The sequence below is a fragment of the Pseudomonas sp. PARCl1 genome, from assembly GCF_947311875.1.
Taxonomy (GTDB): Bacteria; Pseudomonadota; Gammaproteobacteria; order Pseudomonadales; family Pseudomonadaceae; genus Aquipseudomonas; species Aquipseudomonas juntendi.
In genome coordinates this window covers 113,708-171,378 of the sequence record NZ_CAMZMX010000006.1, presented here as the reverse complement: position 1 = coordinate 171,378, position 57,671 = coordinate 113,708, and the positions used below count along the sequence as shown (strand labels likewise).

Annotated in this window: 47 protein-coding genes and 8 pseudogenes (2 of these 55 running past the window's edge); 38 read left to right on the top strand and 17 right to left on the bottom strand. The window is 60.5% G+C overall.

Annotated elements, in window-relative coordinates:
* Both QME24_RS05855 and QME24_RS05850 read right to left on the bottom strand, forming a co-directional pair.
* Window positions 1-860 carry the 5' portion of a TonB-dependent receptor gene (locus QME24_RS05855; protein WP_054906188.1) on the bottom strand. It extends 1,192 nt beyond the left edge of the window, so the window shows 860 of its 2,052 coding nt (coding positions 1-860); its start codon is at window positions 858-860; its stop codon lies off the left edge, out of view.
* Window positions 861-938: 78 nt separating this feature from the next.
* Window positions 939-1,346, bottom strand: coding sequence for a DUF2946 family protein (locus tag QME24_RS05850; protein WP_009684831.1), 408 nt, complete (start codon window positions 1,344-1,346; stop codon window positions 939-941).
* Between the two features lie 216 nt (window positions 1,347-1,562).
* Between QME24_RS05850 and QME24_RS05845 the strand changes: the two genes are divergently transcribed.
* From QME24_RS05845 to QME24_RS05805, 9 genes and pseudogenes are all read left to right on the top strand, one after another.
* Complete coding sequence (locus QME24_RS05845) at window positions 1,563-1,928, top strand: histone-like nucleoid-structuring protein, MvaT/MvaU family (RefSeq protein ID WP_009684832.1); 366 nt, start codon at window positions 1,563-1,565, stop codon at window positions 1,926-1,928.
* Between the two features lie 441 nt (window positions 1,929-2,369).
* Window positions 2,370-2,885, top strand: a complete 516-nt coding sequence (locus QME24_RS05840; protein ID WP_054906103.1) for a sigma-70 family RNA polymerase sigma factor — start codon at window positions 2,370-2,372, stop codon at window positions 2,883-2,885.
* The gene (locus tag QME24_RS05835; protein ID WP_054906102.1) at window positions 2,882-3,805 is read left to right on the top strand and encodes a FecR domain-containing protein; all 924 of its coding nucleotides are present in this window, start codon (window positions 2,882-2,884) and stop codon (window positions 3,803-3,805) included. The genes QME24_RS05840 and QME24_RS05835 overlap by 4 nt, the downstream gene beginning before the upstream one ends.
* Before the next feature lie 108 nt (window positions 3,806-3,913).
* Window positions 3,914-6,337, top strand: a complete 2,424-nt coding sequence (locus QME24_RS05830; RefSeq protein WP_054906101.1) for a TonB-dependent receptor — start codon at window positions 3,914-3,916, stop codon at window positions 6,335-6,337.
* Between the two features lie 77 nt (window positions 6,338-6,414).
* Window positions 6,415-6,769, top strand: a pseudogene (locus QME24_RS05825) (MFS transporter); the annotation flags it as partial.
* 21 nt (window positions 6,770-6,790) lie between these two features.
* Window positions 6,791-7,117, top strand: a pseudogene (locus QME24_RS05820) (SDR family oxidoreductase); the annotation flags it as partial.
* A gap of 26 nt (window positions 7,118-7,143) precedes the next feature.
* Window positions 7,144-7,842: pseudogene (locus tag QME24_RS05815) on the top strand (GTP-binding protein); the annotation flags it as partial.
* Window positions 7,839-8,183 carry a hypothetical protein gene (locus QME24_RS05810; protein WP_054906098.1) on the top strand — a complete coding sequence of 115 codons (345 nt, stop codon included), beginning with the start codon at window positions 7,839-7,841 and terminating at the stop codon, window positions 8,181-8,183. The pseudogene QME24_RS05815 and the gene QME24_RS05810, both read left to right, overlap by 4 nt.
* Before the next feature lie 119 nt (window positions 8,184-8,302).
* Window positions 8,303-8,794 carry a DUF1543 domain-containing protein gene (locus QME24_RS05805; RefSeq protein WP_054906097.1) on the top strand — a complete coding sequence of 164 codons (492 nt, stop codon included), beginning with the start codon at window positions 8,303-8,305 and terminating at the stop codon, window positions 8,792-8,794.
* 123 nt (window positions 8,795-8,917) lie between these two features.
* On the opposite strand, the gene QME24_RS05800 is transcribed toward QME24_RS05805, so the two are convergent.
* Both QME24_RS05800 and QME24_RS05795 read right to left on the bottom strand, forming a co-directional pair.
* Window positions 8,918-11,272, bottom strand: coding sequence for an FdhF/YdeP family oxidoreductase (locus QME24_RS05800; RefSeq protein WP_054906096.1), 2,355 nt, complete (start codon window positions 11,270-11,272; stop codon window positions 8,918-8,920).
* Window positions 11,273-11,400: 128 nt separating this feature from the next.
* The gene (locus QME24_RS05795) at window positions 11,401-12,525 is read right to left on the bottom strand and encodes a mechanosensitive ion channel family protein (RefSeq protein WP_192440017.1); all 1,125 of its coding nucleotides are present in this window, start codon (window positions 12,523-12,525) and stop codon (window positions 11,401-11,403) included.
* A 209-nt stretch (window positions 12,526-12,734) separates the two neighbouring features.
* Between QME24_RS05795 and QME24_RS05790 the strand changes: the two genes are divergently transcribed.
* The 5 genes from QME24_RS05790 (at window position 12,735) to QME24_RS05770 (ending at window position 16,128) form a co-directional block, all read left to right on the top strand.
* Window positions 12,735-13,448 (top strand): DUF72 domain-containing protein, encoded by a 714-nt coding sequence (locus QME24_RS05790; protein ID WP_192441783.1) that lies wholly within the window; start codon window positions 12,735-12,737, stop codon window positions 13,446-13,448.
* Window positions 13,449-13,544: 96 nt separating this feature from the next.
* Window positions 13,545-13,958: a DUF393 domain-containing protein gene (locus tag QME24_RS05785; RefSeq protein ID WP_192441785.1), complete on the top strand. Its 414-nt coding sequence runs from the start codon at window positions 13,545-13,547 to the stop codon at window positions 13,956-13,958.
* A complete protein-coding gene (gene folE, locus QME24_RS05780; protein WP_054906092.1) occupies window positions 13,943-14,503 on the top strand; it encodes a GTP cyclohydrolase I FolE in 561 nt (186 codons plus the stop codon). Before QME24_RS05785 ends, folE begins: the two co-directional genes overlap by 16 nt.
* Before the next feature lie 34 nt (window positions 14,504-14,537).
* Entirely contained in the window at window positions 14,538-14,996 is a 459-nt protein-coding gene (locus tag QME24_RS05775) for a DUF3429 domain-containing protein (RefSeq protein WP_054906091.1), read from the top strand.
* 151 nt (window positions 14,997-15,147) lie between these two features.
* Window positions 15,148-16,128 carry a TerC family protein gene (locus QME24_RS05770; RefSeq protein ID WP_054906090.1) on the top strand — a complete coding sequence of 327 codons (981 nt, stop codon included), beginning with the start codon at window positions 15,148-15,150 and terminating at the stop codon, window positions 16,126-16,128.
* Here QME24_RS05770 and QME24_RS05765 read toward each other — a convergent pair.
* Window positions 16,125-16,835: a LysR substrate-binding domain-containing protein gene (locus tag QME24_RS05765; protein WP_232892212.1), complete on the bottom strand. Its 711-nt coding sequence runs from the start codon at window positions 16,833-16,835 to the stop codon at window positions 16,125-16,127. The two genes, QME24_RS05770 and QME24_RS05765, sit on opposite strands and share 4 nt — an antisense overlap.
* Window positions 16,836-16,841: 6 nt before the next feature.
* Here QME24_RS05765 and QME24_RS24740 point away from each other — a divergent pair.
* A pseudogene (locus QME24_RS24740) lies at window positions 16,842-17,209 on the top strand (universal stress protein); the annotation flags it as partial.
* A gap of 75 nt (window positions 17,210-17,284) precedes the next feature.
* A pseudogene (locus QME24_RS05755) lies at window positions 17,285-17,614 on the top strand (methyl-accepting chemotaxis protein); the annotation flags it as partial.
* 409 nt (window positions 17,615-18,023) lie between these two features.
* On the opposite strand, the pseudogene QME24_RS05750 reads toward QME24_RS05755, so the two are convergent.
* A pseudogene (locus QME24_RS05750) lies at window positions 18,024-18,704 on the bottom strand (transketolase C-terminal domain-containing protein); the annotation flags it as partial.
* A gap of 230 nt (window positions 18,705-18,934) precedes the next feature.
* Between QME24_RS05750 and QME24_RS05745 the strand changes: the two are divergent.
* The 3 genes and pseudogenes from QME24_RS05745 to QME24_RS05735 form a co-directional block, all read left to right on the top strand.
* Complete coding sequence (locus QME24_RS05745) at window positions 18,935-19,210, top strand: metal/formaldehyde-sensitive transcriptional repressor (protein WP_144188380.1); 276 nt, start codon at window positions 18,935-18,937, stop codon at window positions 19,208-19,210.
* 20 nt (window positions 19,211-19,230) lie between these two features.
* Entirely contained in the window at window positions 19,231-20,163 is a 933-nt protein-coding gene (gene dmeF / locus QME24_RS05740) for a CDF family Co(II)/Ni(II) efflux transporter DmeF (protein ID WP_232892210.1), read from the top strand.
* 146 nt (window positions 20,164-20,309) lie between these two features.
* A pseudogene (locus tag QME24_RS05735) lies at window positions 20,310-20,408 on the top strand (transposase domain-containing protein); the annotation flags it as partial.
* A 37-nt stretch (window positions 20,409-20,445) separates the two neighbouring features.
* On the opposite strand, the gene QME24_RS05730 reads toward QME24_RS05735, so the two are convergent.
* The gene (locus QME24_RS05730; protein WP_232892209.1) at window positions 20,446-20,835 is read right to left on the bottom strand and encodes a 4-oxalocrotonate tautomerase; all 390 of its coding nucleotides are present in this window, start codon (window positions 20,833-20,835) and stop codon (window positions 20,446-20,448) included.
* A gap of 102 nt (window positions 20,836-20,937) precedes the next feature.
* Between QME24_RS05730 and QME24_RS05725 the strand changes: the two genes are divergently transcribed.
* Entirely contained in the window at window positions 20,938-21,780 is an 843-nt protein-coding gene (locus QME24_RS05725) for a LysR family transcriptional regulator (RefSeq protein WP_232892208.1), read from the top strand.
* A 368-nt stretch (window positions 21,781-22,148) separates the two neighbouring features.
* Here QME24_RS05725 and QME24_RS05720 read toward each other — a convergent pair whose 3' ends face one another.
* Window positions 22,149-22,943: a helix-turn-helix transcriptional regulator gene (locus QME24_RS05720; protein WP_192441787.1), complete on the bottom strand. Its 795-nt coding sequence runs from the start codon at window positions 22,941-22,943 to the stop codon at window positions 22,149-22,151.
* A 129-nt stretch (window positions 22,944-23,072) separates the two neighbouring features.
* Between QME24_RS05720 and QME24_RS05715 the strand changes: the two genes are divergently transcribed.
* The 3 genes and pseudogenes from QME24_RS05715 (at window position 23,073) to QME24_RS05705 (ending at window position 27,093) form a co-directional block, all read left to right on the top strand.
* A complete protein-coding gene (locus QME24_RS05715) occupies window positions 23,073-23,888 on the top strand; it encodes a carbon-nitrogen hydrolase family protein (RefSeq protein WP_182336683.1) in 816 nt (271 codons plus the stop codon).
* 110 nt (window positions 23,889-23,998) lie between these two features.
* Window positions 23,999-25,099, top strand: coding sequence for a polyamine ABC transporter substrate-binding protein (locus QME24_RS05710; protein ID WP_182336685.1), 1,101 nt, complete (start codon window positions 23,999-24,001; stop codon window positions 25,097-25,099).
* A gap of 558 nt (window positions 25,100-25,657) precedes the next feature.
* A pseudogene (locus QME24_RS05705) lies at window positions 25,658-27,093 on the top strand (IS1182 family transposase).
* Between the two features lie 535 nt (window positions 27,094-27,628).
* Here the strand turns inward: QME24_RS05705 and prpR are convergent.
* Window positions 27,629-29,581 carry a propionate catabolism operon regulatory protein PrpR gene (prpR, locus tag QME24_RS05700; protein WP_054905283.1) on the bottom strand — a complete coding sequence of 651 codons (1,953 nt, stop codon included), beginning with the start codon at window positions 29,579-29,581 and terminating at the stop codon, window positions 27,629-27,631.
* A 201-nt stretch (window positions 29,582-29,782) separates the two neighbouring features.
* Here prpR and QME24_RS05695 point away from each other — a divergent pair, with 201 nt between their 5' ends.
* The 7 genes from QME24_RS05695 (at window position 29,783) to QME24_RS05665 (ending at window position 36,956) form a co-directional block, all read left to right on the top strand.
* Window positions 29,783-30,841, top strand: coding sequence for a phosphotransferase family protein (locus tag QME24_RS05695; protein WP_054905282.1), 1,059 nt, complete (start codon window positions 29,783-29,785; stop codon window positions 30,839-30,841).
* Window positions 30,838-31,194: a DUF6285 domain-containing protein gene (locus QME24_RS05690; protein WP_054905281.1), complete on the top strand. Its 357-nt coding sequence runs from the start codon at window positions 30,838-30,840 to the stop codon at window positions 31,192-31,194. The genes QME24_RS05695 and QME24_RS05690 overlap by 4 nt, the downstream gene beginning before the upstream one ends.
* Before the next feature lie 51 nt (window positions 31,195-31,245).
* Window positions 31,246-32,418, top strand: a complete 1,173-nt coding sequence (locus QME24_RS05685; RefSeq protein WP_054905280.1) for an acyl-CoA dehydrogenase family protein — start codon at window positions 31,246-31,248, stop codon at window positions 32,416-32,418.
* The gene (locus tag QME24_RS05680; protein WP_192440023.1) at window positions 32,418-33,185 is read left to right on the top strand and encodes an SDR family oxidoreductase; all 768 of its coding nucleotides are present in this window, start codon (window positions 32,418-32,420) and stop codon (window positions 33,183-33,185) included. Before QME24_RS05685 ends, QME24_RS05680 begins: the two co-directional genes overlap by 1 nt.
* A gap of 83 nt (window positions 33,186-33,268) precedes the next feature.
* Window positions 33,269-34,921, top strand: a complete 1,653-nt coding sequence (locus tag QME24_RS05675; RefSeq protein ID WP_182336689.1) for an acyl-CoA synthetase — start codon at window positions 33,269-33,271, stop codon at window positions 34,919-34,921.
* Window positions 34,922-34,977: 56 nt separating this feature from the next.
* Window positions 34,978-35,301 (top strand): DUF485 domain-containing protein, encoded by a 324-nt coding sequence (locus QME24_RS05670; protein WP_054905278.1) that lies wholly within the window; start codon window positions 34,978-34,980, stop codon window positions 35,299-35,301.
* Entirely contained in the window at window positions 35,298-36,956 is a 1,659-nt protein-coding gene (locus QME24_RS05665; RefSeq protein WP_280091178.1) for a cation acetate symporter, read from the top strand. Before QME24_RS05670 ends, QME24_RS05665 begins: the two co-directional genes overlap by 4 nt.
* A 448-nt stretch (window positions 36,957-37,404) precedes the next feature.
* Here the strand turns inward: QME24_RS05665 and QME24_RS05660 are convergent, their stop codons facing one another.
* The 7 genes from QME24_RS05660 to QME24_RS05630 all read right to left on the bottom strand — a co-directional run bounded on the left by QME24_RS05660 (window position 37,405) and on the right by QME24_RS05630 (window position 46,208).
* Complete coding sequence (locus QME24_RS05660; protein ID WP_232892206.1) at window positions 37,405-38,658, bottom strand: aspartate aminotransferase family protein; 1,254 nt, start codon at window positions 38,656-38,658, stop codon at window positions 37,405-37,407.
* 46 nt (window positions 38,659-38,704) lie between these two features.
* Complete coding sequence (locus QME24_RS05655; protein ID WP_192440024.1) at window positions 38,705-40,129, bottom strand: gamma-aminobutyraldehyde dehydrogenase; 1,425 nt, start codon at window positions 40,127-40,129, stop codon at window positions 38,705-38,707.
* 79 nt (window positions 40,130-40,208) lie between these two features.
* A complete protein-coding gene (locus QME24_RS05650) occupies window positions 40,209-41,540 on the bottom strand; it encodes an APC family permease (protein ID WP_280091177.1) in 1,332 nt (443 codons plus the stop codon).
* A gap of 12 nt (window positions 41,541-41,552) precedes the next feature.
* Complete coding sequence (locus QME24_RS05645; protein WP_280091176.1) at window positions 41,553-42,710, bottom strand: iron-containing alcohol dehydrogenase; 1,158 nt, start codon at window positions 42,708-42,710, stop codon at window positions 41,553-41,555.
* 217 nt (window positions 42,711-42,927) lie between these two features.
* Window positions 42,928-43,803 (bottom strand): alpha/beta hydrolase, encoded by an 876-nt coding sequence (locus tag QME24_RS05640; RefSeq protein WP_054905271.1) that lies wholly within the window; start codon window positions 43,801-43,803, stop codon window positions 42,928-42,930.
* On the bottom strand, window positions 43,800-45,326 hold the full coding sequence (locus QME24_RS05635; RefSeq protein ID WP_054905270.1) for an NAD(P)/FAD-dependent oxidoreductase: 1,527 nt from the start codon (window positions 45,324-45,326) through the stop codon (window positions 43,800-43,802). Before QME24_RS05635 ends, QME24_RS05640 begins: the two co-directional genes overlap by 4 nt.
* A gap of 303 nt (window positions 45,327-45,629) precedes the next feature.
* Window positions 45,630-46,208, bottom strand: a complete 579-nt coding sequence (locus QME24_RS05630; protein ID WP_054905269.1) for a TetR/AcrR family transcriptional regulator — start codon at window positions 46,206-46,208, stop codon at window positions 45,630-45,632.
* Window positions 46,209-46,596: 388 nt separating this feature from the next.
* Between QME24_RS05630 and QME24_RS05625 the strand changes: the two genes are divergently transcribed.
* The 7 genes from QME24_RS05625 to QME24_RS05595 all read left to right on the top strand — a co-directional run bounded on the left by QME24_RS05625 (window position 46,597) and on the right by QME24_RS05595 (window position 55,557).
* Window positions 46,597-47,484 carry a phytanoyl-CoA dioxygenase family protein gene (locus QME24_RS05625; RefSeq protein ID WP_054905268.1) on the top strand — a complete coding sequence of 296 codons (888 nt, stop codon included), beginning with the start codon at window positions 46,597-46,599 and terminating at the stop codon, window positions 47,482-47,484.
* Window positions 47,485-47,555: 71 nt separating this feature from the next.
* Window positions 47,556-47,771 carry a hypothetical protein gene (locus tag QME24_RS05620; protein WP_054905267.1) on the top strand — a complete coding sequence of 72 codons (216 nt, stop codon included), beginning with the start codon at window positions 47,556-47,558 and terminating at the stop codon, window positions 47,769-47,771.
* A 177-nt stretch (window positions 47,772-47,948) separates the two neighbouring features.
* A complete protein-coding gene (locus QME24_RS05615) occupies window positions 47,949-48,596 on the top strand; it encodes a hypothetical protein (protein ID WP_143492640.1) in 648 nt (215 codons plus the stop codon).
* Window positions 48,597-49,068: 472 nt separating this feature from the next.
* A complete protein-coding gene (locus tag QME24_RS05610) occupies window positions 49,069-50,490 on the top strand; it encodes a DUF1329 domain-containing protein (protein ID WP_192440026.1) in 1,422 nt (473 codons plus the stop codon).
* 24 nt (window positions 50,491-50,514) lie between these two features.
* Window positions 50,515-52,161, top strand: a complete 1,647-nt coding sequence (locus QME24_RS05605) for a DUF1302 domain-containing protein (RefSeq protein ID WP_312158610.1) — start codon at window positions 50,515-50,517, stop codon at window positions 52,159-52,161.
* Window positions 52,162-52,169: 8 nt separating this feature from the next.
* The gene (locus QME24_RS05600; protein ID WP_054905263.1) at window positions 52,170-54,584 is read left to right on the top strand and encodes an efflux RND transporter permease subunit; all 2,415 of its coding nucleotides are present in this window, start codon (window positions 52,170-52,172) and stop codon (window positions 54,582-54,584) included.
* A 10-nt stretch (window positions 54,585-54,594) separates the two neighbouring features.
* Complete coding sequence (locus tag QME24_RS05595; RefSeq protein WP_054905262.1) at window positions 54,595-55,557, top strand: YCF48-related protein; 963 nt, start codon at window positions 54,595-54,597, stop codon at window positions 55,555-55,557.
* Window positions 55,558-55,673: 116 nt separating this feature from the next.
* Here QME24_RS05595 and QME24_RS05590 read toward each other — a convergent pair whose 3' ends face one another.
* Window positions 55,674-56,543: a phytanoyl-CoA dioxygenase family protein gene (locus tag QME24_RS05590; RefSeq protein WP_280091174.1), complete on the bottom strand. Its 870-nt coding sequence runs from the start codon at window positions 56,541-56,543 to the stop codon at window positions 55,674-55,676.
* Window positions 56,544-56,835: 292 nt separating this feature from the next.
* Here QME24_RS05590 and QME24_RS05585 point away from each other — a divergent pair, with 292 nt between their 5' ends.
* Window positions 56,836-57,671, top strand: the 5' portion of a protein-coding gene (locus tag QME24_RS05585; RefSeq protein WP_054905260.1) for a helix-turn-helix domain-containing protein. 364 nt of this gene lie beyond the right edge of the window; only the first 836 of its 1,200 coding nucleotides appear in the window; its start codon is at window positions 56,836-56,838; its stop codon lies beyond the right edge, outside the window.

Here is a 57,671-nt window from a genome sequence, read left to right as displayed (position 1 = left end):
ACTTGGTTCATCCGCCGCGTCCCCTTGTCCGTGGCGTTGTAGTCATTGCTCATGCGCGGATGATGGCGGGCGTCATCCTCGGTCAGGTAGCCCGCCTCCTGAGCTTCTGACTCGTAGTGACGGGCAATCAGACCAAGGCGGTAGCTGCCATCGTCGGGGGTGTAGAACCACTTCCCGCCGAAGCTGTAGCGCTCGGTATCGGCATGGTCACGGTAGCCATCAACCTGCTGGCGAGCGAAGAAGTAGTTCTGCGTCCAATTGCTGGTCTCGATGCCCTTGGCCAGTTGCACCTCACGCGTATTGAAGCTGCCGTAGCGCAGGCGCGCCTTGTTGTAGTTGCCCCCGGTGCGGGTGTGGATATTGACGTTACCGGCGATGTTGTTGAGGCCGTAGCGTGGATCGCTGGTACCACGCACCACCTCGATGCTGTCGATGTCCATGGGAAACACCGAGTCGATGAAGGGCATGTTGCCGTCGTTGGTGTTGCTGGGGATGCCATCGATCAGCAACTTCACGGCGTTCACTTCGCCTTCGCCATTGAAGCCGCGAAACGACAGCTTGCCCGAGGTGGTGCCCTGATTGAATTCGGTCAGCAACACCCCGGGCGCGCGCCTGAACAGCTCCCAACTGTAGGCCACCGGCATTTTCTCGAGGATGTCGCCGCCCAGGATATCCACCGAGCTGAGCACGCTGCTGGTGGCCAGCGGGCCGCTTTCGGTACTGGTCACGTTGACCGCGCCAAGGGTGAGGGTGGAGTTTTCAGCAGGCAGTGTTTCGGCCACGGCCAGTGTCAGGGGGCTGAGGCTGAACAAAGCGAGCACGGGCAAGGCAGCACGTGCGGTACAACGGAACGCAGGCATGGAAAGTTTCCTGGCTAGACAGTCGGGCAGGGCTGCACACCGCAGGTCACGGGGCAGCTGTTGGCAATCAGCGACGGGTCAGGCCAGGGGAGAGGCGCGGGGGTTGAGCTTTGGCCACTGCTCACGCGGCAGTGGCAACCTGTGGCTGTCACCGAGCAGAAGCGCATCGGGCCAGAACCGCGGGAACAGGTGGCGATAGTAGTCGCTGGCCAGCAGGCTATGCCCGGCATGGCCACAGCAGCAGTCGCCCGCCTGATGTTTCGTGTCCGGCTGTTCATCGAGTTGTGGCAACTCGGCCTTGAGCTGGGCCAGCAGTGACTTGGGCAGGCTCTGTGCACCGTGCAGGCTGCAAAAGCTACCGAGAATCAGGGATTGGCTGTCGACGCGGGGTGTTTGCAAGGCACGGTCAAGCGGCATCGCCAGCAGGTTGAACAGCACGGCGAAGCAGGCGAACAGACAGAGATGCGCACGCGCTCTTGAAAGCATGAATCACCCATGAAAACGTCGCGCGCATTAAGCCGTATTGGTGACGGGCAGTTCAAGTTCCGTGACGCGCTATTTTGTCGCATGCGCTAATGACCGCTGTCGTGTCTGGCGCCATTACAGAACTTGCGCAGGGCTGGAGCTCATTGTCATTTGGGTTTGAACTTGAACCGCGTTAGGATTCTCTAACTAGCACCCCACCCACTTCGGAGTAAGTACATGTCGCGTCTGGCAGAGTTTCGTCAGCTTGAACAAAAACTGGCCCAGCAATTGGCTGAACTTGAAGCGCTCAAAGGCTCGTCCGAGCTGCAAAAAGAAATCGAGTTTGAGACAAAACTACGCGACCTGCTCGCCGAATATGGATACAGCCTGCGGGACATCATCAATTTGCTCGATCCGCAGGCCAACCGTCAGTCAGCACCTGCTGCCACAGCGAAAGCACCGCGTCGTGCCCGACAGGTCAAGCAATACAAGAACCCGCACTCTGGCGAAGTTATCGAGACCAAAGGCGGCAATCACCGCCAGTTGAAAGAGTGGAAGCAGCAATACGGCGCTGATGAAGTCGAAAGTTGGGTCGCCCGCTAACTCGTACCGCGCACAACTGATCAAGTGGGGCCGCTCTGTGCCCCATCGCCGGCAAGCCAGCTCCCACAGGAACAGCACAGCCCTCAAGCATTGCACGGTCCTATGGGAGATTCTATGGTTCCTGGCAAGGGTAGCCGGAGCATCTTCAGCGCCTGTGAGATCGAGCGCCGCGCGGGCGGCGCTCGATCTCACAGGCACTGCATATCTTGTGACAAACACCTATCAGCCCTGATGCGCCCCCTGTGGGAGCTGGCTTGCCGGCGATGGGCTGCGCAGCAGCCCCATTGGGTGTGTTACATCACACTCAAGTGAACGTCCCGCTAGCGAAGGTTCTCTGCTGCCTGGCGTTTGTGCCGATTTTCCAGGGTCAGCTTCCCAGCGAGATACAAGCCCATTACAATCGCGATGAATTCCTATTCTCGTTTTCGCGTGGGTAACAAGATGTCCGGATCGGTCACGGAAACGACGCACCATCAACACCTGCACAGACTGTATCGGGATCACAATACGTGGCTACGCGGCTGGTTGCGCGAACGTTTGAGTAATTCGGCGGATGCTGCCGATCTCGCCCAGGACACGTTCGTACGGGTAATGGTCGCGCGCACCGCCCATTCGCTGCAGCAACCGCGTCATTACCTGGCGACCATCGCGCGCGGGTTGGTCATCGACCTGTATCGCCGCCGCAGCCTGGAGCAGGCGTACCTGCAAGCATTGGCGTCCAGGCCGGACGTTCATGCGCCCTGTGCCGAAACCCGGGCAATCATTCTGGAAAGCCTGCTGGCCATAGACCGCATGCTCGACGGCCTGGGGCTGCGTACACGGCAAATATTCCTTGCTGTGCAACTGGATGGGCTGACGTATGAGAAGACCGCCGAGCGTTTCAATGTGTCGGTCAGCACCGTGCGCAAGCACCTGGCCAAGGGCCTGATGCACTGCCTGTTGATGGATGGCGAATGAACCAGGTACTGGCCCAGGCGGTTGAATGGCATGTTCGTCTCAATGACAGCAGCGCCACCCAGGCCACCCGCGCGCAATGGCAGGCCTGGCTGGATGCCGACCCCGTGCATGCACAAGCCTGGCAGCGTGTAGAGCGGTTGCAACAACGTTTGAGCCTGGCACCCGCTGGCGTGGTCTCCACCACCATCGAGCAGGCACGCCAGCATAGAAGGGCGGTACTCAAACAGCTGGCCGTGCTGCTTGGGGTCGGTGCAACCGGCTGGGCAGGCTACCGGGCTTCGCCCTTTGCAGCCGACTACAGCACGGGCGTCGGCCAACGGCAGCGGCTGACGCTGGCCGATGGCAGTGTACTGGTGCTGGATACCGCCACGCGGGTGGATGTGCTGTTCGATGCCCAGCAACGGCTGATCGTGTTGCGCCAAGGTGCCATTCTGGTCGATACCGCAAAAGATGCTCGCGCCCTGAGCGTGCAGACTGCGCAGGGGCGTGTCGAGGCGCTCGGTACCCGATTCACGGTGCGTCAGGACGATGGCACTACGCGGGTTGCCGTGCAAGCGTATGCCGTGCGGGTCAGGCCGCAACTGGGCCTCGGCCAGGCACTGCGCGCTGAAGCGGGGCAGGCCGTGAGCTTCAGCGCAACCACCATAGGGCCCCTGCAGCCAGCGCCAGAACAGGGCTCTGCGTGGGCGCGCGGCATGCTGGTTGTCGTGGACTGGCGCCTGGATGCGGTACTGGCCGAGCTCTCCCGCTATCGCCACGGTGTGCTGAGCTGCTCGCCTGATATCGCCGGCCTGCGGCTCTCCGGCACTTTTCTGCTCGACGATACCGAGGGCGCGCTGGCCAACCTGGAGGCCTCACTGCCGGTTCGGGTCCGCCGCCTGACCCGTTACTGGGTAAGGCTGGAGCGCCAGGCGGCATGACGGTGAATTTTTCTGCATAGAGGGGTAACAGATTTTCATTCCTGTTTCGGCTCTACCTGCATGTGCGCATCAGACGCACCCATTGCCAACGCTGACAGGAAACTTTTCATGCAAGTACGCCCCCTCTTTTCTGGCCTTTGCGGCCAACCCACAGCACGGGCTCTGTGCTTTGCTGGCGCCGTACTGGCGGTAACGCCTGCCTGGGCCAAGCCGATCGACTATGACATCCCCGCAGGCACGTTGGCCGCCACCTTGAGTCAGCTCGCTGCCGCCAGCGGCGTAATGATCACCTTCAGCTCGGAACAAACAGCGGGCTTGAGCTCGCCAGGGCTGCACGGTAGCTACGAGGTGGAGCAAGGTTTCGTCCACGTGCTTCAGGGCAGCGGGTTGCGCATTGTGCAGGCTGGCGAAAAACGGTTCGTACTCGCCAGCATGGAAGCCGGCGGGGCCCTGCAGCTGGGCGCTACCACCATCGATGCAGCAGGCCTGGGCGCCATCACGGAAGGGACCGGCGCCTACACCACGGGTGCCACCAACGCCGCCACTAAGCTTGCCTTGTCATTGCGCGAAACCCCGCAAACGGTCAGCGTGATGACACGCCAGCGCATGGAAGACCAGCAACTCACCACACTGAGCGATGTGCTGAAACAGACGCCAGGCCTTTCCGTGCAGAACATCGACAGTGAACGCGTGAACATCTATTCGCGTGGGTATGCCCTGGACAGTTACCAGTTCGATGGCATCCCGACCACCTTGATCGTGCAAACCAGCGCAAGCCCGCAGAGCCTGATCGATACCTCGGTCTATGACCGGGTCGAAGTCGTCAGGGGCGCCACCGGTTTGATGACCGGTGCCGGCGACCCCTCTGGCAGTGTCAACCTGGTCCGCAAGCGGCCAACCGCCGGGTTCCAGGGCTCGGTCAGTGCCGGCGCAGGCTCGTGGGACACGTATCGCACCGAGGTGGATGTGTCTGGCCCACTGACCACCGATGCGCGCTTGCGCGGCCGCGCCGTCATGGCTTACCAGCAGGGCAACAGCTTCATTGACCACTACCAGCAGGAGAAACAAACGTATTACAGCATTCTGGAAGCTGACCTCACCGACAGTACGCTGCTGACAGTCGGTTTCGACTACCAGAAGAATGACCCGCGTGGCGTATCCTTCGCCAGCTTCCCGTTGTTCTACAGCGACGGCGGGCAGACTGACTTCCCACGCTCCATCAACGCCGGGGCACGCTGGAGCTATCGCCAGCAGAACACGCTCAATACCTTCGCGACCCTTGAGCACGGCCTGGCCAACGACTGGAAACTGAAGCTGGCCGTGAACAACATGTACAGCACCCGGGACTATTCGCTGGCTTCGCTCAGTGGTGGGGCACCTGACCGTGAAACAGGTGAGGGCGCCTACCTTTACGGGGGAGATGGCTATGGCTCCCAGCGGCAATTGGGTCTGGACGCCATGGCCCAGGGGCCGTTCCAGTTCCTGGGCCGCGAGCATGAACTGGTATTGGGCCTGAGTGCTTCGCAGTTTAACGACTACAGCGACCCGGACGATGACGACCTGGAGATGCGCCCGGCCAATATCCATACCTGGGACAACGACACCGAGCGGCCGACTTCGGTCGGTAAACTGATGAATGACGACACCACGATTCGCCAGGATGCGGCGTACATGGTGGCACGCTTCAAGCCGGCGGACGATCTGTCGCTGATTGTCGGTGCCCGTGTCGGTGACTACAGCTACAAGAAGAAAGCCATCTACAACCCGCCTTACACGCGTTCGTCCAGCACTGCCGAAAGCCGTGAAAGCGGCTTCATAACGCCTTATGCCGGGGTGGTGTATGACCTCAATGACATTCATTCGGTGTACGCCAGCTACACGACGATCTACAAGCCCCAAGCCCTACGAGAGCAAAACGGCAGGAACCTGGAGCCGAGGGAAGGGGACAACTACGAAGTTGGCCTGAAAAGCGAGTTCTTCGACGGCCGCGTCAACACGGCCATTGCCCTTTATGGAATAAAACAGGACAACCTGGGGGTTCCCACGGGCGAAACCGTGGAAGGCACGGTGCGCGAGTCGGCCTACCGCGCGGTGGCCGGCGCGAAAACGCGCGGTATCGACATGGAAATCTTTGGCGAAGTGCTCCCGGACTGGAATGTCAGCGCAAGCTACAGCCATAGCGTTACCAAGGATGCCGACCATGAGCGCATCAGAACCGAAGCACCGGCTAACTTGATAAAGCTCTGGACGACCTACCGTCTTCAAGGGGACCTGAACCCATTGACCATCGGCGGGGGCCTGAACTGGCAAAGTGGCATGAGCCTGACGACGAGCCAGGGCAAGGCGACGCAGGAACAGTATGCCGTGTTCAACGTGATGGCGCGTTATGACATCACCCGGCAGCTGAGCGCTTCTGTCAACGTCAACAACGTGTTCGACAAGCAGTATTTCAGCGCCCTGGACCCGACCTTCTTCACCGGCTACTACGGTGAGCCACGCAATGTCATGTTCAGCACCCGGTACGCTTTTTAACGCGGGGAGGGTGCAGGCCCGCCGACGCCTCAGGCCAGCCTTTGCAGATAGCCCGGCGCGTCAGGTTCTTGAGCCTGGCGATCCTGCTGAACTGGTCGGCTATCCAGGTGTTCAGCGTGCTGGGCACGTCGGTGATCGTGAGTGTTCACAAGCTGTCGTTCGAGAACTCCTTGTGGATCCTGGTGTTGTCCAACCTGGTGGGCTTCATCGGCTACCTGGTTCACGGTTGGCTGGGTGACCGAATTGGCCGGCGCCATTGTGCATGCCATGGGGCCGATCGGCGCCATCGTCGCCGGGCTGGGGATTACCAGCGTGTTGTCCACTGGCGGTGAATGGCACAGCGCGGCGCTCGGGTTCGGCGCGCTGCCTTGCTTCCTGTCGGGCTTGATCATGCTTGCCGCCCGGCATGTCGAACCTCTTTCAGTCAAATAACCAGGAGTTGCCGGGGAAGGCGGCGCACTGGTGGCCATTTCGTCGATTGCCGGTGGCGTGTATGGCTGGCAGGACCACGCGCATTACGCAGCGGCCAAGGCTGGGGTGCCCGGGCTGTGCCGCTCCCTGGCGGTGGAATTTGCCCCCAGGGGCATCCGTTTTGAAACCCCGCTGGTGAAGGGGATCAGCCAGGCGTGGAAGGTTGCCAAGGCCAAGGAGCTGCCGTTGGGCCGCTTCGGCAAGGCTGAAGAAGTGGCACGGATCGCCGTGCTGTTGGCGAGCGAGCCTGGCGGCAACCTGTTCGTCGGGCAAACCCTTAACCCCAATTCCGGCGATGTAATGCCTTGAGGTGAGCCATGTGTGGGCAGCCGCACCACGGCGGCGCCCAGGTGTGTGCACTGGAGTACGACATACCGCTGGACTGGCTCGCCTTCGGGGTTTGGTTGTCGATGCTGCTAAGATGCCACGGAGACCGAATTCTGCGGGTCGAAGGGATCTTGAATGTGATCGATGCTGAACAACCTATCGTCATTCACGGCGTACAGCACTGCCTGCATCCGCCTGTGCATCTTCGCCAGTGGCCAGGGCAGGCGCGGCGCTCGCGCCTGGTGCACATCGACAGTGTCTGGTCGCCTGCCTTGATGCAGCTGCACCGCGAAGGCATTCAGTACCGCCAGGCCGTGCCCAGGGAGAGTTATCGTGGCTGGTTAGGTGGCCTGTCGTTGTCCCGTGCCGTTGAGGGTGGGGTGAAAGATGCGGCCTATGCCTACCTGAACTGGTGGTTGGCAGGTTGGCCAGGCCCGATGATGGCCCGGCAAGGGTCCTACATTTCCAATCCACTGCGCGCGCGCGATCACCTGTCGGCGGCTGAGTGGGATTACTGGTACGAGGGCAAGCCAGCCCGCGAGCAGTTGCTGGGCAGTGATGGCGAACCGCTGATCGAGCCTGGGCAGCTACGCGAAGGGGGCGCCTACGCCGAGCGTGTGGGCCGTATCAGGGTCTGGAACTCGGTGATGGATGAGCATAATTACCTGGTGCGCAAGTGGGCTGATTTTTTGCGGGCGGGTAGATGAGCCGGTCGCAGACCGGCGCCAAATACCCACGCACGCCGGACGGGCGCTATTTCGTCGTCAACGGCCAGCTCTGGCGCTGCAGCAACCCTGCGCTTGCAGACGAAGCGCGCCAGCACCTGGTGGGCGCGTTGATGGAGGCGCGGCGGGCCGTGAAGCAGGCAAAAGCCTGCGACGATGCAGCCGCTTTGAAGCGGGCCAGGGCAGCGGTCAATGATGCCAAGGTTGCATTAGGCGAGCGTGGGCCGGTGTGGTGGGATGACGGTAGCCCTGATTACAACCGCTACAAGGCTACCAACACCCCTTATGCTGCCTGGTACAACCGGCTGGTGGCGCAGCCGTGAAGGCCTTTCACCGTGCGGCTAGGGCCGCGAACGTTGCCAGCGTTCAGCGCCGAACCGATCTGATATGGAGCCTGGCGCCTGCCGGCGCTCGGTGAACTTTTACCAAGGTGGACGACTAGATGCTTTTCGTGGTGCTGCTTGGGGGCAAACACCCCCAGGCAAAGATTGAGGTTCACGACATTGTGTTTGCGGCCGCGGATACGCTGGAGCAGGCATACCCGCAACTACGGGACGGTTGGTTTGGCAGCCCCAAAGGCGTGCACATCGATGCCTGGATGGCGGTCGATGGGGTAGACGACTGGCGCATCGAGCTCAGCCCGCTGGCGCCTTCTGCTGAATCCCTGCGGCTCTATTTCATCAACCTGGGCGGGTACGACGCCCAGGCTTTTGGCGAGGCGCACGAGTATCTGCTGGTGGTCGCGAAGGACAAACGAGAGGCCATGGCGAAGGGCAAGAAACAGGCCATGGCGCATTGGTCGCAAGCTCACAATGATGCAGTGCTGGATGTCGACGACTGCCTGCCCATTGACCAGGTGGGCGGGCGTTTCGTGCACCTTGTCGAGGGGCCGCATGCCGGGTTACGCCGACGGAATCAATACATTGTCCTTTGATAACGGTCGCGGCAGTCAGCTTGCTGGTAGAGGCATGGTCAAGCTCGTTGTAAGCAGCAGCGGGTCACGGATGACCATCGTTTCAGCCAGCCCCCTCGCTACTGGGGGCAGGTTTCAAGCGTGCTACACGACCTGATCTGTTGCGGGTACGGCGTGTGCCAGATCTGCAGCATCGGGCCGAGCATGCAGGAGCACGACAGGCACCGATTTCGCGGCGGGCACTTTGCTTCGCTTGGCATAGTGCCACAAGGGCACGAGCGCATTGGCCTCGGGGTAGTAAGCGGCGGCGCAGCCCACCGGTATGTCATAGGCGATAATCTGAAAAGGGCCTGCCTCGCGGCGAACTGTCGGTTCCACAGCTGTACGCAAGCGAACCCAGCCCCCCGGCACGAAGCCCAGGCGGACGATATCGTTGCGGTTGAGGAACACCACTTTGCGCGTGCCCTTTACGCCCCTGAAGCGATCGTCGTAACCGTACACGGTGGTGTTGAACTGGTCATTGCTGCGCAACGTCATCAGTTGCAGGACATCACGGCCGGCTTCGCCCGTCAGCACGTCGTCGTCTTCATCCAGCGTGCCTGGGGTAATGAACTGCGCCTTCCCTGAAGGCGTGGCCCATTGCCGCTGTGACACGCCCAGCGGGCGATGGAACCCGCCGGGCTCCCACATCCGCGTCTCGAAGTCATGGAAAATACTTGGATAAACCTTGCTGATGGCTTCACGAACCAGGGCATAGTCGTGCTTCCAGTGTGCCCAGGGAATGGCGACCGTGTCGCCCAGCGTCGCCAGGGCCAACTCTGCGATGATCGCCAACTCCGAGCGTAGCTGCTCTCCTGCGGGTTCGGCGTGGCCGCGCCAGGCGCGGATGCAGCCGGTGCTGTCTTCAGTGGTGTAGGTTTGTTCGACGCCAAGCTGCCGGTCGATCTCGATCCTGCCCAGGCAGGGCAGCAGCCAGGTGCTTTCACCAGGGACCAGGTGGGTGCGATTGAGCTTGGTTGCGATCTGTACACTGAGGCTGAGCTGGGCCCAGGCGGGTTCCACCCGGCTGGTATCGGGCACGGCCCGCAGAAAGTTACCGCCAAGCCCGATGAACCCCTTCACACTGCCATTGAGAACGCCCTCGCAGGTGTCGACCGTCGCCAGGCCCTTGTGCTCCGGAATCTTGAAGCCGAACAGCGACTCGATCTTCTCCCCGGGTACTTTCGCAGGGTCCTCGGTGATGCCTACCGTGCGTTGGCCCTGTACGTTCGAGTGCCCTCTGACCGGGCAGATACCAGCCCCTGGTTTACCGATATTCCCGCGCAGCAATAGCAGATTCACCAGCATCTGCACGTTGGCCACCCCGTGCCGATGCTGGGTCATGCCCATGCCATAGACGATCATCACTTTCTCGCTGCGCGCGTAAACGGTGGCCGTGGCCTCCATCGCGCTTCGGCTCAGGCCGGACCGTCGCTCCAGTTCAGCCCATGTGTATTGCCGCACCCGCTCCATGAAATGGCCCAGGCCGTCCGTATGTTGTGCGAGAAAATCGTGATCGAGCACCGGCGGCTCGCCATTGCTTTTGGACCTTTCCTCCATTTCCAGAAGCGCCTTGGCCACCCCCATGACGGCAGCGGTGTCACCGCCGATGGCCACTTGGTGGTATTGAGTGCTGATGACTGTGGATTGCGGACCGAGCATTTCAGTGGGGGACTGGGGGTTTACAAAACGCTCCAGACCACGTTCCCGGATCGGGTTGAAGGTGATGATCGGGACGTTGCGCTTGCGCACCTCCTGAAGCGGGTGAAGCATGCGCGGGCTGTTGCTGCCTACGTTTTGCCCGAAGAATAGAATGCAGTCGGTATGCTCGAAATCGGCCAGTGAGACCGTGCCAACCGGGACCCCGATGCTTTCCTGCAGGCCAACCGAGGTACTTTCGTGGCACATGTTGGAACTGTCGGGAAGATTGTTCGTGCCATAGGCACGAGCGAACAACTGGTAGATGAACGATGTTTCCAGCGATGCGCGCCCTGATGCATAAAAAACGACTTCGTCGGGGCTGAGCGCGCGCAACTGCGCGCCGATGGCTTCATAGGCTTGCTCCCAGGTCACGACCTGGTAGCGATCAGTGTGCTTGTCGTAACGCATTGGGTGGGTTAACCGGCCATGCTGCTCCAGGTCAAAGTCCGACCAGCCGCGCAACTCGGTCAAGGAGTGGGCCCTGAAAAAATCGGGCGAGGTGCGTCGTGACGTCAATTCCCATGCCGTGGCCTTGGCACCATTCTCGCAAAATTCCAGGGCATGAGGGTCGCCTGGCTTGGCCCAGGCACAGCTCACGCAGGCGAAACCCTTGGGCTTGTTCAGCTTGAGCAGGGCGGTTGTGCCTTTGATCAGTGCCTGCTCGCGCCAAAGGACATTCAGCACGGAGTGGGCCGACCCCCAGCCGCCCGCTGCAGAGGTATAGGGCCGAAAATGTGATGTGCCGTGGATCATCTTCATGTCGACCTCGCCTTGCCATTTAGTGTGTCTAAACGCTACGAGTACTGAGGAGCCTCTAAGTTCGAAGCGATTCGAGGGGCTGCTGGGAACCCTGCGCTCGCAACGGGGGGGCGGATGGGGAGGGGCGCTCACGCGCCCTTGATGCTCAGGCCCTCGCGCCCTGGCACCGACAAGTTGGCTTGTTGCGGCAATGCGGTGACCTTGATCGCCCGCACCGGTACCGCGAATTTGGCGCCCACTTTGGAAAAGCGCTCAAGCAGGTGGAAGTTAATCGCCTGCTGGATGTCCATGTACAGGTTGTAGCCCGGGTCCTGGACGATGTATACGCACTCGAACTCCAACGCTTCCTTGCCAAAACCACGCAAATGAGCACGGTCGAAGCGCACCTGCGATTGCGCCTTGATAGCCTCCTCAACGATGCCAGGGGCTTTTTTCACGGCCTCCGTGGGCGAGTCGTAGGACAGGCCAAACTCGAACACAATGCGGCGTTCCTGCAGGCGTTTGTAGTTCTGGATCGTGCTGCTGATCATGCTGGCGTTGGCCATGACGATCTGCTCGCCACCCAGGCTGCGGATGCGTGTGGTTTTCAAGCCCACATGTTCAACGGTGCCCGCCAACGGGCCAATGACGATGAAGTCGCCTACCTCGAAGGGTTTGTCCACGGCGATTGACAGGGAGGCGAACAGGTCGCCGAGGATATTCTGCACGGCCAGCGCCACGGCGATGCCGCCGACGCCAAGGCTGGCGACGAACGCGGTGATGTTGACGCCCAGGTTGGACAGCATCGCCAGTACCACCACCGACCACAGCAGCACCCGCGCCCCCCACGCCGACAGGGTGGCCAGTGCGCTGGCCTGGGTAAGACCGTCGGTGCGTTGACCGGCGAAGTAGCGATCCAGCCCCAGGCCGATGGCGCGGTTGGCCCACAGCCCGATTTGCAGGGCGGCGACCACGAACCACAGGCTGCTGACCCGCGTCAGCCAGCGTTCGGGCAGGTCGAGCATGCTCAGGCCTACCAGCAAGGACGCGAGCAGTAGCAGGAAGTTGCTGGTGCCGGCCATCACCTTGGCCAGCACATGGCTGAGCACGCCGTCGTGTTCGGCCCAGCGCCGGATGCGGTGCAGCAGGAAGCTGATGGCTGCGCGGGCGACCAGGAAGGTCGCGATGGCCACCACCAGGGCCAGCAGCCAATTGAGTATGGAAATTCCGAACAAGGTAGTCTCGGTGAACAGGGCTATCAGGCGGTCATTCATGAGCAGTGGGTCTCCTGGGTGACTGGATTGATATGACGGTCTTTTCATGGGATGCCCTGACGGCGCCATAGGTCGATCGGATTTCAAAAACCGCACGGCGGCATGCTCAGTGATAGGTATGGGCCCCAGCGCGCCGAGGGTAGCGGCGATGGAACAACAAGTGCACCTGGCGACTCCATTACAGCAACGGCGAGCCATGGAGTGCCATGATGATCCACGTGGGATGCGCGGGCTGGAGCTTGCCGCGCCAGTACGCCGCGGCGTTCTTGCAGCCGGGTAGCCACCTGCAGCGCTATGCCGCGCGGCTGGGTGCCGTCGAGATCAACAGCTCGTTCTACCGGCCGCACCTGCCGGCGACCTATGCCCGGTGGGCTTGCGCTGTACCGGCGGATTTCCGATTTGCGGTGAAGCTACCCAAGCACATCACCCACGAGTTGCAACTGGAATGCTTTGAAGCAGCGCTTGATGCGTTTCTTGGGCAATGCCAACACCTGGGTGACCGCCTTGGCTGCCTGCTCGTACAATTACCGCCATCGCTGGCCCATGATGATGGCCGCGACCGGCGTTTCTTTGAACGCTTGCGCCAGCGCCATGCCGGGCCGGTGGCAGTCGAACCCAGGCACGCCAGTTGGCAAGCGGCGCAGTCGATGCTGGTCGACTTGCATATCGCTCAAGTGGCGGCGAGCCCTTCGCGTTTTGGCACCGACGCACAACCCGCGGGCTGGCCAGGCTTGGTCTACTGGCGCCTGCACGGCGAACCGCGGATCTACCGCAGCGAGTATTCCCAACAATACCTGCTACAGCTGGCTGAACGGCTGCGGCGCAGCCACGCTGCCGGTGCGGCAACATGGTGCGTCTTCGACAACACGGCTTCGGGTGCTGCGCTGGGAAATGCGCTGGCGCTCGAAGGGTGTCTGAGTTAGGGCATTCTGCGGTCGTCGCAAATCATCTTGCCTATTGCGTATTTTTTGGCTTCAGCTAACTTGTACAAAAACCTGTACATGAATGAGGTCTTGTACATGTATTGCGAGTGGCATCTGACGCTTTATTTTGACGGGGCCTGCCCATTGTGTGCCAGGGAGGTCGCATTTCTGCGCAGGCGTTGCACGGCAGCAAAGCTCATTCTGGTCGATATCGACAGCGATGAGTTCGATCCCATACCGCTGGGCCTGACGATTGAGGAACTACGGTCCTGTTTGCACGCAAGGTTCGCGAATGGGCAGTGGGTCACCGGCTTGGACGCGACCCTGTGGGCCTGGCGTGCTGCTGGTTTGGGTCTTTGGGCAGCACCCTTGGCGTGGCGCCCGTTGCGTCCAGTGCTTTCGGTTCTTTACAAATTGTTCTGTCGCTTGAGGCCAAGTCTGGCCTGGTTACCCCATCCCGATGGCGGGCAACGTTGCAAAGGTGAGGCCTCCAAATGTCACATTCGCTAGCCGAGCACTACCGTGAAATCCTTGTTGGCGTGGGTGAAAACCCGCAGCGCGAAGGGCTTCTGGATACGCCTCAGCGTGCTGCCAAAGCGATGCAATACCTATGCAATGGCTATACCCAGAGCTTGAGTGAAATCGTCAACGGGGCGCTGTTCGAAAGTCAGAACGACGAGATGGTTATCGTTCGCGACATTGAACTGTACTCGTTATGCGAGCACCACATGTTGCCGTTTATTGGGAAGGCACATGTCGCGTACCTGCCAACAGGGCGAGTACTAGGGCTTTCCAAAGTAGCGCGCTTGGTGGACATGTTTGCCCGCCGTTTGCAGATTCAGGAAAACCTGACCAGGCAGATTGCCTGTGCCATGCAGGAAGTGACCGATGCGGCAGGGGTTGGGGTGGTTATCGAAGCCAAGCACATGTGCATGATGATGCGTGGTGTAGAAAAGCAGAACTCGGTGATGATTTCCTCGGTCATGCTAGGCGAGTTCAGAGACTCCCCGACCACGCGGCATGAATTCCTCACGCTGATTGGCCGACACAGCTGAAATTTGGTTTTGAGCCGTGGAGGAGGGCGCACCCATGGGTTCAGTGTTCGATACGTTATCTCCGAGCCGCTTTACGCTCCTGGGCTACGGTGGCTTGCTTCCATTTCTGGGTCTGGCACTGCTGGTTTGTTTTGGCGGTGAGTATCGAGATAACCTGGCTGAAGCGTTGGTTGGCTATGGGGCCGTGATACTGAGTTTTGTCGGGGCCCTGCATTGGGGGTTCGCGATGACGTTGCCGGCCTTGCCTGCTATTGAGCGACAACAGCGGCTTGTGTGGAGTGTCATGCCAGCCCTGATCGGCTGGGTTGCCATGTTGTTACCGGTGTCATGGGGCTGTTGGGTACTGGCTTCAGGATTTACCGTGCACCTTTGGCAAGACCGTAAACTGGCCAACTTCATGCCAGGCTGGTATATGCCTATGCGGGTACGTTTGACGGTTGTGGCGAGCTTGTGTCTGGTATTGAGTGCCATTGTCGTAGCGTTCGGAAACTGAAGTCACAGAAGAAACAAATAGCAAAATTTTCGCCCTTGCAACATTTTTGCGCTGGATAAATTCTGATGGTGTGACGCCGGGCCCCTCTGACGGTAAGTAGCCGCCATGTCGGAGTCATAGTTGTTAAACTACGACTATATAGGAGGGGCTCATGTCTGCCCTTAATGCGTATCTCTCCCAAGACGTGCTTGGCACTGATCTCTGGCTGTGGCTTTCATTCTTCGCTGTCGTGTTGACGCTGCTGGCGCTTGACCTAGGGGTTCTCCATCGTGGGAATCGAGAAATCGGTGTCAAGGAAAGCCTGCTCCTGTCGGCTGGCTACATCAGCATGGGCCTGCTATTTGCTGTCTGGGTCTATTTCCAGAAAGGCAGCGACGCAAGCATGGACTATGTGACTGGCTTTCTGATCGAGAAGTCGTTGTCCATGGACAACGTGTTCGTTATTGCCCTCATTTTCAGTTTTCTTGCCATTCCCAGAGAATTCCAGCACAGAGTGCTGTTCTGGGGGATCATGGGGGTCATTGTATTGAGGGCCATCATGATAGGCCTGGGCGCCGCGCTGATTACGCAGTTCAGTTGGATTCTTTACATCTTCGGCGCCTTCCTGGTATTCACGGGTGTGAAAATGCTGTTCGCTCGCGTGGATCATGAGCCCGATCTGGAAAACAATCGCTTCGTCAAGTACCTACGCAGTCATCTACGTGTGACTGACGAGTTGCACGGTCAGCACTTCCTGGTTCGTATCCCTGATGCCTCCGGCAGGCGGGTATTATGGGTGACGCCGCTATTTCTCGCGTTGATTCTGATTGAGTGCGCCGACTTGGTGTTCGCTGTTGACAGTGTGCCAGCGATCTTTGCCATCACGCAGGACCCCTTCATTGTCTATACGTCGAACATTTTCGCGATACTCGGTTTGCGCGCACTGTATTTTGCATTGGCTGCGATGATAAGCCGCTTCGCCTATCTCAAATACGCCTTGGCGCTGGTACTGGTTTTCATAGGCGCGAAAATATTCCTGCACGACATTGTTGGCAAGGTGCCTGCCGAAATTTCTTTAAGCGTTACAATTGGCCTACTTATTGGCGGCGTGTTGCTGTCACTCTGGAAAACCAGAACGCCGGTCAAGGTTTAAAGGCTTGCATCGCGCTCGGCAGGGCGGGTGAGGTGGGCTGGTCGACGCTGCTTGCTGCCATGATCCTGTTCGTTCAGATATTCAGCGACCTCGTGTTTCAGCCAACTCGAGAAAACTTGCTGCTTTGTTTCCGAACGCTCACGGTTGGGCAATACCAGCCAATAGGGGTAGGGATAGGGCGCGATTACGGGGGAGAGTTGCACCAACTCCCCTCGTTGAATGGCGTCGTGCACAAGGCTGCGGCGCTCCAGGGCGATCCCCTGGCCCAAACGTACGGCTTGGAGTACCAAGTTGGAGTCGTTGCTGCACAGGCCGATGCGCGGCACTTCCCTATCCAGCCCAGCGGCTTGACACCAAGGTTGCCAAGATTCCATGTTGAAAATTATGTTGCTGCCGATGATCTCTTCAGGGGTCTGAGGATGCACCCCACCGTTGAAGTGCGGGGCGGCAACCACCAGCGTCTCGTCATGAAAGAGCAAGTACTGCTCCACCCCCTCCCAGTCGCCCTTGCCCATGCGGATCCCGACGTCGACAGATTCCCGCGCCAGGTTAGATAGCGCGAGACTGGGCTGCAGCCGGACGCTGATATTCGGCTGTAATTGCTGGAAACGTGGCAAGCGGGGCAACAACCAGCTGAAACCGAACGAAGGGAGAACGGCGACCACCAGTTCCGTTGACTCACGGACGAACAGGGTGACGCCGATCATGTGTGGGCGCTGCAGTGCGACGCGTCGTTGCACCTGTTGTCGGCCTACAACCTGGCCGGCGTGTTTGCCGCGGACACCAATGTTACCCAAGCTTGGCTGCAAGAGATGCGTGGAGCGCAGCAGGAACCCTTCGAGGCCTTGGCCGACGCTGAGGGCGTTGCGCCGGACTGCAGGCATTTCATGGAAGGCGGCCCGGTGCAGGTCATCCGTGAACAGGTGGTTGCGCTGGGTATCGATGCGCTGGTGATGGGGGTCGTGCAGCCCAAAGGGGGCTGGACAAGCTGTTGGGCGATACCACCGAGCAGATTGTCAGCCACCCACCCTGCAGCGTGCTCGCGGTGCACCCCGATGTCGCCGAGCAGTGGGAGCCTTGAACCATGCAGCTCACCTTTCTTGGCGGCACGGGGACCGTGACCGGTAGCAAATTCCTGCTGACCCACGACAACTCACGGGTACTTATGCAGACCAACCTTCTTGCCTTGAAAGCGGCGATTGAAGCAGCACGTGCCGGAGAACAGGGGCGGGGCTTCGCTGTAGTTGCTGATGAAGTCCGAAAACTCGCAGGCCATACGAGCTTAGCGACCGAAGAGATTATGCACGTTGTTCAGCAAAACCGGGCGCTCGCTACTAAAGCCGTCGCCGAGATGTTCAGCAGTCGGGCGAAAGCCGAGGAAGGCCTGGTACTGGCCAATCAGGCGGGTACTGTTATCCTCGAGATCCAACAGGGGGCAAAGCAAGTCGTGGAGGCTGTTGGGCGCCTCGCTAATGAAGTGAAATAGCCTCACCTTTTGAAATGGATCGCATGAGAGGAGTGGCCTCCATGCACGCCGTAATCGGTGCGCTCATGGCTTGTAACTATCTGAATAGCTGCAAATCCATTACACGTTGAACGGTAGCTATGGAATAAAGCCGCAGCCAGGGTGATCGTGCGCTGCCAGCGCCTCGTTCGTTGGGGGCACAGCCATGTTCTGAAGGGATCAATACGGGAGGGCTGAGCCTAATGCCATTCCGTTAAGTAATTTGGGGCCGCTTTGCGACCCTTCGCGGGCACGCCCGCTCCCACAGGAGATCGCGCAGTTCTTGAGTTCAGCACCAAACATGTGGGAGCGGGCGTGCCCGCGAAGGGCTGCAAAGCCGCCCCAGTAAGGCTTAACGGACAGGCATTAGGGCTGAGCCTCCTTTGCGTCGTCACATCCAGCTTTTAACCTGAGCGCAAACCGCCTCTGTAGAGATACCGTATCGATCATGCAACGTTGGCAATGCGCCGGCATCCAGGAAAGCATCCGGCAGGGCAATTTGACGGAAGGTGGGTGTCACTCCGTTGCGCAGCAGCAAACCTGCGACCGCTTCGCCAAGACCGCCGATAATCGAGTGGTTCTCGGCGGTTACCACCAAACGCCCGGATTCCGGGCCTCGCTGAGAATGGTGTGTTCATCCAAGGGCTTGATCGTAGGTACGTGCAGCACGGCCACGTCAACGCCGTCCTTTTGCAACTGTGCTGCCGCTTCCAGCGAGCGCATGGTCATCAAACCGGTTGAGATAATCAGCACGTCTCTGCCAGTACGTAGCGTCTTGGCCTTGCCTATCTCGAACATATAGCCGTACTCGTCCAGCAGCAGCGGCACGTTGCCACGCAGCAGGCTGCATGTACACCGGTCCTTGGTTTTCCGCAATCGCGGGCACCGCTTGTTCGATTTCCAGGGCATCGCAGGGATCGACAATCATCAGGTTTGGCATGGCGCGGAAGATCGCCAGGTCGTCGGTCGCTTGGTGGCTTGGCCCATAACCGGTGGTAAGGTCTGGCAACCCGCAGACGATTTTCACGTTGAGGTTTTCTTCGGCGATCGCCATGCAGATGAAGTCATAAGCCATCCGCTTTTGGTGGGGGGCAGCTTTGTGTCGGTAGTAGCCAGTCGCGAATGACTGTCGCAAGGGGGTAGTCATCGGCGAGAAGGGCTCTTCAAACCCCTCGATTTACCCTCGAAAATGAAGTCACTACACCCCCAAGGACGTGTAGATAAGCCTTCCAACCGCTAACCCTTGCATACGTATAGGGGGTATACCTATCATACAGGGCGTATAGGTAGGGGGGGTATCCCATGAGTCACATTGCAGCGAACAAAGACGATCTGCTCAAACGTGTGAAACGTATCGCCGGACAAATCCAAGCCGTTGAGCGGGCATTGGAGTCGGACCTCGATTGCGCGAAAACACTGCACCTTGTCGCCGCTACTCGTGGAGCTATCAATGGCTTGATGGATGAAATCATCGAAGACCACGCGCGGGAGCATGTCGCGAATCCTGCTCTCAGCGAAGAAGAGCGTAACAAAGGCGTTCAGGAGCTTCTTGAAGCGATTCGCCGTTACTCCAAGTGAACGCATCCAGGATCAGGCTAATGTCTAGCACGAACATAAATTACGCTCACGATCATGTGTTCCTTGGCTCGGCACATGACGAAAATGCCAAACGTACGCTCTGGGTTGTGGCGCTGACCGTTGTGATGATGGTTGGTGAGATCACTGCTGGCTATATCACGGGCTCGATGGCGTTACTGGCTGATGGCTTTCACATGGCAACTCATGCCGGCGCATTGGGCATCACAGCGGCAGCTTATGTATACGCAAAACGCCACGCATCCAGCCAGCGCTACAGTTTCGGTACCGGTAAGGTTGGAGATTTGGGCGGATTCGCCTCGGCGCTGATTCTCGGAATGGTCTCAGTGGGAATGGGCGTTGAGTCTGTCATGCGCCTCACGCAGCCAACAGAAGTTCAGTTCGGCCCCGCGACGCTCATCGCGATTGCCGGTTTGATCGTCAACATTGTCAGTGCCCTGCTGCTAGGTAACGGGCATAGTCATGGGCACGATCACGATCACGATCACGATCACAGCCATGCCCACGCCCACCACGGTAACGACAACAACCTGAAATCGGCCTACGTCCACGTCATTGCCGACGCGCTGACTTCCGTTCTGGCTATTGCTGCATTGCTTGCCGGCCAGTATCTCGGATGGGTGTGGCTGGACCCGGTCATGGGGATTGTCGGCGCCATTGTTATTGCGCGCTGGGCATGGACCTTGATGGGGGCCTCCGCAGCAGTACTGCTGGATAAGACAGATGAACACGTCGCCTTGGAGATCCGCGAGCTGGTTGAGAGACAGGGGGATGTCACTATCACGGACTTGCATGTCTGGCGAGTTGGACCACAAGCCCATGCAGCTATCGTAAGCGTCCTTGGGGATGCAACTGCGAACGCTGACACCATTCGCGAACGGCTAAAACCGGTTCACGAAATCAACCATCTGACGGTTGAATACCGGCCGATCTGATTTAATTCCTGTTGAAGTGGCTGGATCCACAGGTTATATGGCTTGCCCTGAATAGCTGCTATTGACCCATAGCGGCCATTCGCAACCGTCCGCATACCACTTTCAGCAACGTTGCGAGCTATCAAATAGGTGTTTGGTAACGCCGTAATCCGTATGCGTATCTGAAGGGTGTTCTCACGCGCCTGCCATCACAGCGGGCGAGTGAGATCGGGCGATTGCTGCCGCATCAGTGGGTGCCGGCCTAGCTTACGCAAGGTAAGCTGGGCGGAGGATTATCTTTTTTCATCCCCATAGTTTCTCCGCTTGCGGCACGCCGCCATAGCCATAGGCCGTAGCACGCACGTCTATGATGTGGACGTTCGAATGAGGGTGCACATTCCCAATGCGCTCTGAGAGCAAATCATACGACTCACGCTGATAGCGCCGTTTTTGCGCCACTGTGGTCGTCTCGTCGGTAATCGTGATCTCCAGGCGAAAGCTATTTCGCCCCAAGCTCTCAAGCGATTTACTGTCGATAAACCACAAACTAGGATCAACGAACCCAACGATCACCATCGTTTGTGATGGCTGCTTGTCCAGAACGCGTGCAGTCAGTTCAGTCAACTCGTGGCTGAGTCGGGACGCTAAGGCAGCATCAGGCGCACCAGGTAGGGTTAGGGTGATACCAGGCATTTCAGTAATCCTCGTCAGTGATGTACTAGTAACTTAGCCTTTGAACATCATCCTAAAAAGCAGGAAAATCAGTGTTCATCTTCCTGTTTATCCGGAACTTGCATGTACCACTTCGATCTCACCCAGCTCTACGTCTACTTAGCAGTCTGTAACGCAGGCAGTATCTCTGCTGCCGCTCCGGCTCTGTTTCGCTCAACCTCCGCCATCAGTGAACAACTGCGGAAGCTGGAAGATGCTATCGGAGTCGAGTTGCTCATTAGAAGCAAGCAAGGTGTTCACCCCACCCCTGCGGGTGAACGACTTTTGCGCCACGCCAAGCAGATCCTCACCCTGGGGGAGCGGGCGCTGTCTGATGTTCGAGACGAACAATTCGAAGGTGAGATACGCTTGGCGATAACCGATTACTTCCGCCCTGACGACATTGCCGGACTGCTGAAAAAGTTACGTGAATGGCATCCACGGCTTCGACTTCATGTGGTGATGAAAAAGAGTCTGGAAATTGACCATGCAAGTGACTACCTGGACATTGGCTTGGCAATGCGTTTCAACGAGCGCGTGTTCACATCCAGCACCTTTGAGGTGAGGCGGGAACCACTGCAATGGGTAGCCGCTTCTGGCTGGGTTCCTGAACCTGGGCAGCCGCTACCACTGCTCGCAATCAGCGGATGCGGGTTGTCAGAATACAGTTGCCAAGTGTTGGAACGCGACCATGTCGGATATGAGATCGTTTACTCGACCTCAGGGGTGGCGGGGTTGCAATCGGCATTGAAGGCAGGGCTTGGCATTGCGTGCCTAAACGCGAGTGCCATACCGCTTGGTGTCGAGCCCTACAGGGCTGGCCTACCTGAATTGGCGCAAGCCAGGTTCCTGCTACTTCCTCCGCGTAAGGGGGAGTCTGTGCTAGTGGAAAATGTGCGGCAATTGTTGCTGGGTTATCTTGCATAGGGTTGGAGATAAGACAATCGGGCGCTCTGGTAGCTACGCACGGTCTTGGCCGTAGCGCCTGCCGCGATGAATGCCTCAACCGCGGCGCGGGTGCTGTCGGCCAACTCCTGTTAGCACCAGCGGCTGGAGGAGGGCATCTATACCGGCTCGGTCAATTTCACATCGCTCAACGCTGCAATAGGTTCGGATGACCTGTGGCTTATCAGGCCTAATATAACGAAGAGGTCGGCATGACGATATCCATGATCGTGAAGGGCCGTTATCGACCCATTGCAGCCGCTCACGAATGGGAACGATCGCCCGGCATCGGATGATTGTTTGACACGGCCTAGGTTCACCCGCTGCACCTTTGGAGTGCTAGCTCACACTCAAACGCTTTCCACCTGGGCATTGTGGAAAAGCGAAAACAGTTCTTGCGGCGATTTTATATTCAGCTTCGCGTAGACATGCCGGCGGTGGACCTTGACGGTCTCTGCCGAGATACTCAGCTTGCCGGCCACTTCCTTGTTCGAGCAGCCGCTGAGGATCAGGCGGATCACATCCAGCTCCCTGGCGGTCAAAGGCGTACCAAGGCGCACCATCGCCTCTTCAAGGTTGGATTGCCAGCGCGGCGCCTGGCGAGGTGCGCTTTCAGGCATCGCTGCCTCGAAAAACATACGCTGGCGCATCAGGCCCACTACCCACGGGCGAATCATCTCCAACAGCGAAACCTGCTCGGGCGTGAACAGGTGCCGGCTTCCCAGTGACAGGCACAGGCTGCGCACTTCATCCAATCGCACGTTGTAGTGCAACTCATCCTGCTTCACATTATGGTTGAAGTAACGCTCGTGATACTCGGTGTCCTTGAAGCGCTCCGGCGCCACGTCCGCCAGGCGGAACAGCCCGGTTGCCGGTTGTTCGCGGTTGGCGATGTAGAAAGGGTCGAGTAGATACATGCCCTTGATGTAGTCGTGGAACAGCGGGTCGGGGCCTTCCCCTTCATACGGGCTTTCAGCGAACGCAAACGGGCAACCGTCGCTGAACAGCAGCACCGCCCAGTTATCAATCGGCACATATTCGCTTATCAAACGGCTTAGGGTTCGCCAGAAATCCGCCTTGTCCAGGTGTTCGATCACGTGGCCGGCAGCGCGATGCCAGGCCATGTCCTGGAGCGTTGGTGTCATGTATCTACCCCCCGGGGTTAACCACTCGACGTGATAGGAAACGGGCTGAAAAAACGCATAATTGCATCGACCTTTTGCAAAAGTCACTTATTTCCTGACCGGGACTTAGCCCGATACCAAGGTCCGAATATGAAGCTCGAACTTGTACAGCTGGCGGGGCGCGATGGCGACACCGCCTACAATCTGCGACGTACGCTGGACGCCATCATCCATTGCGCTCCAGGTGTCGATATCATTGTTTTTCCCGAAGCGCAGATCACCGGTTTCCTGAACCACCAGAACATTGCCGAACAGGCCTTGGCCCTGGACAGCCCCATTATCCTGGCCGTCCAGCAGGCCGCTCGTGAGCGCCAGGTGGCGGTGGTAGTGGGGCTGATCGAGAACGACGGTGGGCATTATTACAACACGACGTTGTTCATCACCCCTGAAGGGGTTCAGCTCAGTTATCGCAAGACCCACCTCTGGGTTTCCGAACCCCGGCTGGTGCTGCCCGGCGACCGTTATGGAACCGTGGAGTGGCGCGGCGTGCGTATCGGCCTGCTGATCTGCTACGACACCGAGTTCCCGGAAACCGCCCGGGCTGTAGCGGCACTGGGCGCCGAGTTGATCCTGGTCACCGATGGCAACATGGAACCCTATGGTCACGTGCATCGAACCTCGGTCACCGCCCGTGCGCAGGAAAACCAGGTGTTCGCCGTGGTCGTGAACCGGGTTGGGGACGGTGAGGACAATACCGTTTTCGCCGGTGGCAGTGCGGTAATCGACCCGTCCGGGCAGATGTTGTTGGAAAGTGGGCGCCAGGAGTGCCGACATGTCATCGAGTTGGACATGACCCAACTGGCCGATGCTCGTGCGCTCTACCACTACCAGGCGGACCAGCGCTTCCAGTTGCCCGGTGAACGCATCGAACACGCCGATGGCCGCCGTGAACTGCTGATTCCCTGAGCAAGGCTTCACGTGCCCACGACCACCGGGCTCGCGCCAGCGATAACAATATTCCAGCGACAGTCTGCGGACTGCACGGTCGCAAGCCGGCACTCCGCCAGGAGTCTTCCATGACGCTTCACCGTTTACTGAAGTTCGGCCTCATCGCGCTGCTCGGTACCAGCTTGAACCCCGCATACGCGGAGCCTGCCCGTGTGCACCTGTATAACTGGTCGGACTTCCTGGCACCGGAAACACCCAAGGAATTCGAAGCAGATACGGGTATCTCGCTGATCTGGGACGCCTTCGACAATGCCGAAGTGATGCAAAGCAAGCTGATGACCGGGCGCACCGGTTATGACGTGGTGATGGTACCCGACGACCTGTTGCCCAGTTTGGCCAAGGCCGGAGTGATACAGGAGCTGGATCGTGAACGGCTGAACAACTGGTCTCACCTAGCCCCGGAAATCCTGGAAAAGCAGCAAGGCAACGACCCGGAAAACCGCTATGCCGTACCTTACATGTGGGGCACTACTGGGATCGGCTATGACCAAGCCAAAGTCGAGCAACTGCTGGGCAAGAACGCGCCGGTGAATTCCTGGGACCTAATATTCAAAGAGGAAAACATCGCGAAGCTCAGTAAATGCGGCGTCGCGATGCTGGATGCACCCGTGGAGATCGTGCCTATTGCGCTGAACTACCTAGGGCTGCCACCCAATAGCAAGAACCCCGAAGACTATCGCAAGGCTGAAGCGTTGCTGCTCAAGATCCGCCCGTATATCCGCTACTTCGATTCCTCGAAGTTCACCACCGACCTGGCCAATGGTGACATCTGTGCCGTGGTCGGCTGGGGCGGCTCGGTCTACAGCGCCAAGGTTACGGCAGACCATGCCAACAATGGCGTCAAACTGGTCTACAGCATCCCGGAAGAAGGCGCGCCGGTCTGGTTTGAAAACATGGTGTTGCTCAAGGATGCACCTCACCCCCAGCAGGGCTATGACTTCATCAACTACATGCTGCGCCCGCAAGTGATTGCCAAAAGCTCCGATTATGTCGGTTATCCCAATGGCAACAAGGACGCCACGGCCCTCATCAATCCGCAGCTGCGCGACAATCCGGCGTTTTACCCCTCGAAGGAGGTAATGGCAACGCTGTACGCGCTCGAAACACTGCCGCTCAAACTGGAGCGTGTGCGTACCCGGATCTGGAGCAAGGTGAAGAGTGGCACTTGATTGTCGCGCCGCAGATCGTCCGCATTATAAAAATCCGCTTGACCGGAGTACGCATGACTATCTCAGCAGACTTGATCATTACCCACGCTGACATCCACACCATCGACCCGAACCTGCCGAGGGCCCAGGCCATCGCCGTGCATTAGGGGCGCATGGTCGCTGTGGGTGCTAATGTCGATATCGAACGCATGGCGGGCATCGAGACCCGCCGAATCAACGCGCAGGTCGGCTGATGGTGCCCGGCCTGCAAGACACCCACTTGCACTTTCAGCTCAGCAGCGCCGACCTCTACCACAATGCTGCGCTATACACAGCTACCACCCTGGATGAACTCGTGGGCCGTGCCCTCGACGTGATCTATCTCACTTGCTGACACGAGGTTTCCGTCAGCCTGCGCCCGACCTTCGGTCGTGGTGACACCACGGGCATTCGATGTTCAGTCCACAGCTTATGCTGGGCAAGTTGTTAATGGGTGAACGTCCGCTATGGTTCCAGGCTGTGTGAAAACACCTGCGATTGTCTAACCTTCTGATCGTCGAGATCGTGGCGGGGACGATCATGAAGCGGTTCATTGAGGGTGAGGCCCGGACGCAAGTCACGCTGCTGCCGGAGTGCCTGGATGATTACATCACCGAAGAAAACCCTGTTCGGGTGGTTGACGTTTTCGTCGATGAACTCGACCTCGGAGTACTCGGGTTCGAGGGCGTCGATCCGGCTGCAACGGGTCGTCCGGCCTACCATCCAGCAGTCCTGCTGAAAATCTACATCTATGGCTACCTCAACCGGATTCAGTCCAGCCGCCGGCTTGAGCGCGAGGCAGAGCGCAATGTCGAGCTGATGTGGTTAACGGGCCGGTTGGCTCCTGACTTCAAAACGATTGCCGACTTTCGCCGAGACAACGGCAAAGCCATTCGCAGCGTCTGCCGACAATTCGTAGTGCTTTGCCGCAACCTCAATCTCTTCTCCCAATCGATCATCGCCATCGACGGCAGCAAATTCAAAGCCGTAAACAACCGCGACCGCAACTTCACCCAGGGCAAGATCAAGGCGCGCATGCAGCAGATCGAGCAGAGCATTGACCGCTATCTTGCGGCGATGGATTCGGCGGATCGGGCAGCGCCCGAGGTCGCCGAGGCCAAGACTGAACGGCTGAGCGAAAAAATAGAAAAGCTGAAACAGCAAATGACGAAGCTCAAGGACATTGAAGCGCAGTTTCACGCCAGCCCGGATCAGCAAATATCCCTTACCGATCCTGATGCACGCTCAATGGCCACGAGTGGCCGAGGTACTGGCACGGTTGGCTACAACGTACAAACAGCAGTCGATGACAAACACCATCGATCATTGCTCATGAAGTCACTAATGTTGGCAATGACCGAACGCAGCTGAGCAATATGGCGAACCAGGCACGCGAAGAGATCGGCGCTGAGTCGCTGACAGTGGTCGCCGATCGGGGCTATTACAAAGGTCCGGAGATCCTTGCTTGCGAGCAGGCCGGGATCACCACTTTTGTTCCGAAGCCGCTGACATCAAGCAGCAAAGCGGAAGGCCGATTCGGCAAGCAGGACTTCAGCTACATCGCTGCATCGGATGAATACCGATGCCCTGCGGATCAACTACTGACCCGCAGGCATTCTTCGGTGGAAGACGGCATGTTGCTGCACTCCTACTGGTTCTCTGGCTGCCAAAGTTGCTCCATGCAGAAGCAGTGTACGACGGGTAAGGAACGCCGGTTGAAGCGCTGGGAGCATGAAACGGTAGTCGAAGCGGTGCAGCTCCGATTGGAGCATGACCCCGGAAAGATGAAGGTTCGCCGGCAGACGGTGGAGCATCCCTTCGGAACGCTCAAATACTGGATGGGAAGCACCCACTTCCTGACCAAAACCCTGCCGAGGGTAAGCACCGAGATGAGCCTTCACGTGCTTGCTTACAATCTCAAACGAATGATGAGCATATTTGGCATCGCTGGGCTGATTGAAGCGATCAGGACATGAGTCCAAGCGTTTTATGCGTCCGTATGGCTATCTGGGCCGCTGCCGCGGCCCAGATAGCACAGGCAGCGCCTGGCGCCCGACTGAGTTAGACCTGCACTTACATCTGCTGAATTTACAGGCTGACCCAGCTTCTTTCGCTACTCGACGTACTTACTTGCGTTTTCACACAGCCTGGGTCGAAAGCGGTCAGTCGCGTCCAGACCGGCTGAACATGCACATCGCGAAAACGCACCTCCGGGCGCCGTACTGTCCTACTCCGACTGCTCCGACTGCATCAGCATGGTCCTGAGGCGACTGAGCAAGAATGCCGGACGATACAGTACACCGCGCATAGTCGTCGGATCTGATAGAGGGCAAGCGCTCGCAGAATGAGTATCTCCAGGTAACTAAACAGGTTGAGCGCCCCCCACAACAAAATCGCTAGCAACTCGGCGATGTACGTCGAGTCAGTCAGTTGGCGGATGATTAGACGGTACCGGGCCTTGAGACTGTCCAACCAGACGTCATGGATTGAACATGGGATTGGGGCTTTCATTCAATTGGCAGATCGCAAGCGCCGCCACAAGGTTGTGCGGCTGATGCCGAGACGGCGGGCGGCTTCGTCGAGGTTGCCGTGGCAGCTTTCCAACGTTTCCTTTACATGGCGCAATTGCGCGATCTTGCCGATGGTGTGCAGGTCCGTTTCGCCTGACGACTTTTTCCGGGCGGGTGAAGGGGGAGGGCCTTCGCACAGTTCAGGTAGCACGCGTGCCAGGTACTGCTCGTTCACGCGGTGTTCCTCAAGCAGTTCGCGTGCGGAGAGCATCGCGCGCTCGATCACATTCTCCAGTTCCCGGACATTGCCCGGCCAGGCATAGCGTTCAAGGTACGGCAGCAGCGCGGCGGGGATGTCTGCAGCTCCCGGTGGTTGCCCCTGAACGAGCAGGCGCTGGCTGATGCCCCGGCAGATCAGGGCAATGTCCTCAGGGCGCTCTCGCAGCGGGGTGGTCTGCAGACGCAGGATGTTGAGCCGGTAATACAGGTCGGTACGGAAATCGCCGTCGTCCATGGCGCTGCGCAGGTCCTGGTGGGTGGCGGCAATGATGCGCACGTCGATGGCAATCGGTTCGGTGCTGCCCAGGCGCAGGACTTCGCGCTCTTGCAGCACGCGCAGCAGGCGTGTTTGCAGCGACACCGGCATGTCGCCGATCTCGTCGAGAAACAGCGTGCCGCGGTGCGCCGCTTCGAACAGGCCTGGCTTGCCACCTTTGCGCGAGCCGCTGAAGGCGCCTTCCTCGTAGCCGAACAATTCACTTTCCAGCAGCGACTCGGGAAACGCCGCGCAGTTGATGGCGACGAAGGGGCCTTGCCGGCGCGGGCTTTCGTTGTGGATGCCTTGGGCCAGCAGCTCCTTGCCAGTGCCGCTTTCGCCGGTGATCAAGATGGTCGAATGGCTGGCGGCGAAGCGCTTGGCCAGTTGCAGCATGTCGCGGTTGGCTTTGCTGTTGCCGTCGAGCTGTTCGAGCCGGTAGCGCGCGTTGAAGACGCCGGGGCGGCGGGTGGAGCGGATGCGTTGGTCTGCGCGCTGCACGGCGGTGATGTCCTGGCAGGTGAGCACCAGGCCGGTGCGCTCGCCATTTTCCAGGATGGGCAACAGGTTGCTGACCACGGCGTGCGAACCCAGCCGGATCACTCGGTTTTCCTCGCCGACGCCTTCCTGCAGCGCTTGCTGCAGGTCCAGTTCCGGGCACAGCTGTTGCAACGGCCGGCCCAGTGCGGCGCTGGCCGGCAACTCAAGTAGTTGGGCAAGGGCCGGGTTGAGCGATTGCACCACGCCCTGGTTGTCGACCGCCGCCACGCCGGCGGGAATATGTTGCAGCACGGCATTCAGATGCCGCCGCTTGGCGATCTCGACGCGCTGGCTGTCGAGAATGCCCAGGGCTTCTTCCAGCGCCTTGCGCGCGGTGTCCTCGCTCAGCGATAAAACGCCATGCAGCCCTGCCTGCTCTGCCAGTTCCACCACCGTCGACGAGCCGATGATGCTGCGACAGCCCAGCCGGACCGCCTGTTCGACGGCCTGGCGAGCCTCTTCCAGAGAGTTGTAGGCGGCCTGGTGGACCTGGACGGTGAAAAGCGCGGCCATGGCGTGCAAGTCGTGGTTGATGTGGTTGTAGCTGAGCACGGCCACCTGGGAGGAGCGCTCGCGGGCCTGCCCCAGCGCCCGCAGCAGGTCGCCGCTGCCAACTCGCATCGCCAGCACCGGGCGCGCGAGGTGTTTACGCAGGTAGGCGGCGGTGGCGCCGGCGCAGACGAACACATCCACCTTGCCAGCCTGTTCCAGTTCGCGGGCGGTCTGCAGTGCCTCGGCCACCGAGGTGTCGAGGACTTCGATGTGGGTGTCGGGGTAATCCGCCGTGAGCCCGCCCACCACGTGGGCGAGCCGGCTGAGTTGCTGGGGGCGCTGCAAGTGGCTGATCAGAACGACGACCTGGGAGGCGAGAGCGTCCATGGGCAGACCTGTTCATGGTTGAAATGTTTCGATACTGAATGAAAAGGTTGCAAATATGCAACGAGATACATGCCCTTTGCCCCTCAAGAAGTTGTCGAAACCCAGGCTACATGCGGCCTGCAGATAATTATTGAAGAGTTGGCCCACGCCTTGCTCCTGGAGTTCTGCCACCCCAGAAACCAAAGGCAGGCCCACAGACCCATGAGCAGTTCATCAACGATTTCCCAGGCCAGCGATACGTTCGCGGCCATGACTGACGATCATCGCCTGGCCGAGTTCATCCGGGAGCAGGCCTCGGCAATGCGGGTGGTCATCCAGGCGCGCAAGCGCCTGAGCGGCGGCGCCATCCAGGAGAACTGGCTGCTGGACCTGCTGATCGAAGGCGGCCCGTGGGCTGGCGACCGGCGTTGGGTGCTGCGCAGCGATGCGCTTTCCGCGCTACCCGCCAGCCTCGACCGCGCGCAGGAGTTCGCTGTGTTGCAGGTGGCGCATCAGGCAGGCGTGAAAGTGCCGCGGCCGCTTTGGCTATGTCGCGATACGCAGGTCAACGGGCGGGTGTTCTTCCTGATGGAGTATGTGCCGGGTGTTGCTGCCGGTCGGCGGCTCAGTTCAGCGGCGGGAGCCTTGGGCCAGGCCCGGCTCGCGGAGCAGCTCGGCGCCAACCTGGCGCGCCTGCATCAGATCCGTCCGCCGAGCGCGGCGCTGGCCTTCCTGCCCCTGCCCAAACGCTCGCCGGCCCTGGCTTGCGTCGATGCCTACCGTCGTTACCTCGACACCCTGGACGATGCCTATCCGGTATTGGAGTGGGGCCTGCGCTGGTGCGAGTTGCATGCACCACGCGAAAGCCGTCTGTGCCTGCTGCATCGCGACTACCGTACGGGCAACTACCTGGCCAGCGAGCAGGGACTCGAGGCGGTGCTGGACTGGGAGTTCACTGGCTGGGGCGACCCGTGCGAGGACCTGGGCTGGTTCACCGCCCGCTGCTGGCGTTTCACGCGCCCTGACCTGGAGGCCGGCGGCATCGGCCTGCTGGGGGACTTCCTGCGTGGCTACCACCAGGTATCGCCACTGTGGATCGAGCCCCCACAACTGCACTACTGGCAGGTCATGGCGACGCTGCGCTGGGCGGTGATCGCATTGCAGCAGGGGCAGCGCCACCTGTCAGGCGAAGAGCCTTCCCTTGAGCTGGCACTGACCGCGCGCATGCTGCCGGAGCTTGAACTCGACATCCTGAACATGACCGGAGCCGATGCGCCATGACTCAAACGCACGCCCATGAACTACTCGAAATCGCCCGTCAGACCTTGCTGGAGCAGGTGTTGCCTGTGCTGCCAGGCGAGCTGCGCTACCCGGCCTTGATGATCGCCAATGCCATGGCCATAGCGGCCCGCGAAAGCCGCCTGGGTGCCCATGCCGAGGACCAGGAACAGGCGCGTCTGGCCGCCTTGGTCGACGAGGCGCCCGCGGCCTTGCCCGACCTGCGCCGTCAGCTCGCCTGCGCCATTCGCCAGGGCAGCCATGATGCCGTGCAACCCCGTTGCACGCTGGTCGAGACATTGCGCCAGGTCACCCTCGCCCGATTGGCGATCAGCAACCCCAAGGCCTTGCCCTGAACGGCATTGACCACCCATTCCTCCGATAGACAAGAACACACAAGGACAGCCATGAACTTCACCCTCCCGGACGAACTGCTCGCCCTGCAGGCCAAGACCCGAGACTTCATCGCCGAACAGGTCATCCCGTTCGAGAACGACCCTCGTCAAGACAGCCATGGCCCCAGCGATGCCCTGCGCCAGGATTTGGTGGCCCGCGCCCGCGCCGCCGGCTTGCTGACGCCACACGCCAGCCGCGAAATGGGCGGCCTGGAACTGAGCCACGTGGCCAAGGCGATCGTCTTCGAAGAGGCCGGCTACTCGCCGCTGGGCCCGGTGGCGCTGAACATACATGCCCCGGACGAAGGCAACATCCATCTGATGGACGTGGTCGCCACCGAGGCGCAGAAAGACCGCTGGTTGCGCCCGCTGGTCCAGGGCCATGCCCGTTCCTGCTTCGCCATGACGGAGCCCGCGCCCGGCTCCGGCTCGGACCCCTCAATGCTGCGCACCACCGCCACCCACGATGGCGACGACTACCTGATCAATGGCCGCAAGTGGCTGATTACCGGGTCCGAAGGCGCCGACTTCGGCATCATCATGGCGCGCATGGAGGATGGCACGGCGACCATGTTCCTGACCGACATGAAGCGCGACGGCATCATCCATGAACGTCAGCTGGACTCGCTGGACAGCTGTTTTACCGGCGGTCACGGGCAGCTGCGTTTCGACAACCTGCGTATCCCGGCGAGCGATGTCCTCGGCGAGATCGGCAAGGGCTTCCGTTATGCCCAGGTGCGCCTGGCGCCCGCACGCTTGACTCATTGCATGCGCTGGCTCGGTGCCGCGCGCCGCGCCCACGACATCGCCTGCGAATATGCGCGCACCCGTGACGCCTTCGGCAAGCCGCTGGGCGAGCACCAGGGCGTTGGCTTCATGCTCGCCGACAACATGATGGACCTGCACGTGGTGCGACTGGCGGTCTGGCACTGCGCCTGGGTGCTCGACCAGGGCCGGCGCGCCAATGTCGATTCGAGCATGGCCAAGGTGATCAGCGCCGAGGCGCTTTGGCGGGTGGTCGATCGTTGCGTCCAGGTAATGGGTGGCCGCGGGGTGACCGGGGACACCGTGGTGGAGCGGATCTTCCGCGACATTCGTCCGTTCCGCATCTATGACGGTCCGAGCGAAGTGCACCGCATGAGCCTGGCGAAGAAGCTGCTCGACCAGCGCCTGGAGGTCCACTGATGCAGCCGAACCTTGTCCGACTGTTCGCCCTTGACGGGCGTCGCGCCCTGGTGACCGGGGCCTCCAGCGGCCTGGGCCGTCACTTCGCTATGACCCTGGCCGCTGCAGGCGCCGAGGTGGTGGTGACCTCCAGGCGCCAGGCGCCGCTGCGGGCGTTGGTGGAGGCCATCGAGGTGGCTGGAGGGCGGGCGCGGGCCTTTGCCCTCGATGTGACCAGCCGTGAGGACATCTGCCGGGTGCTCGATGCCGCCGGCCCGCTGGATGTCCTTGTCAACAATGCGGGGGTGAGCGACAGCCAGCCTTTGCTGGCCTGCGATGATCAAACCTGGGACCACGTGCTCGACACCAACCTCAAGGGCGCCTGGGCCGTGGCCCAGGAAAGCGCCCGGCGCATGGTGGTCGCGGGGAAGGGGGGCAGCTTGATTAATGTCACATCGATCCTCGCCTGCCGTGTGGCCGGTGCCGTCGGCCCTTACCTCGCGGCCAAGGCCGGCTTGGCCCACCTGACCCGCGCCATGGCGCTGGAGTTGGCGCGCCATGGCATCCGGGTGAATGCCCTAGCGCCCGGCTACGTGATGACTGATTTGAACGAGGCCTTCCTGGCCAGCGAGGCCGGTGACAAGTTGCGTTCGCGTATCCCCAGCCGACGCTTCAGCGTGCCGTCGGACCTGGACGGCGCCTTGCTGCTGCTCGCCAGCGATGCTGGGCGGGCGATGAGCGGCGCTGAGATCGTGGTCGATGGCGGCCATCTGTGCAGCAGCCTGTAACGCGCCCTGGCGCAATAACAACAAGAACAGGAGGTAGGTATGTGCGTGCAAAACCTGAGCAAAGTGTCGATGAGGTGTCTGCCATGATGGTTCCAACCCTCGAACACGAGCTTGCTCCCAACGAAGCCAACCATGTCCCGCTGTCCCCGCTGTCGTTCCTCAAGCGTGCCGCCCAGGTGTACCCGCAGCGCGATGCGGTGGTTTATGGCGCAAGGCGCTACAGCTACCGTCAATTGCATGAGCGCAGCCGCGCCCTGGCCAGTGCTTTGGAGCGGGTCGGTGTTCAGCCGGGCGAGCGGGTGGCGATATTGGCGCCGAACATCCCGGAAATGCTCGAGGCCCACTACGGCGTGCCCGGTGCCGGGGCGGTGCTGGTGTGCATCAACATCCGCCTGGAGGTGCGCAGCATTGCCTTCATCCTGCGTCACTGCGCGGCCAAGGTATTGATCTGCGATCGCGAGTTCGGTGCCGTGGCCAGTCAGGCGCTGGCCACGCTCGATGCGCCGCCTTTGCTGGTGGGCATCGACGATGATCAGGCCGAGCGCGCCGACCTGGCCCACGACCTGGACTACGAAGCGTTCCTTGCCCAGGGCGACCCCGCGCGACCCTTGAGCGCGCCACAGAACGAATGGCAGTCGATCGCCATCAACTACACCTCCGGCACCACGGGGGACCCCAAGGGCGTGGTTTTGCATCACCGCGGCGCCTACCTCAACGCCTGCGCCGGCGCGCTGATCTTCCAGTTGGGGCCGCGCAGCGTCTACCTGTGGACCTTGCCGATGTTCCACTGCAACGGCTGGAGCCATACCTGGGCGATGACGTTGTCCGGTGGCACCCATGTGTGTCTGCGCAAGGTCCAGCCTGATACGATCAACGCCGCCATCGCCGAGCATGCCGTGACCCACCTGAGCGCCGCCCCGGTGGTGATGTCGATGCTGATCCACGCCGAGCATGCCAGTGCCCCTCCGGTACCGGTATCGGTGATCACTGGCGGTGCTGCCCCGCCCAGTGCGGTCATCGCGGCGATGGAGGCGCGTGGCTTCAACATCACCCATGCCTATGGCATGACCGAAAGCTATGGCCCCAGCACATTGTGCCTGTGGCAGCCGGGGGTCGACGAGTTGCCGCTTGAGGCCCGGGCGCAGTTCATGAGCCGCCAGGGTGTCGCCCACCCGATGCTCGAGGAGGCCACGGTGCTGGATACCGATACCGGCCGCCCGGTTCCAGCCGATGGCCTTACGCTTGGCGAGCTGGTGGTGCGCGGCAACACCGTGATGAAAGGCTACCTGCACAACCCAGAGGCCACCCGGGCCGCATTGGCCAATGGCTGGCTGCACACGGGCGACCTGGCCGTGCTGCACCCGGACGGCTACGTGGAAATCAAGGACCGGGCCAAGGACATCATCATTTCCGGCGGCGAGAACATCAGTTCGCTGGAGATCGAAGAAGTGCTCTACCAGCACCCCGAGGTGGTCGAGGCCGCAGTGGTGGCGCGCCCGGATTCGCGCTGGGGCGAGACGCCCCATGCGTTCGTCTCTCTGCGCGCCGATGCGCGGACCACGGTCACGGAAGGCGACCTGATCCGCTGGTGCCGTGAACGCCTGGCGCATTTCAAGGCGCCGCGGCATGTGTCGCTCATGGAGCTGCCCAAGACCGCCACCGGCAAGATCCAGAAGTTCGTCCTGCGCGAGTGGGCCCGGCAACAGGAGGCGCAGACCGCCGACGCCGAGCATTGATCGAGCTGCAACAGCTGCACACCCCATAACAACAAGTACATTGGGCGAGGTGTTCCATGTCCAGCCTGTTATACGCGCGTGTTCGCGCCAGCGCCCGGTTCCAGCAACTGGTGACGCGCAGAAACCGTTTTACCCTGAGCCTGTTCGTAATGATCCTGGCCACATTCTATGGCTACATCGCATTGGTATCGTTCTGGCCCGAGCTGATCGCCACGCGCCTGGCCGAGGGGTCGAACATGACCTTCGGCGTCGCGGCCGGCGCTTTCCTGTTCGTGTTCTTCTGTGCGCTGTCGGCGTTCTATGTGTACCGGGCCAATGGCGAGTTCGACCGCCTGACGCAGGCGCTGGTTGCCGGACTGGAAGAGGAGCAGGGCGCATGAAGAAACCACTGCTTCTGGCTTTGTTGCTGCACTCCGGCCTGCTGTCGGCATCGCCTGCGCTCGACGCAGGCCAGCGTCAGCCGCTCAACCTGCATGCCATCGGTATGTTCATGGTGTTCGTGCTCTTCACCTTGTGCATCACTTGGTGGGCGGCGCGGCGCACTCGTTCGACGGCGGATTTCTACAGCGCCGGTGGCGGCATCCTGGGCTGGCAGAACGGCCTGGCGCTGGCCGGTGACTACATGTCCGCCTCGACGCTGCTGGGGATTACGGCGCTCATCTACACCTCCGGCATGGATGGCTACATCTACCTAATTGCCTTCTTCGCGGGCTGGCCGGTATTGCTGCTGTTGATGACCGAGCGGTTGCGCAACCTGGGTCGCTTCACCTTTGCCGACATCACCTCGTACCGCCTCGACCAGGGCAAGGTGCGCACCATGGCCGCCATCGGCTCGCTGACAGTGGTGTGTTTCTACCTGGTGGCGCAGATGGTCGGGGCCGGGCAGCTGATCAGGCTCCTGTTCGGCCTGGACTACCACATAGCCCTGGTGATCGTCGGCGCGCTGATGATGCTGTATGTCACCTTCGGCGGCATGGTAGCGACCACCTGGGTGCAGATCATCAAGGCGTTCCTGCTACTGGTAGGCGGTTCGCTGGTGCTGTTCCTGGCGCTGCGCGAGTTCGACTTCAGCTATGACACGCTGGTCACCCAGGCCATGGACACCCATGCCCTGGGCGAGCGCCTGCTGGCGCCCGGCAGCCTGCTGGCCGACCCATTGACCGCGCTGTCGCTGAGCCTGGGGCTTGTGTTCGGCACCGCCGGGCTGCCGCATATCCTGATGCGTTTTTTCACCGTCAGCGATGCCCGCGAGGCACGCAAGTCGGTGCTCTATGCCACCGGATTCATCGGCTATTTCTTCAATGTCATTTTCTTGCTGGGCCTGGCGTCGATCGTGATCGTCAGCCAGCAGCCGCAGTACTTCGAAGGCGGGCAGGTGGGTGGCAAGCTGCTGGGCGGGGGCAACATGGTGGTCATGCACCTGGCCCACGCGGTAGGCGGCAACCTGCTGCTGGGCTTTTTGTCTGCCGTGACCTTCGCCACCATCCTGGCCGTGGTGTCAGGCCTGGCGCTTGCGGGTGCCTCCGCCATCGCCCATGACCTGTATGCGCGGGTGATCATGAAGGGCGCGGCCAGCGAATCGCAGGAGTTGCGGGTGACCAAGCTGGCTACCCTCGGGCTTGGGTTGGTGGCGATAGCTCTGGGCATCGTGTTCGAAAACATCAACGTGGCCTTCATGGTCGCGTTGGCGTTTGGCATCGCTGCGTCGGCCAACTTCCCGGTGCTGTTCCTGTCGATGTTCTGGTCGGGGTTGACCACACGCGGCGCGTTGGCCGGCGGCTACGTGGGGTTGGTCAGCGCCATGGGCTTCGTGGTGTTTTCCAGGCTGGTGTGGGTGGATGTGTTGCACTTTGCCGAGCCGCTGTTCCCCTATACCCAGCCTGCGCTGTTCTCCATGCCGTTGGCGTTTGCAGCGGCGTATGGCGTTTCCCGGCTAGACCGGACTGCGCAAGCCAAGGCGGAAAGGGCGGTGTTCGCCGACCAGTTCATAAGGGGCCAGACCGGCCTTGACGCCAGCGGTGCAGTCGATCATTGAGTCACAAGTGGCCGCCGGCGGATGCTTGCCAGCGGCGCGGTGATACCTCGTTAGTACCCCCTGAAAATCTCCCCGATGCTGGTGATCGGCTGCCCCATATGCTGCGCCGCCGCTCGGTTGACGAGAGAAGGCCTGGGGGCAAGCAGGGCACTCAGGAAGACGGCCACCGTCAACACGGCCAGTAGAAAACCAAATCGGCGCATTTGATCCTCCAGCAATTTTTATTGTTGTTGTCTTCAGGTTCGATCCGAAAGGCCAGTATCACCAGGCTATTGCCCGGGCGTTTTGTCGTGGGCGAATAACTGGGTTATGGCTGCGATGTCCTGGTCGCCATGGCCCAGCTTGAACACATAGCCCCTCAACCTGCGACGGCCGGGTTGTCGACTGCATGCGATGAGCCTGCGTGCGGCACCTGTATCGATAAAGGTCGCACGGCAGGCCCATGCACTTACTGGCTCAGCGCTGCCGCGACCGATTCGCCGAAGGCCTGCAGGCCTTGTTCGAGCTGGTCGGTCGGGGTGTTCACCGGTGGCATCAGCTTGATGATTTCGCCGTTCGGGCCGCAGCGGTCGACCAGCACACCCGCCCGCAGCACAAGCTGCTGGGCATCCTTGGCTAACGCGACGTTGCCGCGGCCGAAGTCGATGCCGGCGATCATGCCGCGACAGCGCGCGGATGCGACGCCTGGAATTTCCGCGAAACCTGCGACTGCGTGCTCCATGGCCGTGCAGTTGGTGGCCAGCAACTTCAGGAACGACTCGTCGCGCCAGTAGCCGAGCGCGATCCGGGCCGTCAGGAACGCCAGTTGGTTACCGCGGAAGGTGCCGATATGATCGCCCGGTTGCCACACATCCAGCCCGGCACGAATCAACACGATCGCCATCGGCAGGCCGAAGCCGCCGATCGATTTGGCGCAGGTGATCAGGTCTGGAACCACCCCGGAGCGCTCGAAGCCGAAGAAGTCGCCGGTGCGGCCGCATCCGGCCTGGATCTCGTCGCAGATGAGCAGCACGCCGTGTTCGGTGGTCCACTTGCGCAAGCGTTGCAGCCATTCGTTGGAAGCCGGGTAGACGCCGGCCTGGATCTGCACGGACTCGACGATCACCGCCGCCGGCAGCTCCGAGCCGCTGCCCTGGTCGTTGGCCAGGCGCTCGAGGAAGCCAGTGCTGTCGAATTCGCCGTAGGGGCTGTCTTCGTACGGCACGAACACTACATCGGTCGAAAGCCCAGGGCCGCGGCGGGTGCGGTTACCAGTGACGGCGAGGGCGCCGGCGGTCATGCCATGGTAAGCCCCGTAGAACGATACGACCTTGGTACGCCCCGTCGCCTTGCGCGCCAGCTTCAATGCCGCCTCGACGGCGTCGGCACCGGTCGGGCCGGTGAACTGCACCTTGTAGTCCCAGCCGCGTGGCTTGAACAGGTCGCGCTCTATCGCCTCGAGGAACTGGCGTTTGGTGGTCGTGTGCAGGTCGAGGGCGTGGGTCACGCCGTTGGACGAGAGATACGCGATCAAGGCATCGCGCATGCGCGGGTCGTTGTGGCCATAGTTCAGGGCGCCGGCGCCGGCGAAGAAGTCCAGGTACTCGCGGCCGTCTTCGCCGCGGATCTTGCTGCCTTGGGCGGTATCGAACACCAGTGGCAGGTCACGGCAGTACATCCGCACATTGGACTCGAGCCTTTCGAACGTCTCGATGTTGTTCATGCAAACCTCTTGAAAAAATGATCTGGGCTATGGGGGGCGTGGGCGGTCAGTGCTTGACCATTACGTGGCGAACCACGGTGTAGTCTTCCAGCCCGTACATGGACAGGTCCTTGCCGTAGCCGGACAGCTTCACACCGCCATGGGGCATTTCGCTCACCAGCATGAAGTGGGTGTTGACCCAGGTGCAGCCGTATTGCAGGCGAGCGGCCAGGCGATGGGCGCGACCCACATCGGCGGTCCATACCGACGAGGCCAGGCCGTAGTCCGATTCATTGGCCCATGCCAGTGCCTGGGCTTCGTCTTCGAATGGCGAAACCGTCACCACCGGGCCGAAGATTTCACGGCACACCACCTCGTCCTCCTGCGTAGCGCCGGCCAGGACCGTCGGCTCGAAGAAGAAGCCGCCGCCCGCAGCGCGCTTGCCGCCGGTGACCACCTCAATGTGAGGCAGTTCCTTGGCACGGTTCACGAAGCCCTCGACACGCTCCAGGTGCTCTTGGGTGATCAGCGGGCCCATCTCGGTCGCCGGGTCATCCTGAAGCCCGCACTTGATGCTGGACACGGCTTCGCCGAGCTTGCGTACGAACTCCAGGTACACCGCCTTCTGCACATATAGGCGGCATGCGGCGGTGCAGTCCTGGCCGGCGTTGTAGAAGCCGAAGGCGCGGATGCCTTCGACGGCGGCGTCGATGTCGGCATCGTCGAAGATCAACACCGGTGCCTTGCCACCGAGCTCCATGTGCATGCGTTTGACGCTGTCGGCGGTGCCTTCGATGATGCGGCTGCCGGTGCGCACGGAGCCGGTCAGCGACACCATGCGTACCTGGGCGTGGCTGGTCAGCGGCTCACCCACCGAGGGGCCGCGACCGTGCACGATGTTGACCACACCGGCGGGGAAGATGTCGGCGAGCAACTCGCCCAGCTTCAAGGTGCTCATCGGCGTGTGTTCCGACGGCTTCAGCACGACGGTGTTGCCGCCGGCCAAGGCTGGGCCCAGTTTCCAGGCCGCCATCAGCAGGGGGTAGTTCCACGGCGCGATGGAGGCGACCACGCCCACCGGGTCGCGGCGGATCATTGAGGTGTGGCCCGGGATGTACTCACCCGCCGCCGAGCCCTGCAGGCAGCGCACGGCACCGGCAAAGAAGCGGAACACGTCGGACACGGCTGGCAGTTCGTCCTGCAGCACGGCGGTGAACGGCTTGCCGCAGTTGTCCGCCTCCAGGCGGGCGAACACCGGCGCCTGGGCGTCGATGCGGTCAGCGAGCCTGAGCAGCAGTGCTGCGCGGTCCTTGGGCGGCGTTTGCGACCAGGCGTCGAAGGCTGCATCGGCGCTTTGCACCGCGGCATGGACTTGGGCGCGACTGGCTTCGGTGGTCTGTACCAGGACACTGCCAAGGGACGGGTTGTACACGTCGAGGTTTTCGCCTTCGCCGGCCACCAGGGCACCGTTGATCAGGAGTTTGGTTTGCATGTCGATTCTCGCCATTGAACGGCAAGGCCAGGGCCTTGCCTTGTGGTTGTCGTCAGGGCATTCGATAGGAAGCTGGCCGCTACGCCAGCGCGTCGGGCACCGGGTTGCGGAAGAAACTGGTCCGGCAGGCGAGGTAAACCGCGCCCAGGGCGAGCCAGATACAGCCCATGATCAGTGCGTCTTTATCCAGGCTGGCCAGCATCCAGCCGGCCGTGACCAGGCCGATGAGTGGGAAGAGCACGCCGCGCAGCAGGCCAGCGCTGTCCTTGACCTGTGCGTCGAAGGTGAGCCGCAACGCGCAGAGGTTGACGGCGGTGAAGGCGAGAAACGCGCCGAAGTTGACCAGCGACGTCGCGGTGGCGATCGTCAGGCCAAAGCCCGCGGTGCCGAAAATGCCGCAGAGCAGGATATTGAAGACCGGGGTCTTGTAGCGAGGGTGCAAGGCCCCGAACAGCTTGCGCGGCAGTTGGTTGTCCCGGCCGAGGGCGTACAGCAGCCGGCCCACGCTGGCCTGGAACGACATGCCCGCGGCGAAGTGGGCGATGATGATCCCCGCCAGGACCAGCGCGAAGAACAGGTCGCCGCCGATCATGCGGGCGATCTCGAAGGCGGCCCCGTCCACGAACTCGAAGGTGGGGGAGGGGTGCGCCAGGTACATGAAGTACGAGGAGCCGACGTAGACCGAGCCGCCGATCAAGGCGACCAGCAGGATGGCACGCGGCAGCGTGCGACCCGGGTCGCGGGTTTCCTCGCTGAGCGTGGACAGCGCGTCAAAGCCCAGGAACGAGTACGCGGCAATGGCGGCGCCGGCCATGCTGGTGGCGAAGGGCACATCCTGGCTGAAGAACGGCTTGGCCGAAAGCAGCCCACCAGGGCCATTGGCAGCCACGATGTAATGCACGCACAGGCCGATGAACACCACGATGATCGCCAGTTGCGCGCCCATCAACAGCAGGTTGAAGCGGTTGGCGACCTGGATGCCCAGCACATTCAGCAGCGAGGTAGAGACGATGAAACCGGTAATCCACACCCACTCCGGCACATCTGGAAAGGCCATGTTGAGATAGCTGGCGCCAAGCAGCCAGATCAGCATCGGAATGAAGAAGTAATCGAGCAGTGCGGCCCAGCCCACCATGAAGCCGAGGTTGGCGCTGAGCATCTTGCGGGTATAGGTGTAGGCCGAACCGGCTACCGGGAACACCCTGACCAGCCGGCCATAGCTCAACGCCGTGAACACCACGCCCGTCGCTGCGATCAGGTAGGCCATCGCCGTGGTGTTGCCACTGGCCTGCGAGATCACGCCATAGGTGCCGAAGACGATCAACGGGGCAAGGAACGCCAGGCCGAACAACAGGACCGAAAACGGGCCCAGGGTGCGCTTCAGCGAAGCGCTGGGGGTTGATTCGCTCATGACTGACAGCCCTCACGCTACGAAGTGGTAAGCAGTGGCGACGATTTCACGGTAGGTTTCCACGGTCATCTCCTTCGCATTGCTGCCATCGGAGAAGTTCTTCTTCGACTTTTCAGCGATGGCCAGGAAGTCTTCCTCGCACACGCCTTTCACCTCGGCGAAGCGGGGGATGCCCAGGTCCTTGCTCATCTGGAACAGGTAGCCGACGGCGGCCTCGGCGGCCTCGCCCGGCGAGAGGTTGGGGTCGATGCCCAGTGCGTAGGCGACCTGCGCATGGCGAATGATGTCGGCATCGCGGTTATGGCCGAACACGAAGGGCAGGAAGATCGCGTTGCCCACGCCGTGTGGCGTGTCGTACATGCCACCGATGGCTTCGGAAATGCAGTGCACGCTACCTACGTCCGCATTACCGAAGGCCATGCCGGCGATCAGGCTGGCCGCCAGCATCTGCTCGCGGGCGTGCAGGTTGCCGGGTTCCAGCACGGCGGGCTTCAGGTGTTGGCTGATCAGGCGGATGGCATGCAGCGCCAGGCCGTCGCTGATGGGGTTCGACACGCGGCAGGTGTAGGCTTCGATGGCGTGGGTCAGGGCATCCATGCCGGTTGCGGCGGCAATCGACGCGGGCAGCGTGTCGAGGATATGAGAGTCAAGCAAGGCCAGGACTGGCCCGAGTCGGTAATCATGCACGCTCATCTTGTAATGACGGGCGGTGTCGGTGATCACCGAGAAGCAGGTTACTTCGCTGCCGGTGCCAGCCGTGGTCGGAATGGCAACGATAGGCGGGATGGCATGGGTGAGCGTGAACGACCCTTCGTAGTCCTCGATCCGTCCCTCATGGCTGAGCAGCACGCTGATGGCCTTGGCTGCATCCATGGCACTGCCCCCGCCTACGGCTAACAAGCCATCGATACCTTTGCCGCGATATCGCTGCGCGATCTGATTGACGTCCTCGCTGCGCGGATTGGCCTTGATGTCCGACACTTCCTCGAAGGCGATGCCTGCCTTCTCCAGGCTGGCGTAGACGCTGTCCAGCAGGCCCGCCGCCTTGACCCCAGGATCGGTCACGATGAGCACGCGGGCCAGGCCAAGTGAGTGCAGGTGTTCACCGGTGCGCTCGCGCAGACCAGGTTCCATCACGATTTTGCTGGGGAGTAAAAACTTGAAGTCCATACGTACCTCTTGCTCAATTGTTGTCATTGTTGAAAGGGCAGTAGAGGAGCACCTGCGCCAGGCCGTGGATAACAGCTCAAGCGGGTGATGTGTGGCCTGGCATTTCGCGCAAGCCAGCATTTTGTTGTTCTTGGTTTTGCTTGAACCTGGGCGAAGGCCTCCTTCGGGGGTAAAAAGAGGGGCGGCCAAGCTGCACGCCCTTGGAAGGGTGATCGTGCTACAGCATGTGTCCTGCCAGCAGGGACAGCAGCGTGCCGGACAGGCAAGGTGGGAAGTCGTGCCCCATCCCTGGCAGCAGCACCAGGCTGGAACCACGGATAGCTGCTGCCGTGGCGTACCCGCCGCTGGTCGCGACCATGAGATCTTCATCGCCATGGATGACCAGGGTGCGGCAATGAACCCGTTGCAGTTCCTGGGTGCGGTCGCCGGAATTGATGATCGCGCCGATCTGCCTGGCCGTGCCGATGTTGCTGGCCTCGCCACCGCCTCGCTCCCAGGCCAACAGGGCATAGTCACGGAAGGCGGGCTCATTCCATTCCAGGGTCGAGCCGATCAGGCGCATGATGTCCAGGTAGTCGCGAACGCTTTCCTGCTCGCTGCGCGGCGGGCGGCGCAGCAACTGCCGAATGGATTTCAACGCCGGCTGGCCGACGCGCAGCGATCCGGTGGTCGAGAAGATCGAGGTGAGCGTCCTGATACGCTCGGGGTAACGGGCAGCGAGGATCTGGGCGATCATGCCGCCCATCGACATGCCCACCACGTGCGCCGTTGCCAGGTTCAGGCCGTTCATGAGCCCGATCACGTCATTGGCCATGTCACCCAGGTCATAGCCGGGGGTGCGCTTGCGCAAGAACTGCTGCATGGCCGTGGGAGGCACTACGTCGGTGAAGAACGACCGGCCCGAGTCGCGGTTGTCCAGCGTGATGACGCGAAACCCCCGCTCAACCAGGCCGGCGATGATCGGTTGCGGCCAGTAGGTCAATTGCAGCCCCAGGCCGACGATGAGAATGACCGCAGGCGCCGTTTCGAGCCCGTGGCTGCGATAGCAAATAGGGCGCTTGCCAGGCAGTTCGCAGAAGCGGTCGGGGCTCATCCGCGGCCACCCTGTTGTTGCAGCTCGACGTTCGCGCACCGGGGCGTGCTGGGTACGGAGGAGAACGCTAGGCACTTGTCAGCCACAGCGCTGCGGCGCAGGAGTTTGGTATCGCGGAAGTAATCCATCGACATCACCCAGGGCTCGCTTGGCCCTTGGCGCGGAATGCTGTCCAAGGCGCGTTGCACATAACCGGCACCGAAATCCAGCAGAGGGCGGGTCTCGATCCCGTCTGGCGCCCGGGGTTCGCAAACGTTGTAGCCGTGTTTGTCCATGAAACCCAGCAAGCGACAGAAGTGATCGCACAGCAGGCACACTTTCAAGGTCCAGGAGGAGTTGGTGTAGCCCACCGCGAACGCGAAGTTGGGTACACCGGATAGCATGGTTCCTTTGTAGGCAAGAGTGTCGCTCAGCACCACTGGCTTATCGTCCTTGTACAGACTGATCCCCCCGAACATCTGCACATTCAGCCCCGTGGCGGTAATTACGATGTCAGCTTCCAACGCCTTGCCGGATTTCAGCAACAGACCGGATTCGGTGAACCGCTCGATATGGTCGGTGACAATGTCGGCCTTACCCGCGCTGATCGCCTTGAACAGATCGCCTTCAGGTACCGTGCACAAGCGCTGGTCCCAAGGGTTGTAGGGCGGATTGAAATGGACGTCGACCGGGTAGCCTTTCGGCAGCTCCTTGCGCGTCAGCCACAGCAGCAGTTTGCGGGAAAGCTTGGGGAAGCGCTGGCAGAAGGCCCAGAAGGCCAGGGTGATCCTGGCGTTCTTGTAGCGTGTCAGAGAGTAAGCGGTTTGCTCGGGCAGGATCTTGCGCAGAAACGCCGCAACCGCATCATTGGCTGGTTGGTTGATGATGTAGGAGGGCGTACGCTGCAGCATGGTGATGCTGGCGACTTTGTCCGCCATCGCCGGAATCAGGGTCACTGCCGTCGCGCCGCTGCCAATGACTACGACACGTCTGCCCGTGTAATCCAGGTTCTCTGGCCAGTGTTGCGGATGAACGATCTGCCCCTTGAACTGTTCGGCTCCCTCGAAGCGGGGGCTGAATCCTTGGTCGTACCTATAGTAGCCGCCCGCGCTGAACAGCCAGCGACATTCGATTGTGCGGGCCTGCCCCAGGTGACCGTCCTCCACCCGCACCGCCCACAAGCCCTTGTCCGTTTGCCAGTTCGCCGAGATGACTTTCTGCTTGTACTGGATCAAGGACTCCAGCTCATGCTCGTCGATCGCTTCACGCAGGTACTCGAGAATGTCTGCGGCGTCCGCCAATGATTTCGCCTTGGTCCAGGGCTTGAAGTCGAAGCCGAAGGTGTACAGGTCGGAGTCAGAGCGGATGCCGGGATAGCGGAACAGGTCCCAGGTGCCGCCCATTCGCTCACGAGACTCGAGAATCGTGAAGGTCTTGTGAGGCTGATGGCGTCGCAGATAGGCGGCCGCGCCGATGCCAGACACACCGGCTCCCATGATCAATATATCGAGTGGCTCAACCGGAAGAGCAGTGTGCGAGGACATAGGGCTTCCCATTATTGTGTTATAGGGGGTGATCTTTTGACTTGATCATTTGACCATGATGAGGCGACAGATTACCCGGGGGCAAGGTGCAAAATGCACCGTGAAGCAATTTTTTTGGGATGATTTGAACCTGGTGGGATTGGGGTAGGGGGTATTGCGCGTCGGGCGACTCCAGGTTTTGGCGTCGTTATGACAGGGCGGTATGTGGGTTTGGGTGGCAAGAGGCGACAGTCCGTTTGTCTGTCAGACCTATGGATACCGGATTGCCGTGTCACACCGGACCACGGCAATCTGAATGACGTCTCAGTAGCTGGCCACCAGCAGCTTAACCGCCTGGCAAGCCGTTTCTGTCTCAGCCTCCAGGCGTTCGAGGTTGCCGTGGGCGGTCCAGGAGAGAAGCAAACCATCGAAAAGGTTGATGAGCAGCCGACTGACTGTGGTGCGTGCGGCCTGATCCAGCGCATCGCCGGTCGCCTTCTGGATGGCCTGTTGGGTGGCTTCGATGGAAACGGTATAGATCTTCGCTGCCATTTCCGGGTCATTGCGCAGGTTCCAGAAGAACAGCTCGAACTGGGTTATGGCCCGTTCGGGGTGTGCGATGAACCACTTGACCAACTGGCGCAGCATTTCCCCTACCGATTCGGCGGGGAGAGCGTTTGCCGGAGCCTGCAGCGATTGCTGCGGCATGTTGATCAAGGACTCGTAGACCGCACAGAACAAGTCTTCCTTGGTGTGAAAAACGTAATGCAGCGAGGCCAGCGGCGAATCTGCCGCTGCCGCAATGCGCCGCGTCGTGGCGTTGGCTATGCCGTGTTCTGCGATCACCTTGATGGTCGCTTCAATGAAATCCTGTCTGCGTTCTTCCGCGCCTATCCGAGCCATTCAGCGTTCTCCCCTTTTGGCCTTGCGCCAACCGCCGGGTCCGGCGTCGGCGGTGACGAATGCTATCGCAAAGTCCTGGCCCAATCCATGAGATGAGTCGATGCAACCCTTTCCGTCTGCGGTCTTGCCGTCGGTATGTGGCCATTGCCCAGAGGCAGATGCTGACTGCCGTACTTCACCGAGGCCGGGGCAGTAGCGAAGTGGTAAAAAAACCAGATCAAATGACTTGATCAAATGACTATATTCAATGATCATGGCAATGCCGAGCAGATCATTACGGGCTTCGGCAGCGGCATAAGAGGTTGCTGTGGTGGTTGCGCCGGTGGAACGAGGCGGTTGCCCGGGCTCGCTGGATAGAACAATGAAAAACCGGACAGGTAGAAGGCAGATGGATACACAAAAACTCTCGACGGTCAGCAGTGATGCGTCGGTGGAACAAGTGGTGGAAATCATTCGGCGTGACGGCGGTGTCATCATTGCTGATTTCGTCTCGCCAGAGACGCTCAAGTGCCTCACCGAAGAGCTGGACACCTACTTGAATGTCACGCCCTGCGGAGAAGACCCCTATTTCGCAGGCATGCAGACCCGTCGTATCGGTCGCATCATCGGGCGAAGCGATACGGCGGTGGAGGTGGCACTAAACCCGTTGTTCATCGGCGCGGCCAGGCAGATCCTGCAGACACCAACCCATGTCTGGGTGGGCAGCGACCGCATCGAGATGGCACCTGACATTCAACTCAGCATTACCCAGGCCATTCAGATCGGCCCCGGCCAAGGCCTTCAGCCCCTGCACCGCGACGATGCCACCTCGCTGTGGCGACATCCCCAGTTCGGGCGCGAGGCCCGTCTGCAGATCATGCTGGCCATCTCGGACTTCACCGAAGAGAACGGTGCCACGCGCGTTATTCCGGGCAGTCATCAATGGGATGACGAGCGCGGGCCGACCCAGGAAGAAACCATCGCCGCCGAGATGAAAGCAGGCTCTGCGCTGTTGTGGCTGGGGTCGGTCTATCACGGCGGTGGCGCCAATACCACAGCGTTTCCTCGTACTGGTCTGACCATGGCCTACGACTTGGCCATCCTGCGCCTCGAAGAAAATCACTTCCTTTCCATTCCCATTGAACGGGTTCGCCAGCTCCCCGCAGAAATGCAACGCCTGCTGGGCTGGAGTGTGAGCTCCACGCTGCTGGGCTGGGTGGAAATTGATGGCCAGATGCGTGACCCACAAGAGCTCTTGGGCATGCCTGCTTTTTCCGAACCGGGAAAAGGCTTCTGAGATCCTGAGTTTACACAGCCTGCTGCATATTGAATTTCTGCCCTTTTGGGCGCAACCAAGGAGATGACACCATGGCGTTCTCAATCGACTCGAAAGTTGGCGAGCTGCTGGATAACAGCACTACGAGCCAGATCCTTGAAAAGCACCTGCCCGGTATCGGTAAACACCCACAAATTGGCATGGCCCGTGGCTTTGCCTTAGTGACGGCGGCAAAATATTCCGGCGGGTTTATTTCTCAGGAAACGCTGAATAAAATCGACAGCGACCTGAGGTCTCTCGTCGATTAATCGCGGCCATGCTGACCTGCTCGTATAACTTAAGTTACCGGTGCAGGTCAAATAATTCAGCCCGTATTTCCCCGCTGATTGGGTTTGCAATAGTCGTGCGATTGGTTGCCGATTTCGACATGCAATGTGATGTCGATCCTCAGATTGAGAGAGGCTGTTCTCGTGGAACTGATAGAAGTGAGTATCCTGGGTTCATGTATATTGCTAATCATCTGTGGCTTGTATTATGGGGCGGCATTCATCGGGCGAAGAAATTATCTGCTCGGCGGAGAGTTTTTGATTGTCGGGATATCCGCAACGAATTTCGCGATCTTCCTCGTTACGGGCTGGCTGGCAAATTATAACGTTGCCATATTCCTCGATGCTTTTTCCCGGGGCGTTGGTATTCCTGTTATTGCAACGCTTGGCTTGATGGCGGTAACGCACGATTACAAGCCGTCCCCGGTGAATGACATTGTGTTTTTCCTGGCGGGCTTTACGGTTGCAGCCATTTACTTCATGTCGAGTTCATTCAAGCAGTTCCTGCCTTATTTTTATATGGTGATGTGGCTGGCTTACACAGCGTACCTGGCCTATTTCATTTGGCGACTGGTTTGTGCCAGAGAGCTTCTGCATGCGCTGGCTACCACCTTGGGCGGAGTGGCGGGGCTAACGATAGCATTCCGGTATGACTTCTTTCCGATTCCGGGTGACGATTCAAAGGTGGTATTCATGACCTTTGCTTTCTTGACTTGGTCGTACTCGATTGTGCAATCATTCTATGCCTATGGTGCACTTCAGCGTTCTAGAAGTGCCTCAGTTGAGGCGTTACTCAATGTTCGTTGAATTGAGCGGCGCAGGTGCGTCGTTGTGCCGCCAATCCCTTGATTCGAAGTAACTCCATGTCGGGCCATGGGCCCGCATCTTTACCGCCTCCAGGGGCGGTTTTTTTATGGGTAATTGATTAATTTCCATGGTTGGGTTTCCAATGGAAATATTTAAGGCTTGCTCAATGTAAACGGCAGCGTGCAATGGTTAAGTATAATTAGCAATGCATCATGGTTGGGCATGCGCTGGTAACACATGTTTCTTTACTTCCCATTAAGGTGCAGGCATCTGAGGAACATAGATCGTCACTATCGACTAAACACCTGATTTATTTAACTTAATCATTCCACGAGACTTCTGGCATGTGGATTGCTTTCTGATCACCCGACATGGTCACCTGACCATGTCAAATGATCAGCTTGCGATAGGTGCCCATTTCCGTGTGGATGGTGGGGTTGCCGGTCCAGGCCCTTTGTTCGAGGAGCCTTCAATGAAAGAAGTATCTACAGGGCAGAAAGACGACATGTCCGCCGGCTGTATTTTCAGGCAGCTGCTGGTTACCCTCGCGGTATCGACCGCGATGTGCTCGGTACAGGCCGCACCCCAGGGGGCCGGGGAGCTGGGTTCGAAGCTGACGCCATTGGGCGGTGAGGTGGCTGCTAGTTCAAGCGGGGATATTCCGGCCTGGACTGCTCCGGGGCCGCAAGGGGGGGGCTGGAGCTATGGCCAGGTGCGAGGGGACCACTGGAAGTTCAAGGATGACAAACCCCTCTACAGCATCGACTCGAATAGCGTGGCGCAGTATGCGAGCAAGCTGTCCCCCGGCCAGCTCGAACTGTTCAAGAAGATTCCGGGCTATCGCATGGAGGTCTACCCGACCCGCCGCACCTGTGGCGTACCGGACTTCGTGGCGGATAACACGCGGCAGAACATTGGCTTCGCCAAGCTCGACTCCACAGGGGTTGCCCTCGAGGACGCCCATGTGCCGGGCATCCCGTTCCCTCTGCCCAGTACAGGCGCAGAGGTGATGTGGAACATGAAGATGCGCTATCGCGGCCTTGGTGTCGAGATTCCTAAAAGCATTTCAGGCATTTCGCCGCGCAAGGGTGGGGAGTGGTTACGCCAGTCGTCAGACACCTTTTTCTTCACGCCCTGGGGAAAGAAAGGCAGTGCACTTTTTTCGTCCATTGGCCGCTTGGAAAACGCCACCTTCTCCAGTTACCGGGAGCCAGCGGCGCTGGCCGGCCAGGCTGGTGTGCAGACGACTGTAGCCGGCGAGCAGGCCACCACCTTCTACTATTTCCCCGGCCAGCGTCGGGTCAGGCGCATGCCATCGTATTCCTACGACGCTCCGCAGATCGGGCTGGACAACCAATACACCGTCGATGAGGCGAACGTGTTCTTCGGAGCCATGGACCGCTTCGATTGGAAACTGATCGGCAAGCAGGAGCTGCTGGTGCCGTACAACGCCTTTGGCGCCTATGACACCGCAGCCAAGGTGGAAAGCTTCGCCGGCGACGATTCCATCGCGCCACAGTCGCGCCGCTACGAATTGCATCGTGTCTGGGTCGTCGAGGCCAATGTTCGCCAGGGCATGCGCCACCAAGCACCCAAGCGCCTGTTCTACATCGACGAGGACAGCTGGAACCCGTTGCTGGCCGTTGACTATGACAAGCAAGGGCAGATCTGGAAGGTGCGTGAAGGGTTCTCGATCCCCGTCTACGAGACCGGCGCGTGCGATGTGCAGGCCCAGGTCCAGTACAACCTCGCCGATCATCGTTACCTGTTCGACATGACCTCGATCGGCGCGGGCAAGAACGATATTCGCTGGCTCACCGAAGACAGTGGCAACCCTCGCCTGAAACGCGACTTCTTCACCTCCGACAACCTGCGAGCCATCAGCGAGCGCTAAACCGACGCCAGATCGAGAGCCCACATGAAAAAAATAATTACGAAAGCGTCAGGCCTTGTCATCGTGTGCGCAACCCCACTGGCAATGGGGTTCACCTTTGAAACCGAAACCCTCAATGGCTCCTTCGACTCCACGATCACCGCAGGCATGGGCCTGCGTACCGAGTCGCGGGGCTGCAACCTGATCAACCAGGGGCCGACCGGGCACAACGTGCCCTCCGGCTGCCTGGCGCAGAGTTCCGGCGTGGCGGACCAGGGCGACCTGAACTACGACCGCGGCGACTTGTTCACCAACTACCTCAAGGGTACCCATGAGCTGTTGCTGAAGATGCCCGAAGACTTCACCTTCATGGCGCGCGGGACCTGGATCCGCGACTTCGCTGCCACCGATACCACCGGCACGCTGTCGTTCAACACCCCACAGAGCGTCGGCAGCAACGGGCTGAGTGACGACGCCCGCGACGACCTCGCCTTCAAGGCTCGCCTGCTGGACCTGTGGGTGAGCAAAGGCTTCGACATGGGCGGGCAGCGGGTCCGCGCGCGCCTGGGCAACCAGGTGATCAACTGGGGTGAAAGCCTGTTCGTGGCCGGTGGCATCAACAACACCAACGCCTACGACTACCAGGCCCTGGCACGTCCCGGCGTGCAGCTCAAGGAGGCCGTGCTGCCCGCGCCGATGCTCAGTGTCGCTTCGGGCCTTGGCTCGGGTGTCAACGTCGAGGCCTACTATCAGTTCCGCTGGAACAAGAGCGAGTTGCCGCCGGTGGGCAGCTACTGGTCCACCAACAACGCGCTGGGTGAGGGCAGGGGGGACTACGGGTTCTCCGAGAAGGACGCCCGCGACAGCGGCCAGTGGGGCCTTTCGCTGCGCTGGCAACCAGAGGACAGCGACATAAACTACGGCTTCTACGTGATGCGTTATCACGACAAGTTGCCGTCATTGCGCGTCGCCATTCTTGACCCGGACACCTTCGCCGCTGCCCCCACCTGGGAGTACCAGGAAGACCGGATGATGTATGGCATCAGTGCCAACATGCCTATCGGTGACTGGGCCGTCGGTACGGAGCTTTCGTACCGGCCCAAGGATTCAGTCATGCTCAACCCGGTGATCGACCTATGCTCCAGCAATGGCGGCAAATGCTGGAAGGACGAAAAGAAGTTCCAGTGGCATCTCACCGGCCTGTACAGCTTCACGCCTTCGAACTCCCCGACGCTGCTCGACTTCACCGGAGCCAGTACTGGCACCTTGCTGTCCGAGCTTGTGGTCATCAAATACCCAGGGCTGCATAACGAGGTCAATGGCGAGCCACTCGCTGCAGGGCTCAATACCTGGCAGCTGGACCCTGCGACAGCGCCCAAGCCTCGTGGCGACAAGACGTCCTCTGGCATCAACCTGGACTTCAGCCTGACCTATGACGGCACGTTGCTGCCGGGTTGGCAGGTCACGCCAGGTGTCTTCTACTCGCGCTCGCTGGGGGGCAGGACGCCGAACCTGAGTGCGACCTTCACCGAAGACGCGAGCAGCATGAACCTGTATCTGAACTTCGTGCGAAACCCGGCCAGTTGGCAGATCTCCCTCAACTACGCGAAGTTCATGGGCGGCGACACGCCCTACGACCAGCTTTATCGTGACCGCGACTATGTCGGCATCGCGATTTCCCGCACCTTGTGAGGTCCGCCGTGAACGGTTCTGTAAAGTTATCCGAAGCTCCGGCACCTGGCCTGCTGTCACGTGTCGAGGGTGTGTTCTTCGGGCATCGTCGTCTGGTGCTGGCGAGCCTGGCGGTGTTTACGCTGATCATGGGCTGGTTCGCCGTGCAACTGCGCATGGATGCAGGCTTCGAAAAGCAATTGCCGGTAGGCCACGAATACATCAAGACATTCGAGGCCTATCGCAACGACCTGCTGGGAGCGAACCGGCTGACCATCGTGGTCAAGGCCCGACAGGGCGATATCTGGAGCGCCCCGGGCCTGAAACGGCTGTATGACGTCACCCAGGCGGTGACCTTCCTACCGGGGGTTTCGCGCAGCAGCGTGCGTTCGTTGTGGACGCCCAATGCCTTCGTCAACGAAATCACCGAAGAAGGTTTTCGCGCTGACCCACTGGTACCAGGAACGGTTTCGCCCGAGCACCTGGATGACCAGGTCATCGCGACGATCGCCAGCTCCACCGCCCAGGGTGGTTTCATCGGCACGCTGGTTTCCCGGGATCAGAGCAGTGCGATGATCACGGTGGAACTCAACGAATACGACACCGATGGTGCGCACCTTGACTATGTGGCGTTCAACCACAGGCTGGAGAAAGAGATCCGCCAGCAATTCGAGGATGGCGATTTCGAAATCCAGATCATCGGTTTTGCCAAGCAGATCGGTGATATTGCTGACGGGGCTTCAGCCGTGCTGGAGTTCTGTCTGCTGGCGTTGCTGCTGACGGCGGGGGCGGTGTATTGGTATTGCCACTCGCTGCGCTTCACGCTGCTGGCCCTGGTCTGTTCGCTGGCCTCGCTGGTGTGGCAGTTCGGTAGCCTGCGCCTGTTGGGGTACGGGCTCGACCCGTTGGCGGTGCTGGTGCCCTTCCTGGTATTCGCCATCGGGGTGTCCCATGGCGTGCAACAAATCAACTTCATCGTCCGCGAGATCGCCACCGGCAAGAGCGCCGAAGCGGCGGCGCGTTCGAGCTTCACGGGGTTGCTGATTCCCGGGACGCTGGCGCTGGTGACCGCGCTGGTTTCCTTCGTGACGCTGTTGTTGATCCCGATCCCTATGGTGCGGGAACTGGCGATCACGGCCTCGCTTGGCGTGGCCTACAAGATCATCACCAACCTGGTGATGTTGCCGTTGATGGCCTCGCTGCTGAGTGTCGATGACAAGTACGCAGCCGCCCAGGAAGTGTCCCGGCAGCGCCGCACCCGCTGGCTGCGTGGCCTGGCCCGGCTCGCCGAGCCACGCAGGGCACAATGGGTGCTTGGCTTTGCCTTGGTGGTATTCCTGGTGGCGATCTGGCAAAGCCATGACCGTGTCGTGGGCACGCTGCAGGCGGGCGCGCCGGAGTTGCGCGAAGACGCCCGCTTCAATCGCGATGCGGTTTCCATCGCCGGCAACTACGACATTGGCCTGGACTGGCTCAGCGTGGTGTTCGAAGTCAACAAGGAGCCCTCTGGCGAAGACAGCCAGTTGGCCTGCGAGGATGTTGCCCTGGGCCAGTACCAGGATCGCTTCGTGTGGGCTATGCAGGGGGTGCCCGGTGTCCTGTCGGTAACGTCGTTCTCCAGCAACATGCGCCAGTTCAATGAGGGCTACAACGAAGGCAACCCGAAGATGGCAGCGGTGCCCATCGACCCGATGAACTACGCCGCCCTGGCTACCGAGGTTGCGCGCACGCCCGGGCTGATGCGCACCGACTGCAGCATGACCGCAGTGCACCTGTACCTGGCCGATCACAAAGCCACCACGATCAACCGGGTAGTGGATGCCGCCAAGGCATTCCGCAGCGAATACCCCCTGCCAGGCATCTCGGTGCGCCTCGCTTCGGGCAACGCCGGGGTGCTGGCAGCCATCAACGAAGAAGTGGAAAAAAGCGAAACACCCATGCTGCTTTATGTCTATGCCGCCATCGCATTGCTGGTGTTCGTGGTGTATCGCGACTTGCGGGCAGTCCTGGTGTGTTGCCTGCCGCTGACCATCGGCACCTTCATTGGCTACTGGTTCATGAAGGAGCTGCAGATCGGACTGACCATCGCCACCTTGCCGGTGATGGTGCTGGCGGTGGGCATCGGCGTCGATTACGCCTTCTACATCTACAACCGTCTGCAACTGCACCTGGCTCATGGGCAGTCGATTACCAAGGCCGTGGAATACGCGCTGCTCGAAGTGGGTGTCGCCACTATTTTCACTGCCATCACCCTGGCTGTGGGCGTGGCCACCTGGGCCTTCTCGGAACTCAAGTTCCAGGCCGACATGGGCAAGCTGCTGGCCTTCATGTTCATCGTCAACATGGTCATGGCCATGACCGTGCTGCCGGCCTTCGCCGTGTGGCTGGAGCGGGTATTCCCACGTAAGCGCCCCGTGCGCATGATTGGCGCGCTGGTGCACTGAGGAGAGAAGCATGAAGTTCAGGGTTTCATTCACCGCAGCCTTGCTCGCAGCAGCAGTGCCGCTGATGTCTCTTCAGGCCGCGCCGTTGCAGGCGGTACCGGCCGTACAGGCGAGCAATGCCACGCAGGCCACCATGCTGGCCGCCGGTTGGGCGGGGGCGCGCATGGTGGCCGTGGGCGACCACGGTGTCGTGCTGTTGTCCGACGATCAGGGCATGCAGTGGCGCCAGGCGAGGTCGGTACCGCTGTCCACGCCATTGACGGGCGTGTCTTTCGTGGATGCCAAACGCGGCTGGGCGGTTGGCCACTGGGGCGCGATCCTGGCCACCACCGATGGCGGGGAGTCCTGGCGGGCCCAGCGACTGGCCACCGAGGAAGACCGGCCACTGTTCGCGGTGCACTTCTTCAATGCCCGGCAGGGTGTTGCAGTAGGCCTCTGGTCGTTGGTGCTGACGACCGAAGATGGGGGCCAGACGTGGGCTGAGCAGCCGCTGCAGGCTCCGCCGGGGGCCAAGCGGGCCGACCTCAACCTGATGGGGTTGTTTGCCGACAGCCGCGGCAGGCTGTACGCCACGGCCGAGCATGGGCAGGTGCTGCATTCCGAAGACCAGGGGAAGAACTGGCGTTACCTGGATACCGGCTACGAAGGCACCCTGTGGTCTGGCGCAGTACTGGCCGATGGGCGTCTGCTGCTGGGTGGCCAGCGCGGCACCCTGTTGCAGGGTTCAGCGGACGGCAAGGGCTTTCGCCGAGTGCCAACGCAAAGCAAAGGCTCTGTCACGAGCGTAGCGGTAGCGGGCTCTCGTGTGTTGGCGGTCGGGCTGGATGGGCTGAGCGTGCAGAGCAGCGATGACGGGCACAGTTTTCAGGAAACGCAGACCGCTGATGGCCTTTCACTGACGGCGGCGTTGTTCAACGCCGAGGGCGTACCTGTCTTGTTTTCACGCCGAGGGGTTATGCCCTGCCAGGAGTGAAGGGCCGGCCACTCGTTCAGAGGCCAGGCATCGCAAAGCGATGCCTGGCGTGTTTCCTTGCCTGGGCGTCTGGGTGGTCGTGGCACCATCAGGCCCAGGCAAGTCAACGCTGGACGCTAGAGCTGAAGGTAATCCGCCAGGTCTGCGTAGTTATGTTGCCAAAGGCCAGGGCTGCCATTGGGGTATTGGGAGCGGAAACCGAGAATCTTCTGGACCCGTGGAGAAAGCGTGCGTACCAGCTCGAGCGGCACGATCAACGGGTAGGCTTCTTCAGGCGTGATGATCGAAGCCTGCATAGGGATGGTCAGCCCGCGACGGTAATGGTCGGCGGTCACGTTGGCACCGCCGCCATGAACGACTTTCCCGCCGAACAGCATGGCATCGCCGGCTTTCAACAGGGCGGGGATCGTCATCTCTGGGGTTCCTGTATCGTAAAAGTCATCCCAATCCTGGCTCCCGGGGATCAAGCGCGTGGCGCCGTTTTCCTCAGTGAAATCGCTCAGCGCCAGCATCAGGTTGGTGATGGCGCGTGGCGCATGCCTGTTCATGGCCACGAACGGTTGGTACTGCATCATGTCACGGTGCAGCATTTGCGCTTTGCTGCCTGGGCCGATCTCGATCAACTGGGCCGTGGTCAGCCACCAGTCACCGCACTCCGGGGCGTAAAGCACGTTCCCCAGTTCGTGAAAGAGGTCGTCATCGAGAATTTCCTCACGAAAGGTCTTGCTGTGAGTGACGAGGTTGGTAAGCCGTTTGGTCTGGTGGCCATGGAACTCGGCGATCAGCGCGTGCTCGTGCCTGGAGCCGGCATCGAGCGCGGCCAGGGGGGCGTCGAGTTCGCTGTTGATTCGTGCGACTTGTTCAGGGGTCATGAAGTTGCGGATGATTACGGCACCTGCCTGGTCGCTCAGCAGCGCAATTTCTTGCGCGGAAGTCGAGCGGGTTACAACTGGCAGGCTTGGCGTGGAGTTGCGAGAGGCTGACATTGAGAACACTCCAGATTGAAAGGAACGGTTGCGCAGGCGGGTTGACGTTTGATCAACGGGCATCAGGAAACAGGCCTGCTTGCTACTGCGCTAAACCCAGGAAAGGGACATGGAGCGCCACGGTGCCTCCTTGTTCTTTTTGTTCAGGCAGTGAGTTCATGCTAGGTTTGCACTGGCCCTGCGCCAAGGTACGAACTGCACCATTTTCCAGCCGATTTTTGAGTGATTTGCACCGCCCATGACCAGCACGCCATCGCCCTGGCCACGCCCCTCGGAAGCCGTTCGCGAGCTTATGCGCAAAGGCGCCGAACTCGCTCAGGCGCTGCCCCCTGAGTGGGTCGAGCGGCTGAACCAGTCACTGTTCTCTTCACCCGAAGATGCCAGGTTGCTGGAGGACCCGGTCATCCTCGCGTCGTGCCGGCGCGCCAACCGAGCAGAGTTGCTGCATTGGGCCAATGCCAACCTGCAGCGCCCTGGTGAGCCGGTGGAGCCCTACGTGTCTGCTGACATGGTGGACACGGCCAGGGAGCTCGCCCGCAGGGGGCTGTCCGAGCTGCTGATGAATGTTGCAAGGTCGACACAGAACGCAGCCTGGGACCTGTGGATGAAGATGGCCTTCAGCCTGACGCAGGATCCCGTGGTGCTCGAGGAATTCCTGAAGGTCTCGTCGCGTTCGATCTCGGAATTCATCGACAGCAACATGCGTGTGGTGACGCAGATCATCCTCGAAGAAAAGAACGCCCAGACCCATGATGATCCTGTCGATAAACGCAGCCTGGTCAGCCGGCTGCTCGATGGCAGGGATGTGGACGCGGAGCAGTTCGGCAGGCGACTGGGCTACAGCCTTGCGCAGAGACACCATGCCTGCCTCATCTGGAGCGAAACCCCGGACGCCGAGATTCGCCCCCTGGAAGATATGGCGCGTGCCCTGGCGCAGCTCACGGGCACGGTGGCGCCCCTGATCGTATTTGCGGGCCCTGCGACCCTGTGGGCCTGGAGCAATGCGGCAAAGCCGCTGGACCTATACCTGCTGCAAGGCGTCGCTCGACAATTTCCCAAGATTCGCGCGGCAATCGGTTCGGCGGGCGCGGGGATGAATGGCTTCCGGCGCTCGCACCTAGAAGCCTT

Coding starts and splice junctions, on each gene's coding strand:
- folE (WP_054906092.1), top strand. CDS start 13,943: ATGTCACATTCGCTAGCCGAGCACTACCGTGAAATCCTTGTTGGCGTG.
- QME24_RS05810 (WP_054906098.1), top strand. CDS start 7,839: ATGAGCCGGTCGCAGACCGGCGCCAAATACCCACGCACGCCGGACGGG.
- QME24_RS05770 (WP_054906090.1), top strand. CDS start 15,148: ATGTCTGCCCTTAATGCGTATCTCTCCCAAGACGTGCTTGGCACTGAT.
- QME24_RS05715 (WP_182336683.1), top strand. CDS start 23,073: ATGAAGCTCGAACTTGTACAGCTGGCGGGGCGCGATGGCGACACCGCC.
- QME24_RS05665 (WP_280091178.1), top strand. CDS start 35,298: ATGAAGAAACCACTGCTTCTGGCTTTGTTGCTGCACTCCGGCCTGCTG.
- dmeF (WP_232892210.1), top strand. CDS start 19,231: ATGTCTAGCACGAACATAAATTACGCTCACGATCATGTGTTCCTTGGC.
- QME24_RS05620 (WP_054905267.1), top strand. CDS start 47,556: ATGGCGTTCTCAATCGACTCGAAAGTTGGCGAGCTGCTGGATAACAGC.
- QME24_RS05660 (WP_232892206.1), bottom strand. CDS start 38,658: ATGAACAACATCGAGACGTTCGAAAGGCTCGAGTCCAATGTGCGGATG.
- QME24_RS05790 (WP_192441783.1), top strand. CDS start 12,735: ATGATCCACGTGGGATGCGCGGGCTGGAGCTTGCCGCGCCAGTACGCC.
- QME24_RS05695 (WP_054905282.1), top strand. CDS start 29,783: ATGAGCAGTTCATCAACGATTTCCCAGGCCAGCGATACGTTCGCGGCC.
- QME24_RS05795 (WP_192440017.1), bottom strand. CDS start 12,525: ATGAATGACCGCCTGATAGCCCTGTTCACCGAGACTACCTTGTTCGGA.
- QME24_RS05720 (WP_192441787.1), bottom strand. CDS start 22,943: ATGACACCAACGCTCCAGGACATGGCCTGGCATCGCGCTGCCGGCCAC.
- QME24_RS05830 (WP_054906101.1), top strand. CDS start 3,914: ATGCAAGTACGCCCCCTCTTTTCTGGCCTTTGCGGCCAACCCACAGCA.
- QME24_RS05640 (WP_054905271.1), bottom strand. CDS start 43,803: ATGAGCCCCGACCGCTTCTGCGAACTGCCTGGCAAGCGCCCTATTTGC.
- QME24_RS05680 (WP_192440023.1), top strand. CDS start 32,418: ATGCAGCCGAACCTTGTCCGACTGTTCGCCCTTGACGGGCGTCGCGCC.
- QME24_RS05630 (WP_054905269.1), bottom strand. CDS start 46,208: ATGGCTCGGATAGGCGCGGAAGAACGCAGACAGGATTTCATTGAAGCG.
- QME24_RS05625 (WP_054905268.1), top strand. CDS start 46,597: ATGGATACACAAAAACTCTCGACGGTCAGCAGTGATGCGTCGGTGGAA.
- QME24_RS05840 (WP_054906103.1), top strand. CDS start 2,370: ATGTCCGGATCGGTCACGGAAACGACGCACCATCAACACCTGCACAGA.
- QME24_RS05690 (WP_054905281.1), top strand. CDS start 30,838: ATGACTCAAACGCACGCCCATGAACTACTCGAAATCGCCCGTCAGACC.
- QME24_RS05590 (WP_280091174.1), bottom strand. CDS start 56,543: ATGTCAGCCTCTCGCAACTCCACGCCAAGCCTGCCAGTTGTAACCCGC.
- QME24_RS05800 (WP_054906096.1), bottom strand. CDS start 11,272: ATGAAGATGATCCACGGCACATCACATTTTCGGCCCTATACCTCTGCA.
- QME24_RS05710 (WP_182336685.1), top strand. CDS start 23,999: ATGACGCTTCACCGTTTACTGAAGTTCGGCCTCATCGCGCTGCTCGGT.
- QME24_RS05805 (WP_054906097.1), top strand. CDS start 8,303: ATGCTTTTCGTGGTGCTGCTTGGGGGCAAACACCCCCAGGCAAAGATT.
- QME24_RS05605 (WP_312158610.1), top strand. CDS start 50,515: ATGAAAAAAATAATTACGAAAGCGTCAGGCCTTGTCATCGTGTGCGCA.
- QME24_RS05685 (WP_054905280.1), top strand. CDS start 31,246: ATGAACTTCACCCTCCCGGACGAACTGCTCGCCCTGCAGGCCAAGACC.
- QME24_RS05610 (WP_192440026.1), top strand. CDS start 49,069: ATGAAAGAAGTATCTACAGGGCAGAAAGACGACATGTCCGCCGGCTGT.
- QME24_RS05645 (WP_280091176.1), bottom strand. CDS start 42,710: ATGGACTTCAAGTTTTTACTCCCCAGCAAAATCGTGATGGAACCTGGT.
- QME24_RS05765 (WP_232892212.1), bottom strand. CDS start 16,835: ATGATCGGCGTCACCCTGTTCGTCCGTGAGTCAACGGAACTGGTGGTC.
- QME24_RS05655 (WP_192440024.1), bottom strand. CDS start 40,129: ATGCAAACCAAACTCCTGATCAACGGTGCCCTGGTGGCCGGCGAAGGC.
- QME24_RS05675 (WP_182336689.1), top strand. CDS start 33,269: ATGATGGTTCCAACCCTCGAACACGAGCTTGCTCCCAACGAAGCCAAC.
- QME24_RS05670 (WP_054905278.1), top strand. CDS start 34,978: ATGTCCAGCCTGTTATACGCGCGTGTTCGCGCCAGCGCCCGGTTCCAG.
- QME24_RS05835 (WP_054906102.1), top strand. CDS start 2,882: ATGAACCAGGTACTGGCCCAGGCGGTTGAATGGCATGTTCGTCTCAAT.
- QME24_RS05725 (WP_232892208.1), top strand. CDS start 20,938: ATGTACCACTTCGATCTCACCCAGCTCTACGTCTACTTAGCAGTCTGT.
- QME24_RS05745 (WP_144188380.1), top strand. CDS start 18,935: ATGAGTCACATTGCAGCGAACAAAGACGATCTGCTCAAACGTGTGAAA.
- QME24_RS05785 (WP_192441785.1), top strand. CDS start 13,545: ATGTATTGCGAGTGGCATCTGACGCTTTATTTTGACGGGGCCTGCCCA.
- QME24_RS05845 (WP_009684832.1), top strand. CDS start 1,563: ATGTCGCGTCTGGCAGAGTTTCGTCAGCTTGAACAAAAACTGGCCCAG.
- QME24_RS05730 (WP_232892209.1), bottom strand. CDS start 20,835: ATGCCTGGTATCACCCTAACCCTACCTGGTGCGCCTGATGCTGCCTTA.
- prpR (WP_054905283.1), bottom strand. CDS start 29,581: ATGGACGCTCTCGCCTCCCAGGTCGTCGTTCTGATCAGCCACTTGCAG.
- QME24_RS05635 (WP_054905270.1), bottom strand. CDS start 45,326: ATGTCCTCGCACACTGCTCTTCCGGTTGAGCCACTCGATATATTGATC.
- QME24_RS05850 (WP_009684831.1), bottom strand. CDS start 1,346: ATGCTTTCAAGAGCGCGTGCGCATCTCTGTCTGTTCGCCTGCTTCGCC.
- QME24_RS05775 (WP_054906091.1), top strand. CDS start 14,538: ATGGGTTCAGTGTTCGATACGTTATCTCCGAGCCGCTTTACGCTCCTG.
- QME24_RS05650 (WP_280091177.1), bottom strand. CDS start 41,540: ATGAGCGAATCAACCCCCAGCGCTTCGCTGAAGCGCACCCTGGGCCCG.
- QME24_RS05595 (WP_054905262.1), top strand. CDS start 54,595: ATGAAGTTCAGGGTTTCATTCACCGCAGCCTTGCTCGCAGCAGCAGTG.